Annotated in this window: 45 protein-coding genes and 2 pseudogenes (2 of these 47 cut by a window edge); 17 read left to right on the top strand and 30 right to left on the bottom strand. The window is 62.0% G+C overall.

Going from position 1 to position 57,671, the window contains the following annotated elements; all coding sequences use genetic code 11:
• The 9 genes from AAIS01_RS06475 to AAIS01_RS06435 form a co-directional block, all read right to left on the bottom strand.
• On the bottom strand, positions 1 to 2,722 hold the 5' portion of the coding sequence (locus tag AAIS01_RS06475) for an AAA family ATPase (protein ID WP_343468320.1). Its footprint begins 920 nt before the window's first position; 2,722 of the gene's 3,642 nt are visible here — the first part of the coding sequence; it begins with the start codon at positions 2,720 to 2,722; its stop codon lies beyond the left edge, outside the window.
• Entirely contained in the window at positions 2,719 to 3,963 is a 1,245-nt protein-coding gene (locus tag AAIS01_RS06470) for an exonuclease SbcCD subunit D C-terminal domain-containing protein (RefSeq protein WP_343468319.1), read from the bottom strand. The genes AAIS01_RS06475 and AAIS01_RS06470 overlap by 4 nt, the downstream gene beginning before the upstream one ends.
• Before the next feature lie 277 nt (positions 3,964 to 4,240).
• A complete protein-coding gene (locus AAIS01_RS06465; RefSeq protein WP_343468318.1) occupies positions 4,241 to 5,878 on the bottom strand; it encodes a BatD family protein in 1,638 nt (545 codons plus the stop codon).
• Complete coding sequence (locus AAIS01_RS06460) at positions 5,875 to 7,611, bottom strand: vWA domain-containing protein (protein ID WP_343468317.1); 1,737 nt, start codon at positions 7,609 to 7,611, stop codon at positions 5,875 to 5,877. Before AAIS01_RS06460 ends, AAIS01_RS06465 begins: the two co-directional genes overlap by 4 nt.
• On the bottom strand, positions 7,608 to 8,687 hold the full coding sequence (locus AAIS01_RS06455; RefSeq protein ID WP_343468316.1) for a vWA domain-containing protein: 1,080 nt from the start codon (positions 8,685 to 8,687) through the stop codon (positions 7,608 to 7,610). The genes AAIS01_RS06460 and AAIS01_RS06455 overlap by 4 nt, the downstream gene beginning before the upstream one ends.
• Positions 8,680 to 9,174 carry a DUF4381 domain-containing protein gene (locus AAIS01_RS06450; protein ID WP_343468315.1) on the bottom strand — a complete coding sequence of 165 codons (495 nt, stop codon included), beginning with the start codon at positions 9,172 to 9,174 and terminating at the stop codon, positions 8,680 to 8,682. The genes AAIS01_RS06455 and AAIS01_RS06450 overlap by 8 nt, the downstream gene beginning before the upstream one ends.
• Complete coding sequence (locus AAIS01_RS06445; RefSeq protein WP_343468314.1) at positions 9,171 to 10,115, bottom strand: DUF58 domain-containing protein; 945 nt, start codon at positions 10,113 to 10,115, stop codon at positions 9,171 to 9,173. The genes AAIS01_RS06450 and AAIS01_RS06445 overlap by 4 nt, the downstream gene beginning before the upstream one ends.
• Positions 10,116 to 10,125: 10 nt before the next feature.
• Entirely contained in the window at positions 10,126 to 11,085 is a 960-nt protein-coding gene (locus tag AAIS01_RS06440; protein WP_025213310.1) for an AAA family ATPase, read from the bottom strand.
• 446 nt (positions 11,086 to 11,531) lie between these two features.
• A complete protein-coding gene (locus AAIS01_RS06435; RefSeq protein ID WP_343468313.1) occupies positions 11,532 to 11,885 on the bottom strand; it encodes a hypothetical protein in 354 nt (117 codons plus the stop codon).
• A 467-nt stretch (positions 11,886 to 12,352) separates the two neighbouring features.
• Between AAIS01_RS06435 and AAIS01_RS06430 the strand changes: the two genes are divergently transcribed.
• Positions 12,353 to 17,221, top strand: a complete 4,869-nt coding sequence (locus AAIS01_RS06430; RefSeq protein WP_343468312.1) for an NAD-glutamate dehydrogenase — start codon at positions 12,353 to 12,355, stop codon at positions 17,219 to 17,221.
• Positions 17,222 to 17,403: 182 nt separating this feature from the next.
• Here the strand turns inward: AAIS01_RS06430 and AAIS01_RS06425 are convergent, their stop codons facing one another.
• The 3 genes from AAIS01_RS06425 to pdxR form a co-directional block, all read right to left on the bottom strand.
• Positions 17,404 to 17,808, bottom strand: coding sequence for a cupin domain-containing protein (locus AAIS01_RS06425; protein ID WP_343468311.1), 405 nt, complete (start codon positions 17,806 to 17,808; stop codon positions 17,404 to 17,406).
• Between the two features lie 245 nt (positions 17,809 to 18,053).
• Entirely contained in the window at positions 18,054 to 18,335 is a 282-nt protein-coding gene (locus AAIS01_RS06420) for an antibiotic biosynthesis monooxygenase family protein (protein ID WP_343468310.1), read from the bottom strand.
• A 123-nt stretch (positions 18,336 to 18,458) separates the two neighbouring features.
• Positions 18,459 to 19,892 (bottom strand): MocR-like pyridoxine biosynthesis transcription factor PdxR, encoded by a 1,434-nt coding sequence (pdxR, locus tag AAIS01_RS06415; protein WP_343468309.1) that lies wholly within the window; start codon positions 19,890 to 19,892, stop codon positions 18,459 to 18,461.
• A 205-nt stretch (positions 19,893 to 20,097) separates the two neighbouring features.
• Between pdxR and AAIS01_RS06410 the strand changes: the two genes are divergently transcribed.
• Entirely contained in the window at positions 20,098 to 20,538 is a 441-nt protein-coding gene (locus tag AAIS01_RS06410; protein ID WP_343468308.1) for a carboxymuconolactone decarboxylase family protein, read from the top strand.
• 27 nt (positions 20,539 to 20,565) lie between these two features.
• Here the strand turns inward: AAIS01_RS06410 and AAIS01_RS06405 are convergent, their stop codons facing one another.
• Positions 20,566 to 26,178: a putative Ig domain-containing protein gene (locus AAIS01_RS06405; RefSeq protein ID WP_343468307.1), complete on the bottom strand. Its 5,613-nt coding sequence runs from the start codon at positions 26,176 to 26,178 to the stop codon at positions 20,566 to 20,568.
• A 559-nt stretch (positions 26,179 to 26,737) separates the two neighbouring features.
• Here AAIS01_RS06405 and AAIS01_RS06400 point away from each other — a divergent pair.
• Entirely contained in the window at positions 26,738 to 28,117 is a 1,380-nt protein-coding gene (locus AAIS01_RS06400) for an oxygen-independent coproporphyrinogen III oxidase (protein WP_343468306.1), read from the top strand.
• Complete coding sequence (hemN, locus tag AAIS01_RS06395; RefSeq protein WP_343468305.1) at positions 28,114 to 29,502, top strand: oxygen-independent coproporphyrinogen III oxidase; 1,389 nt, start codon at positions 28,114 to 28,116, stop codon at positions 29,500 to 29,502. Before AAIS01_RS06400 ends, hemN begins: the two co-directional genes overlap by 4 nt.
• An 86-nt stretch (positions 29,503 to 29,588) precedes the next feature.
• Here hemN and AAIS01_RS06390 read toward each other — a convergent pair whose 3' ends face one another.
• Positions 29,589 to 32,231, bottom strand: coding sequence for an excinuclease ABC subunit UvrA (locus AAIS01_RS06390; RefSeq protein WP_343468304.1), 2,643 nt, complete (start codon positions 32,229 to 32,231; stop codon positions 29,589 to 29,591).
• A gap of 23 nt (positions 32,232 to 32,254) precedes the next feature.
• On the opposite strand from AAIS01_RS06390, the pseudogene AAIS01_RS06385 reads away from it, so the two are divergent.
• A pseudogene (locus AAIS01_RS06385) lies at positions 32,255 to 32,482 on the top strand (regulatory protein NosR); the annotation flags it as partial.
• A gap of 95 nt (positions 32,483 to 32,577) precedes the next feature.
• Here the strand turns inward: AAIS01_RS06385 and AAIS01_RS06380 are convergent.
• Positions 32,578 to 34,578, bottom strand: a complete 2,001-nt coding sequence (locus tag AAIS01_RS06380; RefSeq protein WP_343468303.1) for a peptidase U32 family protein — start codon at positions 34,576 to 34,578, stop codon at positions 32,578 to 32,580.
• A 116-nt stretch (positions 34,579 to 34,694) separates the two neighbouring features.
• Positions 34,695 to 36,263: a sensor domain-containing diguanylate cyclase gene (locus AAIS01_RS06375; protein WP_343468302.1), complete on the bottom strand. Its 1,569-nt coding sequence runs from the start codon at positions 36,261 to 36,263 to the stop codon at positions 34,695 to 34,697.
• Between the two features lie 193 nt (positions 36,264 to 36,456).
• Between AAIS01_RS06375 and AAIS01_RS06370 the strand changes: the two genes are divergently transcribed.
• Genes AAIS01_RS06370 through AAIS01_RS06360 form a run of 3 tightly spaced genes read left to right on the top strand, consistent with a single transcriptional unit; the run spans position 36,457 to position 37,861 of the window.
• Complete coding sequence (locus AAIS01_RS06370) at positions 36,457 to 37,023, top strand: chalcone isomerase family protein (RefSeq protein WP_343468301.1); 567 nt, start codon at positions 36,457 to 36,459, stop codon at positions 37,021 to 37,023.
• Complete coding sequence (locus AAIS01_RS06365; RefSeq protein WP_343468300.1) at positions 37,020 to 37,559, top strand: DUF3833 domain-containing protein; 540 nt, start codon at positions 37,020 to 37,022, stop codon at positions 37,557 to 37,559. Before AAIS01_RS06370 ends, AAIS01_RS06365 begins: the two co-directional genes overlap by 4 nt.
• A complete protein-coding gene (locus AAIS01_RS06360) occupies positions 37,556 to 37,861 on the top strand; it encodes a DUF6482 family protein (RefSeq protein WP_343468299.1) in 306 nt (101 codons plus the stop codon). Before AAIS01_RS06365 ends, AAIS01_RS06360 begins: the two co-directional genes overlap by 4 nt.
• A gap of 22 nt (positions 37,862 to 37,883) precedes the next feature.
• Here AAIS01_RS06360 and AAIS01_RS06355 read toward each other — a convergent pair whose 3' ends face one another.
• The 10 genes from AAIS01_RS06355 to AAIS01_RS06310 all read right to left on the bottom strand — a co-directional run bounded on the left by AAIS01_RS06355 (position 37,884) and on the right by AAIS01_RS06310 (position 46,201).
• A complete protein-coding gene (locus AAIS01_RS06355) occupies positions 37,884 to 38,372 on the bottom strand; it encodes a DUF2878 domain-containing protein (RefSeq protein ID WP_343468365.1) in 489 nt (162 codons plus the stop codon).
• A complete protein-coding gene (locus tag AAIS01_RS06350) occupies positions 38,372 to 39,640 on the bottom strand; it encodes a class I SAM-dependent methyltransferase (RefSeq protein ID WP_343468298.1) in 1,269 nt (422 codons plus the stop codon). Before AAIS01_RS06350 ends, AAIS01_RS06355 begins: the two co-directional genes overlap by 1 nt.
• A complete protein-coding gene (locus AAIS01_RS06345) occupies positions 39,612 to 40,427 on the bottom strand; it encodes a DUF1365 domain-containing protein (protein WP_343468297.1) in 816 nt (271 codons plus the stop codon). Before AAIS01_RS06345 ends, AAIS01_RS06350 begins: the two co-directional genes overlap by 29 nt.
• Entirely contained in the window at positions 40,424 to 41,671 is a 1,248-nt protein-coding gene (locus AAIS01_RS06340) for an NAD(P)/FAD-dependent oxidoreductase (RefSeq protein WP_343468296.1), read from the bottom strand. The genes AAIS01_RS06345 and AAIS01_RS06340 overlap by 4 nt, the downstream gene beginning before the upstream one ends.
• Before the next feature lie 3 nt (positions 41,672 to 41,674).
• Positions 41,675 to 42,430, bottom strand: a complete 756-nt coding sequence (locus AAIS01_RS06335; protein WP_343468295.1) for an SDR family NAD(P)-dependent oxidoreductase — start codon at positions 42,428 to 42,430, stop codon at positions 41,675 to 41,677.
• Entirely contained in the window at positions 42,427 to 42,849 is a 423-nt protein-coding gene (locus AAIS01_RS06330; protein ID WP_343468294.1) for a nuclear transport factor 2 family protein, read from the bottom strand. Before AAIS01_RS06330 ends, AAIS01_RS06335 begins: the two co-directional genes overlap by 4 nt.
• 175 nt (positions 42,850 to 43,024) lie before the next feature.
• Positions 43,025 to 44,239, bottom strand: coding sequence for a pyridoxal phosphate-dependent aminotransferase (locus AAIS01_RS06325; protein ID WP_343468293.1), 1,215 nt, complete (start codon positions 44,237 to 44,239; stop codon positions 43,025 to 43,027).
• A complete protein-coding gene (locus tag AAIS01_RS06320; protein ID WP_343468292.1) occupies positions 44,236 to 44,874 on the bottom strand; it encodes an RraA family protein in 639 nt (212 codons plus the stop codon). Before AAIS01_RS06320 ends, AAIS01_RS06325 begins: the two co-directional genes overlap by 4 nt.
• On the bottom strand, positions 44,874 to 45,536 hold the full coding sequence (locus AAIS01_RS06315; RefSeq protein WP_343468291.1) for an RraA family protein: 663 nt from the start codon (positions 45,534 to 45,536) through the stop codon (positions 44,874 to 44,876). Before AAIS01_RS06315 ends, AAIS01_RS06320 begins: the two co-directional genes overlap by 1 nt.
• Positions 45,536 to 46,201, bottom strand: coding sequence for an RraA family protein (locus AAIS01_RS06310; protein WP_343468290.1), 666 nt, complete (start codon positions 46,199 to 46,201; stop codon positions 45,536 to 45,538). Before AAIS01_RS06310 ends, AAIS01_RS06315 begins: the two co-directional genes overlap by 1 nt.
• 105 nt (positions 46,202 to 46,306) lie before the next feature.
• Between AAIS01_RS06310 and AAIS01_RS06305 the strand changes: the two genes are divergently transcribed.
• From AAIS01_RS06305 to AAIS01_RS06270, 8 genes and pseudogenes are all read left to right on the top strand, one after another.
• Entirely contained in the window at positions 46,307 to 47,221 is a 915-nt protein-coding gene (locus AAIS01_RS06305) for a LysR family transcriptional regulator (RefSeq protein ID WP_343468289.1), read from the top strand.
• A gap of 84 nt (positions 47,222 to 47,305) precedes the next feature.
• Positions 47,306 to 48,166: an alpha/beta fold hydrolase gene (locus AAIS01_RS06300; RefSeq protein ID WP_431191906.1), complete on the top strand. Its 861-nt coding sequence runs from the start codon at positions 47,306 to 47,308 to the stop codon at positions 48,164 to 48,166.
• 330 nt (positions 48,167 to 48,496) lie between these two features.
• Entirely contained in the window at positions 48,497 to 49,837 is a 1,341-nt protein-coding gene (locus tag AAIS01_RS06295; protein ID WP_343468287.1) for a flavin-containing monooxygenase, read from the top strand.
• A complete protein-coding gene (locus AAIS01_RS06290; protein WP_343468286.1) occupies positions 49,837 to 50,247 on the top strand; it encodes a RidA family protein in 411 nt (136 codons plus the stop codon). Before AAIS01_RS06295 ends, AAIS01_RS06290 begins: the two co-directional genes overlap by 1 nt.
• Positions 50,248 to 50,259: 12 nt before the next feature.
• Positions 50,260 to 50,934, top strand: coding sequence for a DUF1028 domain-containing protein (locus AAIS01_RS06285; protein WP_343468285.1), 675 nt, complete (start codon positions 50,260 to 50,262; stop codon positions 50,932 to 50,934).
• On the top strand, positions 50,927 to 52,129 hold the full coding sequence (gene argE, locus AAIS01_RS06280; protein WP_343468284.1) for an acetylornithine deacetylase: 1,203 nt from the start codon (positions 50,927 to 50,929) through the stop codon (positions 52,127 to 52,129). Before AAIS01_RS06285 ends, argE begins: the two co-directional genes overlap by 8 nt.
• 70 nt (positions 52,130 to 52,199) lie before the next feature.
• A pseudogene (locus AAIS01_RS06275) lies at positions 52,200 to 52,322 on the top strand (hypothetical protein); the annotation flags it as partial.
• A gap of 110 nt (positions 52,323 to 52,432) precedes the next feature.
• Positions 52,433 to 53,413 carry an ABC transporter substrate-binding protein gene (locus tag AAIS01_RS06270; protein WP_343468364.1) on the top strand — a complete coding sequence of 327 codons (981 nt, stop codon included), beginning with the start codon at positions 52,433 to 52,435 and terminating at the stop codon, positions 53,411 to 53,413.
• Positions 53,414 to 53,601: 188 nt separating this feature from the next.
• On the opposite strand, the gene AAIS01_RS06265 is transcribed toward AAIS01_RS06270, so the two are convergent.
• Positions 53,602 to 54,513 carry a LysR substrate-binding domain-containing protein gene (locus AAIS01_RS06265; RefSeq protein WP_343468283.1) on the bottom strand — a complete coding sequence of 304 codons (912 nt, stop codon included), beginning with the start codon at positions 54,511 to 54,513 and terminating at the stop codon, positions 53,602 to 53,604.
• A gap of 259 nt (positions 54,514 to 54,772) precedes the next feature.
• Here AAIS01_RS06265 and AAIS01_RS06260 point away from each other — a divergent pair, with 259 nt between their 5' ends.
• The gene (locus AAIS01_RS06260; protein WP_343468282.1) at positions 54,773 to 55,351 is read left to right on the top strand and encodes a hypothetical protein; all 579 of its coding nucleotides are present in this window, start codon (positions 54,773 to 54,775) and stop codon (positions 55,349 to 55,351) included.
• A gap of 85 nt (positions 55,352 to 55,436) precedes the next feature.
• Here the strand turns inward: AAIS01_RS06260 and AAIS01_RS06255 are convergent, their stop codons facing one another.
• The 3 genes from AAIS01_RS06255 to AAIS01_RS06245 form a co-directional block, all read right to left on the bottom strand.
• Positions 55,437 to 56,639: an NAD(P)/FAD-dependent oxidoreductase gene (locus tag AAIS01_RS06255; RefSeq protein ID WP_343468281.1), complete on the bottom strand. Its 1,203-nt coding sequence runs from the start codon at positions 56,637 to 56,639 to the stop codon at positions 55,437 to 55,439.
• Between the two features lie 237 nt (positions 56,640 to 56,876).
• Positions 56,877 to 57,251, bottom strand: a complete 375-nt coding sequence (locus tag AAIS01_RS06250; RefSeq protein ID WP_343468280.1) for a response regulator transcription factor — start codon at positions 57,249 to 57,251, stop codon at positions 56,877 to 56,879.
• 102 nt (positions 57,252 to 57,353) lie between these two features.
• Positions 57,354 to 57,671, bottom strand: partial view of a response regulator transcription factor gene (locus tag AAIS01_RS06245; protein WP_343468279.1) — the 3' end only. 333 nt of this gene lie beyond the right edge of the window; 318 of the gene's 651 nt are visible here — the last part of the coding sequence; its start codon lies off the right edge, out of view — the gene reads right to left on this strand; it ends in the stop codon at positions 57,354 to 57,356.

The following is a 57,671-nucleotide window of genomic DNA, read 5'->3' as shown; positions in this document are numbered from 1 at the left end:
GTTCGGCGGCCAGTTCCACCAGGTTGTGGCGTAGCGCTTGCAGTTGTTGATTGGCCGTTGTTTCGGCGCTGTGGGCCTGTTCCAGGGCCTGATCGAGTTGTTGCTGCCACTGTTCGGCGCTGGTGTGTTCGCCCAGCAATTGCATGAGCCGCTGCTGGCAGGCCTGCTGTTGTTCAGTCAGGGCGCTCAGTTGCCGTTGCGCCAGCTCCAACTGCTGGAGGCGGGTTTGCTGGCGATCCTGCTCTTTCTCCAGGGTTTGCTGACGCTGCAGTTGTTCGCTGAGTTCGTCGCGTTGCTGGTCCAGGTGCGCCAGGCGTTGAGCGATCCGTTGGTCAAGCTGCATGAAGGTCGCGGCGGGTTCGGTGCGCAGGGCCTGTAACGTGTCTGCCGGCAAGAACGCACTGAAGTGGCTCAGTTCCTCATCCAGGCGCTGGCGATCGCGTGCCAGTTCCTGCTGTTGGTTGTTCAGGTGCAGGGATGCCTGCTGGTGCGCGGTTTCAGCCTGGCGCAATTGCTGCGTCAGGCGCGCTGCGTCCTGTTGCAGGGTCAGCAGGGCAGCCTGGCGTTGTTCGTCCTGGCTGATACGCAGGTTGAGCTGACTGTTTTGCTGGTCCAGCCAGGTGTCGCGCTTGGCGGCATCCTGGGCCAGCAGTTGCGCCGAGAGCGGATGGCCTTCAAGACTGGGCGCCAGACTTTGATGCTGGCTGAAAAGTTGTTCCTGTTGTTGCTTGAGTTCTTTGAGTTGGGCGATGACGCCGCTGTATTGCGCGCGCAGGTCGATGACTTTTTCATGGAGGGCCTCGACGGCTTTGCGCGCATTGGCCTCTTCGCTTTCATCAAAACGCCCCAGGCTTTGCAGCAAGGCTTCGGGCTGATGGTAAGGATGCTCGACGCTGCCACACACCGGGCATGGCTGGTCGTCCTTGAGCTGTTCGCGCAGTTGTTCGACGCTTTCGCTGCGGGCCAGACGCTGGCGCTCCAGCAGTTGGCGGGTGACGCTCAGGGTCTGTTCGGCAATCGCCAGTTCGGCCTTGGCTTCGCTGCCTTCGCGCACCAGTCGGTCGCGTTCCTGCAACGCCTGTTGCTGGCGTTGTTCAAGCTCGGCACCACGTTTGTCCAGTTCTTGCTGGCTGGCCCAGAGCCGCGTCAGATCCTCGAATGCACGCAGTTGCTTGCGATTGTCTTGCAGCAGATTAGCGAGCAACTGGATCTGCTCGGCCACCGCTTGCGGTTCGGCGTCGGCCTCCTTGTAGAGCACTTCGAGGTTTTGCCGGTGGGTTGCCAGGTCCTCGGCGGCACGAGCGGCACTTTGCTCCAGGGTGGCGAGTTCGGCCTGCCCCTGGTTCAGGCGATTGCCGATCAGCATCAGCTGTTGGAGGCGATCACGATAGGCCTGCCAGGCGTCGCTGAGCGGCGCCAGGTGAGTGCTTTGTTCAAGCTCCCCGGCGATTCGCTGCAAGCGCGCGCCCACCTGCTTTTGCTGCTCGAGCAGATTGTCGAGGCTGCGCTGGCCTTCGCTACAGGCGTGTTGTGCCTGCTCCTGGCGTTCGGCGCTTTGGCGAGCCTCCCTGTCGAGGCGGGCGAGGGTGCCTTGTTCTTCAAAGGCCTGGCGCAGCAAGGGGGCGCTGTCGCTGCTTTGTTGTCGGGCGGCGGTCAACGCCAGTTGCGCAACGCCCAGGCCTTTCTCCAGTTCGGCCTGGCGTTCATGCAGGTCGATCTGTTGCTGGGTGAGCTGCTGAACCTGTACCGCCAGGGGTTCGAGCTGCCGGGCCAGCGCCGTCTGGCGGATGAACTGATGCCGTTGCGGCGCGAGTTGTTCCAGGCGGGTCAGCTTCAGGCGCTCGTCGGCCAGGGCGTTCCAGTCGGCCTGGGCTTGTTGCAGTTGCTCGGCGGCGCGGCCCTGGTGGTCTTGCAACTGCCGCAGTTCCTTGAGCCAACTGTGTTGCTGCTCCAGTTGCTTGAGTTGCGCCTGCTGGGTCTTGAGCTGCTGCTGGGCCTCGTTGAAGCGCTGGTCCAGTTCGGCCCGGGCCTCGGGGGGCAGCGGTGTGACGCCTGTGGCCTGGTCCTGTAATTGCTTGTGGGCTTCTTTGGCTTGCTTGGCCTTGTCGAAGGCTCGCCGGCCCAGCCGGGTGTACAGGGCTGTATCGGTGAGCTTTTCCAACAATTCGCTGCGGTCGTTGTCATCGGCCTTGAGGAAGGCGCTGAACTCGCTCTGGGCCAGCAACACGGCACGGGTGAACTGTTCAAAGTTCAGGCCCAGAGCCGCTTCGAGCTGGGTTTTGTATTCGCCTTTCTGGCTCGCCAGCAACTGGTCATTGTCCAGATCCCGCAGGCTCTGGCGACTGGCTTGCAGCTTGCCGCCGGCCTTTTCCCGGGCGCGATTGGCTTCCCAGCGCGCCCGATAGCGGCGCCCGTCGATACCACGAAAATCCACTTCGGCGTAACCATCGCCCGTACCACGGCGCAACAGCGTACGCGGATCGCCCGTGGCGATTTCACCGTCGGCGTCCGGCACCTTGGCGTCGCGCCCGGTGTTGTTGAGTCGTGGCACGGCGCCGAACAGCGCCAGGCACAAGGCATCGAGCAGCGTGCTTTTACCGGCGCCCGTGGGACCGGTAATGGCGAACAGGCCGGCACTGGCGAGCGGTTCGGCGGTGAAGTCTATTTCGAATGGCCCGGCCAGGGAGGCGAGGTTCTTGAGACGGATCGCGAGAATCTTCATGGTTGCTCGTCCTCCATCTGCACGTCTTGCAGCAGCACGGCAAAATCCTTGAGGGTCTGTTCGTCCACTTCGTTGCCGTAGCTGTCCTGCCAGGCGCGGCTGAACAGTTCCTGCGGGCTCAACTGATCCAGTTCGACCAGTGCGGCGCCATCATCGGCGTTTGCGCTACCGCCGTTGCCGGCGTATTCGGCGGCGATGCGCACCAAGCGCACGGCTTTGCCTTGCAGGGCGGTTTCCACTTGATGGCGCAGGTCCGGCTGTGGCTCATCGAGGCGCACCCGCACCTCCAGCCAGGGCTGACGCTGGACATCGGCCAACAGGTCGATGTCCGGCAGGTCCTTGAGTTGCACCAGAATATCGGCCAGGGGGGCCGGGCCCAGGCGCTGCAGATTGACGGCCCGGGGAATCAGCCGTGGCTCGACCTTGACCAGGGCTTCGCCGTCCAGGGTGATATCGAGAATCTGATGCTGATAACCGATCTCCGAAAACGACAGCGGAATCGGCGAGCCGCTGTAGCGGATGCGCTCTTCGCCGTTGACCTTCTGCGGCTTGTGCAGATGGCCGAGGGCGACGTAGCTGATGCTCGGGCCGAACAGGCTGGCGGGCAGGGCTTCGGCGTTGCCGATGATCAGGCTGCGCTCGGAGTCCTCGGACACCGAACCACCGGCCATGTGCGCATGGCTGATGGCGATCAGCGCCTGGCCCTTCTTGCGTTTGTCGTTGGCGGCGGCGATCAGCCATTCATGGACCTGGCCGATGCCGCGCAGGTAGTCATCACCCAACTGCGCGCCGGTGACTTCGGCAGGTCGCAGGAACGGCAGAGCCAGGCACCATGCTTTGACCTTGCCTTTGGCGTCGGGCAACGGCAGTAGCAGGCGCTCGACGTCCAGTTGCCCGTCGTCCAGCCACATCACCCGGCCCAGGGCATGTGTGCGCAAGCGTCGCATCAACGGGGCTGGCAGTTCGATGCGCGAGCCGGAGTCGTGGTTGCCGGCGATCATCACGATGGTCAGGTTGGCGTTTTGTTCATGGGCACTGACGATGAAATCGTACAGCCGCTCCTGGGCTTTGACCGGCGGGTTCACCGTGTCGAAGATATCGCCGGCGATCAGCAGTACGTCGGGTTTTTCGCTGGCGAGCTGTTGCAGCAGCCAATCAAGGAAACACGCGTGTTCGAAGTCGCGTTCCTGACCGTGCAGGTTTTGCCCAAGGTGCCAGTCGGAGGTGTGGAACAGACGCAAGGGGAACTCCAGAAAACAGAGGATGGCCGCGGAAAGATGGGCGGCTAAAAGAAGCAGAGTTTACTGGGAAACAGAGCGGAGAACCCGGACAACCTCTACAAATGAGTTGGCACCAATCCTGTGGCGAGGGGATTTATCCCCGCTGGGCTGCGTGAAGCAGCCCCATGAAGCGAACTCAATCAACCAGGCTGATCGAAATGTCGGGTTTCAGGGCTGCGTTGCAGCCCCACGGGGATAAATCCCCTCGCCACAGATGCTCTATGTCCCGCAAAGGGGGCTATTTGGGGTAGAGCGGCGGCAAGCCACTGTCGCTGGCCGGGTCCTGGAAGCCTTCCGCAGCGGGAATGGTGCGGATGGCTCTCCACAGGTCCTCACCCTGCCAATACTGACCCGTTTCGCTGTAGAGCGCGCCGTTGAGGCCGTCCAGGGCGTCGGACAGGGGCACGAAGCGCGCGGCCATGTCGGCCAGGGTTTCCGGTTGCTGGCGAGCCCAGGCGTCCAGCGCCTGGCGTGTAGCGTGGGAGTCGTTGGCCAGGCAGGCACGCTTGAGGTCGTCCAGCAGGGTCCGTGGGCTCGGCCCGGCCTGGATCGCGCGCAGGATGGCCGGCTGCGAACGGGCGCGCCACCACAGGCCCAGGCCCAGCAATGTCGTGCAGGCCAGGATCAACGTGCTCAGTTGCCAATACCACAAGGTGTCGCTGTCGACGATCGTCACAATCTGGGGCGCGCTCGTCGGCGTATCCACCATCAGGCTCGGATTGTTCGCCACTTGCAGGGTCCGCGCTGGAAGGCTGGTGCGGTCCAGGTGGTCTTCCAGGGTGTTCCACCAAACCACTTCCACCGGCGGCAGTTCAATGGTGCCACTGCGGTTGGGCACCAGGGCTTCGCGGTCTTCACGGCTGCCGACCAAACCACGTTCACTGCTGCGACTGCTGAGTACCGGTTGGTCGGGGTAGCGCCGCAGGCCATTGATTTCAGTGGCCGGCAGGGGCGGTATCTGGGCGCTGGCCAGGCCCTCGGCTTCCAGGGTCAGGCTGCGGGTCAGGGAGTCACCCACCTGGCTGTGGGTCGGTTCCGGGCTCCAACTCTCGCTCAAGGAAAGGCTGCGTGCCGGCAGCCAGGGTACATCAGCCGGGTAACTGACGGGCTTGGGGTTGACGGTCAGGCGCAGTGGCTCGGAACTGACACGTATCAACTGGCCGGGTTTGGGGCCCGACGGCGCAGCTCCCTGGGCCACCGGCTCGACCAGGGTGGCGCTGAAAGTCTGGGCCGGGATCGTCAGTTCGCCGCTGCGCTGGGGGTAGATGCCGTAGCGCAGTTCGATCACACCGTGGCGTACGTTGTTGATGACCTTTTCGTAGGTGCGCGATTCGCCCAGTTGTTCGGTACGGGCGTCGGGAATGTGCAGCGGCGTCAGGCTGCTGTCGTCGTACAGCGACACCGAATGGTAGATGCGCAAGGTCAGGATCGCCTGTGCCTGCACATAGACCTGGGTCTGGTCGAGGCTGGCCTCGACGAAGACCGGGGCCAGTTTGCCAGGCTCATTGCGCGTTTCGCTTTCGATCACTTGCAGGCTGATCGGCTGGCTCGTCACTTCGCCCAACTGCAGGGGCGGAATGACCACGGTGCCACTCTGGCGCGGCAGCAGGGTGACGATCCAGCGGGTGGTGGCGCGATTCTCGCCGTCAAGCGTCGTCAGTTGGTTGACCTGGCGGGTGCCGCGCACTTCGAACAGCGCCTGGAGCGGACTCAGGTCGGGTTTGCCAAACTGTGTGGCGTCATTGGATTCCAGGGTCAGTTCCACCGTTTCCCCGGAGTTCAGGCGGCTGCGGTCCACACTGGCAGTCAGCTGTGCAGCCTGGGTTCCAGAGGCCCAGAGCAGCAAGACGAGGAGGTAGGCAGTGAAGCGGGTCATGGGGTTTTTCCCTGGGCCTGATGGCTTTGCTGTTCATACCAGAATTTACGTCTGAGCAGTTCGCCCGGATTATCCGGGATCTGACGCAGCCATTGCTCCAGTGCCTGGCGCTGTTCTTCGTCATTGCGCTGGCCGGCCGCGGGACGCAGCGGTGGGGTCGTGGTCCGCTCATCGGGCAGCTCACTGCCCGGCACATCCTGGGCGCCGGGCGGTGGCGTTGTCTGGGGGGGCTGGGCTTGTTCCGGTGTCGCGGTCGCTTCGGGGGAGGGCTGTCCCGGCGCAGAACTTTGTGCCTGGGCATTGGTGTTTGGTGATTGCTCGGCGGGCCCTGGCTGCTCACTTTCACTGGGCTCAGGTTCGGCAGGTTTTGCCGCCTGCTCTTTGAGCAGGCTCTGCACCAGCGCTTTGTTGGTTTGGGCGGGGCGCAGGTCCGGTTGCAATTCCAGGGCTTGCTCGTACGCATCCAGCGCGGCGTCCAGTTCGCCGCTTTTGGCCAAGGCGTTGCCGCGATTGTAGTGGGCGCGGGCGTCGTTGCCCTCGGCAAAGCGGCGGGCGGCTTCGCTGTAGTCACCGGCTTCATACAGGGCCACACCTTGCCATTGGTGGTCCTCGAAGTGGGCGGCGGCCTCGGCCGGACGCTTCTGCTTGAGCAGGTGCTGGCCCTGTTGATCGGGGCGCAGCCACAGGTCCTGGAGTTCGAAGGCATGACCGGTCTGCGGCAACATGAACACCCACGGCAGGCAGAACAGCCAGCCACGACGGCCAGCGCAGGCGGCCAGCAGCAACAGCGGCAGAAGCAGCCAGTAGCCATGGTCTGCCCAGGTATCCAGGCGCAACGTCTGACCGTCGCTGCGCAAATGGCGAGGGCCGTCCAGCAGCCCCAGGCCGCGCAGGTCGCTATCGTCCAGGCGCGCCGGGCGATAGCGGCCGTCCAGCTCATTGAGGAAGGACTTGAGGCTCGGGCTGTCCAGGCGCGGCACCAGAATCGCGCCCTGGGCATCCTTGAGGTAACTGCCATCTTCCTGGGTTACCGGAGCGCCTTCGCGTGTCCCTATGCCCAGCATCAGCAATTGCGTGGCAGATCCATCGAGGATCTGGCGGATATGCTCGCGTTCCTGGTCGTTCAACGACGAGCCAATCAAGAGGATCCGGCCGTGGCCGAGCCCGCTCTGATTTAACAGGGCCTTGGCCTTGTTGACCGCCAGGTCGGCGCGATGGCCGTTTTGGGGCATGATCGAGGGGGTGAGTGCCTCCAAGAGGTTGGCGCTGGTGGACAGGTCGTCGGACAGCGGCACCAGCGTATGGGCACTGGCGGAATAGACAATGATTGCAGTCTGGGCGTCGCTGCGGCTATGCAGCAAGTCCAGCACCTTGCGTCGGGCCTGCTCCAGACGCGTGGGCGGGACGTCGGCGGCGAGCATTTGCGGTGTCAGTTCCAGCACCACCACCAGCGGATCGGCAGGTTTTTGGCTGGTCTGTTCGACCCGTGCCCAACTGGGGCCCAGTAGCGCGAGCACCACCAATAACCAGCCCAGGCCGAGGGCAATCCACGGGAGCTTGCTTTCGCGGCCGCTGCCGCCACTGAGCAGCACGGCATGAAACGCCGGCGGCAGAATCATTTGCCAGCGGCCCACGCGTTTCTGCCGGTGCCACAGCTGCCACAGCAGCCAGCCCAACACAGGCAGCAGCAACAGAAACCAGGGACGCAGCCAGTGTGGCCAGAGAGCGATCATCGGCGTTTCCCCAGGCGCATGCGCTTGAGCCGCCGGCGCCACTCGGAGTGTTCTGCCGGTTGGAACAATGGCTGGGTAAAGAGGCGCTGCAAAGGGTTGTCCGGCCAGCGTTCCCGGGCTACCAGCAAAACGCTCAGCAGCAGCGCAGCGGCCAAGGGCCATTGGTAAAGCGCCTGGGCAGGGCGCGCCTGGGTCGGTTGCTGGGTCACCGGTTCGAGCTGATCGAGGGTGGTCTTGATCGCCAGCAACTGTTGACCGTCCTGGGCGCGGAAATACTGGCCGCCCGTGGCTTGGGCAATTTCCCTGAGTGTCGCTTCGTCCAGGTCCAGGCTCGGGTTGACCCCGACAAACCCTGCCGTGCCACTTTCCTCCGGGTCGGCACCAATGCCGATCGGGTAGATTTTCACGCCTTCTTCAGCGGCCAGTCGGGCGGCGGTCAGCGGGTCGATTTCCCCGCCGTTGTTGGCCCCGTCGGTGACCAGAATCAGCACGCGGCTGTTTGCCGGACGTTGACGCAGACGCTTGAGCGCCAGACCGATGGCGTCGCCGATGGCGGTGTTCTTGCCGGCGATGCCGATGCGCGCTTCATCCAGCCAGAGCCGCACGGTGCGACGATCGAAGGTCAGCGGTGCCTGCAGGTAGGCCTGGCTGCCGAACAGGATCAGGCCGACCCGATCACCTTCGCGGCTCTCGAGAAAATCTCCCAGCAGATGCTGGACCAGCGCGAGGCGACTGATGTCCTCGTCTTGCCAGCGCATATCGGGAAAGTCCATGGACCCCGAGACATCCACCGCCACCAACAGGTCTCGGCCGCTGGCAGCAATCGGCAACGGCTCGCCCAACCATTGCGGGCGGGCAGTGGCAATCAGCAGCAACAGCCAGAGCAGGATGAAGGGCGCCTGCTGACGCCAGGTCGGCAGATTGCTGCGGGCCCGGCGCCCCACGAGACCTTCGAGGTCGCCCAGGAAACTGACCCGCAGGGCCGGCTCGCCACTGTCGGCCGCCGGCAGCACCAAACGCATCAGCCAGGGCAGCGGCAACAGCGCGAAAATCCACGGCCAGGCGAACTCAAACATGTTTGCGAATCCAGATTTCGACGGCTTGGGTCAGGCCGGCAATGGCTTTGTCATCGAGTTTGCATTCGGGTTTGTAGGCGCCTTCCACCAGCACCATCCAGCGGGTCAGGCCTGCCGCCGGGCAGCGGTTATCCAGGAAAGCCAGCCATTTTCGACCATTGAGAGTGTGGCTTTGGCTGTACGGGTAGTGGTTGCGGCACAGGCGCTTGAGCAAACCGTTGAGCTGTTGCAGCCAGGCGCCGGCGGGTGCGCCATCGTAGGGTTTGGGCAGCAGGGCGAGTTCCGCCAGAGCGGCCAGGCGCGCCGGGTCCAGAGGCTGCTCGGCGCGGACGCTGGAGCGCTTGGGGGGGAGAAACCGGCGTAAATGCCACAGGCCAAGACCCAGCAGCGGCAACACGATCAGCAACAGCCACCAGCCCGGCGCAGGGGGCCAGAAACCGATGGGTGGCGGTGTGATCAGCGGCTGCAGTTGATCGAGGCTGCTCATCGGTTTTTCCCCGACCGCTTGGGGTTCAGGTATTCGCGTAGCTGTTCGACCATGTCGCCCTGGGTGCTCAGGGGCATCAGCAGAATTCGCAGCTTCTGCGCCAGCCGTTCCCAGCGTTCCTGGCGGGCCTCGGCTTGGGCGCGATAGGTCTGGCGCAGTTCGACATTCAGCGTGTCGAGCTCCAGCTGCGCGCCGCGCTGGGCGAAACGCAGCAATCCGGCAGCAGGCAGGGCGTGATCCAATGGGTCCGAGAGCGGTAACAGCAACAGGTCGCAATGACGTGACAGCAGACTCAACTGTTGCTCGGCGCTGTCGGACAGGGCGCGCTCATCGCAGATCACGATCACCAGGCTGCCAGGACGCAACACTTCCCGGGCCCGGCGCAGGGCGTTGCCGAAGGAATCGCGGTCCGGTTCGCCCTCGGTATGCAACGACTGGTTAACGCGCACCAGGCGGTTAAGCAGTTGCAGGAGGCTCTGTTTGCTGCGCCGGGGCTTGACCTCGTAATGGGTGTTATCTCCGAACACCAGCCCGCCGACCCGGTCGTTGTGCCCCAGGGCGGCCCAGCCGATCAGGCTGGCGGCCTGGGCCGCGAGCACCGACTTGAACATCAACCCTGAGCCGAAGAACAATCGATGGCTTTGCTCGATCATGATGAAGATCGGCCGCTCCCGCTCCTCATGGAACAGCTTGGTGTGGGGCTCCTGGGTTCGGGCGGTGACGCGCCAGTCGATGGTGCGCACATCGTCGCCGGCCTGATAGACCCGCACCTGATCGAAATCCACGCCGCGCCCGCGCAACTTGGAATGATGCAGACCGATCAGCGGGCTGCGCTGGCCTGGCGTCGAGAACAACTGCACTTCACGCACGCGATGGCGCATCTCGATCAGCTCCGAAAGGCTGACGCGGATGCCCGGGACGGGCGCCAGTGGGTTGTTCATGGCTGGCTACTCAAGCGACGGCGACGACGTCGAGAATCCGCTGCACGACGCGGTCTTGGTCAATGCCGGCCGCTTCGGCTTCGAACGACAGGATGATGCGATGGCGCAGTACGTCGAACAGCACGGCCTGGATGTCTTCGGGGCTGACGAAGTCGCGGCCGGCGAGCCAGGCGTGGGCACGGGCACACCGGTCCAGGGCAATGGAACCTCGCGGACTGGCGCCGTAGGCGATCCATTCGGCCATTTCCGGGTCGAATTTGGCCGGGGTACGGGTGGCCATGACCAGTTGCACCAGGTATTCCTCCACGGCGTCGGCCATGTACAACCCGAGAATCTCCTTGCGTGCGGAGAAAATGGCCTGCTGGCTCACGCGGCGCTCGGGCTTGGTTTCGCCATTCAGCGCCTCACCCCGGGCCTGCTGCAGAATGCGCCGTTCCACCGCCGCATCGGGAAAACCGATCTTGACGTGCATCAGAAAGCGGTCGAGCTGGGCTTCAGGCAGCGGGTAGGTGCCTTCCTGCTCGATCGGGTTTTGCGTGGCCATCACCAAAAACAGCGGCGACAGCTCATAGGTGCTGCGCCCGACGCTGACCTGGCGCTCGGCCATTGCTTCGAGCAAGGCCGACTGGACCTTGGCCGGGGCACGGTTGATTTCGTCCGCCAGCACCAGGTTGTGGAATATCGGCCCCTGCTGGAACACGAAACTGCCGGTTTCCGGGCGGTAGATTTCCGTACCGGTAATGTCGGCGGGCAGCAGGTCGGGGGTGAACTGAATGCGATGGAACTGCGCTTCAATGCCCTCGGCCAGTTCTTTGATGGCCTTGGTCTTGGCCAGCCCCGGCGCGCCTTCCACCAGCATGTGGCCGTCAGCGAGCAGGGCGATGAGCAAACGCTCGATGAGTTTTTCCTGGCCGAGAATCTGCGTTGAAAGAAAGGTTCGCAGCGCCAGCAGCGCTTCACGATGTTCCATCGGTGACTGTTCCTGGAAAGGGTGGCCCAGGCGTTCGGTTAACGTCGGGGCTGGGGGCGTTACTTTAATGCATGGCGGGGGGTGGCGACTAACGGGATTTTGATTGGCCGTGTGAATTGTGATCGGCTTGGAAAGATTGTGGGGGTGGGTTTGCTTGCCATGAATCCCGCCCGGACAGGCGCGCTTACCCCGTGGCGAGGGAGCTTGCTCCCGCTGGGCTGCGCTGTAGGAGCTGTCGAGTGCAACGAGGCTGCGATCTTGTTCCAGACAATTGAGTCCTGAGCGAAAGATCAAAAGATCGCAGCCTTCGGCAGCTCCTACGCGCAGCCGAACGGGAGCAAGCTCCCTCGCCACAAGAGACTTGTGTCATTCCTTAAGTCCTGGGCAAGCCGCAAAACCTGTGGGAGCCGAGCTTGCTCGCGATGGCGTCCATGAAAACGCTGGAATCAGCCCTGTCTTACATAAGTCCCCGTTCCTCTGAGGATGTTCTGCAACGTCAATTCCACTTCCGCCAGATCCGCCCCATCGGTGCTGTGGCTGATCTCCAGCACGTCATCCCCGTTCAACACATCGGCATCCGCCGCAGCAATTTCGATTTTCAGCAGGGTCGGGCTGAGGGTGACCTTGACGCCCTCGAGTGTCGAAGGCTCCCCATCCAGGGCGATTTCCAGTTCGTCTTCGTCGGGGTAGCGGGTCATCAGGAACATTTCGCCCTGGGCGCTGTGGCAGCACAACATGGCCATGTTGTCTTCTTCGTCGTCGCACGGGTTGGCGATCAGAAGGGCGGTGGTCATTTGCATGGTGATGGCTCCTGGCTCGATGAGCCTTGCTGGGCGCAAATAAAGTGGATTTTGCCAGCCCGTACAACTTTCTGCTGGATTACTGCAGCCCCACGCGCAATCTGTGTGCAATTTCACACCGCAAGGTGCCGTTTTGCTCGCCAGGCTGCTACGGTTGTTCGATGCAAACCGGCTGTTTAGCTAGCCGTTGACCGAATATGTCGCAGCGCTGCAAGCAGGCACATTGTCGCACTCGTTAAGCTGCACGGCGGATGTACACCTGCAAAGGGCACCCTGAGTGCTTTTTGCAGGTGTCCATTACATGGAAATTACATGGAAAAGGATGTGACCTGCCGGTCTTGTCCAGCTTCACCCACCTGTCGTCCTGTTTCCTCTGCCCGAGAATCAGGAGCAGGATGGCCGACAGCCCTGAAAAGGGGTTGCACGCGACGCTTCCATCAATAACAAGCCCAAGCGGAGTACCACAGATGGCGTTCTTCACCGCAGCCAGCAAAGCCGACTTCCAGCACCAACTGCAAGCGGCACTGGCGCAGCACATCAGTGAACAGGCACTGCCACAAGTGGCGCTGTTCGCTGAACAATTCTTCGGCATCATTTCCCTCGATGAACTTACCCAGCGCCGGTTGTCCGACCTCGCCGGCTGCACGCTGTCTGCCTGGCGCCTGCTTGAGCGCTTCGATCACGCGCAGCCGCAGGTCCGCGTCTACAACCCGGATTACGAACGCCACGGCTGGCAGTCGACCCATACCGCAGTGGAAGTGCTGCACCACGACCTGCCATTTCTGGTGGACTCGGTCCGTACCGAACTGAACCGCCGCGGTTACAGCATCCATACCCTGCAAACCACCGTGTTGAGCGTGCGTCGCGGCAACAAGGGCGAGTTGCTGGAAATCCTGCCGAAGGGCACCCAGGGCGACGGCATCCTGCAAGAGTCGTTGATGTACCTGGAAATCGACCGCTGCGCCAACGCCACCGAACTCAACGTCCTGAGCAAGGAACTTGAGCAAGTGCTGGGCGAGGTGCGCGTGGCGGTGGCTGATTTCGAGCCGATGAAAGCCAAGGTCCAGGACATCCTGGCCAGCCTGGACAGCAGCGCCTACGCCATCGATGCCGACGAAAAAGGTGAAATCAAAAGTTTCCTGGAATGGCTGGTGGGCAACCACTTCACCTTCCTGGGCTATGAAGAATTCGTGGTCCGTGATGACGCCGACGGCGGCCATATCGAATACGATCCCGATTCGTTCCTCGGCCTGACCAAACTGTTGCGTGCCGGCCTCACGGTCGATGACCTGCGCATTGAAGACTACGCCGTCAACTACCTGCGCGAACCGACTCCGCTGTCGTTCGCCAAAGCCGCACACCCAAGCCGCGTACACCGTCCTGCTTACCCGGACTACGTGTCGATCCGTGAGATCGATGCCGATGGCAAGGTCATCAAGGAATGCCGTTTCATGGGCCTGTACACCTCGTCGGTGTATGGCGAGAGCGTGCGCGTGATCCCGTACATCCGCCGCAAGGTCGAGGAAATCGAACGCCGCTCGGGCTTCCAGGCCAAGGCGCACCTGGGCAAAGAGTTGGCCCAGGTGGTCGAAGTGCTGCCCCGTGACGACCTGTTCCAGACTCCGGTGGACGAGCTGTTCAGCACCGTGATGTCCATCGTGCAGATCCAGGAACGCAACAAGATCCGCGTATTCCTGCGCAAAGACCCGTACGGCCGTTTCTGCTACTGCCTGGCCTATGTGCCGCGCGACATCTATTCCACCGAAGTGCGCCAGAAGATCCAGCAAGTGCTGATGGAGCGTCTGAAAGCCTCGGACTGCGAATTCTGGACCTTCTTCTCCGAATCCGTCCTGGCCCGTGTACAGCTGATCCTGCGGGTGGATCCGAAGAACCGTCTCGACATCGACCCGGTCTTGCTGGAAAAAGAAGTGGTGCAGGCCTGCCGCAGCTGGAAGGACGACTACGCCAGCCTGGTGATCGAAAGCTTCGGCGAAGCCCAGGGTACCAACGTACTGGCCGATTTCCCGAAAGGCTTTCCAGCCGGCTACCGTGAGCGTTTTGCCGCGCACTCGGCCGTGGTCGACATGCAGCACCTGTTGAGCCTGAATGAAAAAAATCCGCTGGTCATGAGCTTCTACCAGCCGTTGGGCCAGGTCTCCGGTCAGCGCGAGCTGCACTGCAAGCTGTATCACGCCGATACGCCGCTGGCATTGTCCGACGTGCTGCCTATCCTGGAGAACCTCGGACTGCGCGTGTTGGGCGAGTTCCCGTATCGCCTGCGCCACACCAATGGCCGCGAGTTCTGGATTCATGACTTCGCGTTCACCGCTGCCGAAGGCCTGGACCTGGACATCCAGCAGCTCAACGACACCTTGCAGGACGCCTTCGTCCACATCGTGCGCGGTGATGCCGAGAACGACGCGTTCAACCGTCTGGTGCTGACCGCCGGCCTGCCATGGCGCGACGTGGCGCTGCTGCGTGCCTACGCCCGTTACCTGAAGCAGATCCGCCTGGGCTTCGACCTGGGTTACATCGCCAGCACCCTGAACAACCACACCGACATCGCTCGTGAACTGACCCGGTTGTTCAAGACCCGCTTCTACCTGGCGCGCAAACTCAGCGGCGACGACCTGGAAGACAAGCAGTTGCGCTTGGAACAGGCGATTCTCACGGCCTTGGACGATGTCCAGGTGCTCAACGAAGACCGCATCCTGCGTCGCTACCTGGACCTGATCAAGGCCACGTTGCGGACCAACTTCTACCAGACCGACGCCAACGGCCAGAACAAGGCCTACTTCAGCTTCAAGTTCAACCCGCACCTGATCCCGGAACTGCCGAAACCGGTGCCCAAGTTCGAGATCTTCGTGTATTCGCCGCGGGTCGAGGGCGTGCACCTGCGCTTCGGTAACGTTGCTCGCGGTGGCCTGCGCTGGTCCGACCGTGAAGAAGACTACCGCACCGAAGTGCTGGGGCTGGTCAAGGCCCAGCAAGTGAAGAACTCGGTGATCGTGCCGGTGGGCGCCAAAGGCGGTTTCCTGCCGCGACGCCTGCCGTTGGGCGGTGGACGGGACGAGATCGCCGCCGAAGGCGTGGCGTGCTATCGCATCTTCATCTCCGGCCTGCTGGACATCACCGACAACCTCAAGGAAGGCGTACTGGTTCCGCCGACCAATGTCGTGCGTCATGACGACGATGACCCCTACCTGGTAGTGGCCGCGGACAAGGGCACTGCAACCTTCTCCGACATCGCCAACGGCATTGCCATCGATTACGGCTTCTGGCTCGGCGATGCGTTCGCCTCCGGCGGTTCGGCTGGCTACGACCACAAGAAAATGGGCATCACCGCCAAGGGCGCGTGGGTCGGCGTACAGCGCCACTTCCGCGAACGCGGTATCAATGTTCAGGAAGACAGCATCACCGTGGTGGGCGTTGGCGACATGGCCGGCGACGTGTTCGGTAACGGCCTGTTGATGTCTGACAAGCTGCAACTGGTCGCCGCGTTCAACCACCTGCACATCTTCATCGACCCGAACCCGGAGCCTGCCAGCAGCTTCGCCGAGCGCAAGCGTCTGTTCGACTTGCCGCGTTCGGCCTGGACCGACTACGACACCAGCATCATGTCCGAAGGCGGCGGGATCTTCTCGCGCAGCGCCAAGAGCATCGCCATCTCGCCACAGATGAAAGAACGCTTCGACATCAAGGCCGATAAGCTGACCCCGACCGAGCTGCTCAACGCCTTGCTCAAGGCGCCGGTGGATCTGTTGTGGAACGGCGGCATCGGCACCTACGTCAAGGCCAGTAGCGAAAGCCACGCCGACGTGGGCGACAAGGCCAACGATGCGCTGCGCGTGAACGGCAACGAACTGCGCTGCAAGGTGGTGGGCGAGGGTGGCAACCTGGGCATGACTCAACTGGGTCGTGTCGAGTTCGGCCTGCATGGCGGCGCCACCAACACCGACTTTATCGACAACGCCGGTGGTGTGGACTGCTCCGACCACGAAGTGAACATCAAGATCCTGCTCAACGAAGTGGTGCAGGCCGGTGACATGACCGAGAAGCAACGTAACTTGTTGCTCGGCAGCATGACCGACGAAGTCGGTGGCCTGGTGTTGGGCAACAACTACAAGCAGACCCAGGCCCTGTCCCTGGCGGCACGCCGTGCATTCGTGCGCATTGCCGAATACAAGCGCCTGATGAACGATCTGGAGGCACGAGGCAAGCTGGATCGCGCCATCGAGTTCCTGCCGGCCGAAGAACAACTGGCCGAACGCGTCGCGGCGGGCCAAGGCCTGACCCGTGCCGAACTGTCGGTGCTGATCTCCTACAGCAAGATCGACCTCAAGGAAGCGCTGCTCAACTCCCAGGTGCCGGATGACGATTACCTGACCCGTGACATGGAGACCGCGTTCCCGCCGACTCTGGTGAGCAAGTTCTCCGAAGCCATGCGTCGCCATCGCCTCAAGCGTGAGATCGTCAGCACCCAGATCGCCAACGACCTGGTCAACCACATGGGCATCACCTTCGTTCAACGGCTCAAAGAGTCCACCGGCATGAGCCCGGCGAACGTGGCTGGCGCTTACGTGATCGTGCGGGACATCTTCCATCTCCCGCACTGGTTCCGTCAGATTGAAGCCCTGGATCACCAGGTGTCGGCTGACGTGCAACTGGAACTGATGGACGAGTTGATGCGCCTGGGTCGTCGTGCGACGCGCTGGTTCCTGCGCAGCCGCCGTAACGAGCAGAACGCTGCCCGTGACGTGGCTCACTTCGGTCCGCACCTGGCGGCGTTGGGCCTCAAGCTCGACGAACTGCTGGAAGGCCCGACCCGTGAAGGCTGGCAGACCCGCTACCAGGCCTACGTGGCGGCCGGCGTGCCGGAGCTGCTGGCGCGCATGGTTGCAGGCACCACGCACCTGTACACCTTGCTGCCGATCATCGAAGCGTCCGATGTCACCGGCCAGAACGCCGCCGATGTGGCCAAGGCCTACTTCGCCGTGGGCAGTGCCCTGGACATCACCTGGTACTTGCAGCAGATCAGCGCGCTGCCGGTGGAAAACAACTGGCAGGCCCTGGCCCGTGAAGCGTTCCGTGATGACGTCGACTGGCAGCAGCGGGCGATCACCATTTCGGTCCTGCAGCAGGGCGACGGCACCCAGGAGGTGGAAACACGTCTGGCGCTGTGGCTGGAGCAGCATCACGATATGGTCGAGCGCTGGCGCGCCATGCTGGTGGACATCCGTGCCGCCAGTGGCACGGACTACGCCATGTACGCGGTCGCCAACCGCGAACTGCTGGACTTGGCGTTGAGTGGTCAGGCGGTCGTAACGGCCAACTGATCCGGCGTTGAATGAAAAAGCCCCGCATTGAGAGATGCGGGGCTTTTTTGCCTTCAAGATTCACTGTGGACCCCTGTGGGAGCGAGCTTGCTCGCGATGGCGTTGAATCAGCCACATTGATATTGGCTGACACACTGCTATCGCGAGCAAGCTCGCTCCCACAGGTACACTATTGCCAGTGCTCAGTTCTTCAGCGGTCTCAGTACCGCTTCATCCTCCCCCATCACCATGAACACCAGCAATTTCGCCGGTTCGGTCGAGCTGGCGTTTTTCGAAACCAGATGCTCGGAACCCGCTGCTTCGTACCAGAACTCCCCGGCCTTGTAGGTCATCGCCGGCTCGCCTTTGACCTGGGAGGTGATGGCACCTTCCAGCACATAGGCCATGGCTGTTCCCTCATGTTTGTGGGCAACGGAGGACTGGCCGGGGGCGTAGTCGACGGTCAGCATCATGGCTTTCTTACCCGGCAGGTTCTTCAGCATCTTCTCCTGCAGCACGTTGACCTTTTCCGCAGGCGCGGTTTCGTGGGCATAGACCGGGGCTAGAGGCAGCAGGCTGAGGGTGGCGATCAGGCAGAGGATTTTCATGGGAATGACCTTCGTGAGTTTGAGTGATTTCGCGCTGTCGCGGCGATGGATTCACCCTAAGCTCCACGGTGGTGCAAACAAACGTCCAATCTTTCGGAAGGTGGGTAGACCAATGCTGAAGGGCCCCCTTGTAGGAGCTGCCGAGTGCAACGAGGCTGCGATCTTTTCCCAGACACTTGAGTCTCAAGCGAAAGATCAAAAGATCGCAGCCTCGTTGCACTCGGCAGCTCCTACGGGCGTGGGTGTCAGCGGTTGAAGTCCACGCTTCGGGCCAGGCGGTTGTCGATCAGGCCGATAAAACCTTGCACTTCAGGGCAGTTGAAATGGGCCTGCATCGCCGCTTCCGATTGCCAGCGGGCGCTGACGTTCCAGCGGTCGCCGTTCTCCGGGCAACGGTCAACCATGTAGGCCTCACAGCCAGGCTGCGCGCGCAGGGTTTCGACGATTTTCTGCAACTGGCGGCCCAGTTCTTCCGAGCGACCAGCGGCGGCTTGGACCTGTACGGTATTGATCACCTGGCGAGTCATGGTTCTGGCTCCTGAATCAAGTCGGACGGGATTGGCTCGACAATCAACGAGACCCCTGCAGGATAGGCCTGTAATGGCGAGGCTAAAACAGCCAATGGGCGGATAAATCCCCAGTCCAATGGCTCAGCTGAGCTGCTGCAAAATGTCCCTCACGCGGTCCAGGGCGATGTCGATGTCCAGGGTGTCAATGGCGCCGAAACCGAGGAACAGGCCGGGACGCACCGCCGCCTCATTGAAAAAGCCGTGGAGGCTGTACAGCCCGACTTCGGCTTTTTTCGCCAGTTCGATCACCAGCGCCAGGTCGATGGGCACCTTGCACAACACAGCCAGGTGGAAGCCTGCGGTGGTGGGAACCGCCTCGAACCAGGGCGACAGGTCCCCGGCCATGCGTGCCAGGATTCGCTCGCGGCGCCCGGCGTACAGCGTGTGGCAGCGGCGGATGTGCTTGAGCAGGCAGCCCTCGGCAATGAACTTGGCCAGTGCCCACTGGGGCAGGGTGGAGGTGTGTTGGTCGGTGAGGCGCTTGGCCAGGATCACCGCTTCGAGAATCGCTGGCGGCAGGATTGCGTAACCGAGGCGCAGCTCCGGCAGCAATGTTTTGGAGAAGGTGCCGACGTAGGCCACGATGCCGCGTTCGTCCAGGCTTTGGAGTGAGTCGGCAGGCCGGCCTTCGTAACGGAATTCGCTGTCGTAATCATCCTCGATGATGATTGCCCCCAACGCGTAGGCCCGCGCCAGCAAGGCCTCGCGGCGAGCCTGGCTCATGGGCATGCCCAAGGGAAACTGGTGCGACGGCGTCACATAAATCAGGCTCGTGCCGTCGGGTATGAGGTCCACCCGCATGCCCTGGTCATCCACCGGTATCCCGGCCACCGTGGCGCCGTGGGAGCCAAACAGCAGGCGTGCCGGCGGATAACCCGGGTCCTCCATCGCCACCAGGCTGCCCGATCGGGTCAAGACCCGCGAGATCAGGTCCAGGGCCTGTTGCGCGCCATTGCACACCACCACGTCATCGTCCTGACAATTGACCCCGCGGGAAAATGCAATGTGCCGGGCGATGGCATTACGCAGCGCCGGCAAGCCCTCGGGCTGGCTGTAAAAACCCTTGGCGCTGGCGATCTGGCGCAAGGCGTGAGCGGTGCAACGCCGCCAGTCGTCCAGGGGAAACTGACCCTTGCCGGTGGCGCCGCCGATGAAGTCGTAACGCAGCGCACCTTCAAGAGTGGGATGGCGCATCAGGTCCGGCATGTTGCGCCAGGTCTCGACGACATCGGCTCCGGCCAGCTCGCGGTGGCTTTGTTTACGCACGATTGGGGCCGGGCGAGCATTGACGTAGGTGCCTTTGCCAATGATACCGGTGAGAAAGTTTTCGTAGGTCAGTTGGGCGTAAGTGTCGGACACGGTCTTGCGCGAGACGCCCAGTTGTTCGGCGAGCAAGCGGCTGGGCGGCAGTTGCGTGCCGGCGGCCAGGCGACCACTTTCGATGGCGCTGCGCAGTTGTTGATACAACTGGCCCGCCAGGTCTTTGCGGCCGTTGATGACAACATGAAGTTCCATACCCGCGCGCTCCTGAGCGATTGTTTGGCGCCAGCCGTCAAAGGCGCAAGATTAACCGCATTGTGCGAATGCAAAGAAGTTGCGTGAAGAAAATCGCGCCAATTGGCCTGGCCGGGAAATGGTCCGGTGTTTTTCGACAGATTGGATCTGTCGCGCAACCTGCTCACGTCCTACCGTGCGGGTACAGATCATCACGGAGTTCGCCATGAGCCAGCGTCTGGATTACTACAGTGCGTCCCCAAGGGCGATGAAAGCCATGATTGGCCTTGAGGCGCTAAGCAGTCGCTTGAGTATAGAACCGGGACTTGTGCATCTGATCAAGATCCGTGCCTCGCAGTTGAACGGCTGTGCGTTCTGCACCGACATGCACTCGGTGGATGCGCGCCGCCTGGGCGAGAGCGAGCGGCGCCTGTTCGCCGTGGCGGTGTGGCGCGACAGTGGTTTTTTCAGCCTCCGCGAATGCGCCGCCCTGGCTTGGACCGAAGCGGTGACGCTGTTGGCCGAAAGCCAAGTGCCGGATCAGGTTTTTGCCCAGGCCCGCGCCGTGTTCAGCGAGGAGGAGCTGGTCGACCTCACGCTGGCAATCAGCACCATCAACAGCTGGAACCGGCTGGCGGTGAGTTTCCGCCAGAGTCCCGGTCCCTGAGTGTTGATGGATCCGCGGCCCCGCCGGTCAGGCTGTGAAGTCGCTGGCATGCAGCTCCTTGACCCCCACCAGTTCGAATTCGAACTCGGCACTGGCGTCGGCATTGACACTGCCATAGAGGATGCCATCGGCAAACCGCAGCTGCCCGGTGGCATCGGCGCCGAAGGCATTGCTGCCAATGAAGGTGAAGGCGTCGATGTCGGCGGTCAGCGGATTGGCGTCCAACCCGGTGAAGTCCAGTTGGTCGAACTCCGTGCTCTTGAAACCGCTGATGACATCGCGTAACGCCCCGACGCCCATGTCCGTCAGCGCCTCGAAGACGTAAGTGTCTGCGCCCGTGCCGCCGCTCAGGCTGTCGGTGCCCGCGCCGCCGATCAACCGGTCATCGCCCGAGCCACCTACCAGCGTGTCGTTGCCCGCTCCACCGTTGAGCACGTTGGCGCCGCTGTTACCCGTCAGGTTGTCGGCGTAGGCACTGCCGGTCAGGTTCTCGACAGACTTGAGGGTGTCGAGGCCCGAACCCACGGTGTTCTGTTGCGCGGACGTGGACAGGGTGGCCGTGACACCGGCCATGGCCCGTTCGAACGACACCGTGTCATTGCCATCGCGGCCGTCCAGTACGTTATTGCCGGCTCCGGCAAACAGCGTGTTGTCCAGCGCATTACCGGTGCCGTTGGCGGCGTCGGGGGTATCGATGTACAGGTTCTCGACGTTGTTGCTGAGGGTATAGGCCGTCAGGCTGCTGTGCACGCTGTCGATCCCGCCAGACACCGGGTCGCTGTTGGTTTCGATAACGGCGTCGTCGGTGTTGTCGACATAATAGGTGTCGTTGCCATCGCCCCCGCTCATGCTGTCGGCGCCGGCGGCGCCATCGAGTACGTTGTTGGCGGCATTGCCGGTGATGAAGTTGCGCCGCTCATTGCCGGTGCCGTCGATGTCCGATACACCCGTGAGCACCAGATTTTCCAGGTTATCGCCCAAAGTCCAACTGACCGAGGCCTGCACTGTGTCGATCTGTGCGGTCGAGGTGTTGCTTTCCACCACGGTATCGAAGGCGTTGTCGACCACATAAATGTCGTTGCCATCGCCACCGGTGAGGGTGTCGGCGCCCAGGTCGCCATCCAGCGTGTCATTGCCCGAGCTGCCCACCAGGGTATCGTCCTGGTCGGTGCCGGAAATCATCCCGCCTTCGTTCTGAGCGTCGTCGAAGATGTCCTGAACGCTGTTGTTGTCATCAGGATTGCCCTGGAAACCCAAGTCGTCGGCGATGTAATCGGCCAGGCGCTGGCCGACGATTTCCGCCGATTCCTCGTGCAAGTGCCAGACGTCGTCGGGATACACCAGCGGATCGACTTCGTAGCGCAGGGGCAGATCGGTGTAGTCCACGGCCAGCTTCACGTCCGCGCGCTCGGCGGCGATGGCCTCCTGGGTGGCGCGGACATAACCGACACCTTCGACAATGTCAGCGATCTTTTCTTCCGAATACCCACGGGCACGCGCCGCGTCCTGTTGGTAGTGCCCGGTCTCCATCAAGTACACGTTGAAACTGCCGAACTGGGCGTGCAGGTAATCAAACACGGCCAGGGTTGCGGTCTTGTAGGCGGCCGCCGCCGCTTCCTTGTCGGAGGCACGGGCGATTTCCTGGGCTGCTTCCTCGCCTTGGCCCCAAACGATGCCCAGGGTGACGTTGTCGATGGCCCTGAGCTCGGCGAGCTGATCCTGCAGCAACGCCACGGCGCGCAACAGCGCAGGCCCCGGTTGGTTGGTGTCGGTCAGCCACCAGCACAACTTGAGCTCCTCGGCGCCCAGGGTCGACAGGCCATTGACCGTACTGCCACCCACCGCGATGTCGATGCCATTGCCGTCGGCATCCTCGAACTGACTGCGAACGTCATAAGTGGTGTACCTGCTCAGGTCATTGACCAGCATCGACGTACCGGACTGATCATCGTCCTCGGTCATGCGCAGCAGGCGCGCATTGGACTGGCCGAGGGTTGGCAGGTAGAGGATGTCCTGCTGGGCGCGTTCGCCGAACACGAAGTCATCAGCGGTCAGGGTGTCGAGGTAGTTACCGCTCAGGGCGATTTCGAAGCGATTGCCGTCGGCGTCCGCTTCGCTGGATTTGACATAGGTCTTGTCGCCGGCCGAGTTCAGGGTCATGTACAGCGTGCCGTTGCTGCCATTGCCGAGGCCAAGATAGCCCAGGCCGGAAACATCGATCTTGTCGACGCCCACGGTGAAGTCGTAGATCGTGTCCGTGGCCGTGACGCCGCCGGTGTCGTAGTCGCGGTAGCTGTCGAGCACGTCGGTGTAGCGGAAGGTGTCGGCACCGTCGCCGCCGTACAACGAGTCGCGTCCGACACCACCGTCGACAATGTCCGCGCCGGCGCCGGCCCTGATGGTGTCGTTGCCACCCAGGCCGAGGATCAGGTCCGCATCCGCGGTGCCGTTGAGGGTTTCGGCGTTGTGGGTTCCGGTGAGGGTGTTGGCCGGTGCATCGGCCACCGCCAGGGCGAAGCTGTCGCTCACCGAGGCACCTGACGGATCGGTGGCCTTGACCAGTATGTTGTAGTTGCCTGCCGCAGTGCTGGTTGGCGTGCCGGTGAAGGTCAGGTTGGCGGCATTGAAAGTCAGCCAGGCGGGCAGGGCACTGCCGTCGGCCAGGGTGGCGGTGTAGGTCAGCACATCTTGGTTGGCGTCGCTGAAGCTGTCGGAGGTCACGGTGTAGGTGAACGGCGTACTTTCGGTGGCGTTCTGGTCGAGCAGGGGGATAACCACCACGGGCGCCACATTGCTGGGGGTGTTCTGGTCGGCGAAGACAAAGTGACTGGCGGTCAGGCTGCTGACCAGGTTACCCGCCAGCGACACCTCGAAGCGGTTGCCGTTGGCATCGACCGTGAGGTCCTTGAGGTAGGTGCGGTTGGTCGAACTGCTGTAGGTCACCAGCAGCGTGCCCGCCTGACCGTTACCAAGGCCGGTGTAGCCCAGGGCCGATACATCGATCTTGTCGGCGGCCACGTCGAAATCGAGGATCTGGTCACTGGCACTGGTGGAACTGGTGCGGTAGCTGTCGAGCTTGGAGGCGTAGCGAAAGACGTCGGCACCCGCGCCGCCGGTGAGCTTGTCGACGCCGGTGCCGCCCACCAGAATGTCGTTGCCGGCCCCGCCATTGAGGGTGTCGTTACCGGCGCCACCGAACAGTTGTTCGTTGGCGGCGGTGCCGGTCAGTGTGTCGTTGTTCGGTGTGCCATTGATGATAATCGGCGCGGCGGGGACGTCCTGCACCGCCAGGGTAAAGCTGTCGCTGACGGTGGCATTGCTGCCGTCGGTCGCCGTGACCTGAATGGCGTAAGTGCCCGATGCCGTATCGCTTGGCGTGCCGCTGAAGGTGCGGCTGGCAGCATCGAAGACCAGCCAGTCGGGCAGGGCGCTGCCATCCGCCAGTCTGGCGGTGTAGCTGAGGCTGTCGTTGTCCGGGTCGGTAAAACTGGTGGCCGGCACCACATAGCTGAACGGGGTGTTTTCGGTCGCGTTTTGATCCAGCAGCGGTGTAGCCAGCACCGGCGCCTGGTTGGTTGGCGACGCCGTGGCAAAGACAAAGTTGGCGCTGGTCAATGTGTCGAGGTAGTTGCCATCCAGTGCCACTTCGAAGCGGTTGCCATTGGCGTCGGCGGTCAGCGACTTGATGTAGGTCTTGGTCCCGGCGCTGTTGAGCACCACGTACACGGTGTCGTTCTTGCCGTCGCCAAGGCCGGTGAAACCCATGGCCGACAGGTCGATCTTGTCGGCGCTGACATCGAAGTCGGTGATCACATCGCCCAGGTTGACGCCGCCGGTGTTGTAATTGCGATAGCTGTCCAGGCGGTTGGAAAACACAAAGGTATCGGCCCCAGTGCCCCCGGTGAGGGTGTCTTTGCCGACGCCGCCGTCGAGCTTGTCGTCGCCCGCGCCACCACTGAGGCTGTCGTTGCCCGCCAGGCCCAGCAGGGTGTCGGCCGACTCGCTGCCGATCAGCGAGTCACTGCCACTGGTGCCGGTGACCACTCGGTTGAAGATGAAGTTGCTGGCTGTCAGGGTGCTGGTCAGGTTGCCCGACAGAATCAGCTCGAAACGGTTGCCGCTGGCGTCGGCATCGTAATCCTTGATGTAGGTGCGGTTGCTGCTGGCGTTGTAGCTGATCTGCAACGTGCCACCACGGCCGTTGCCCAGGCCGGTGAAGCCCAGGTCGGCGAGGTCGATCTTGTCCTGGGTGACGTCGAAGTCGGTGATGGTGTCATCGAAGCTGGTGGTGGCGTTGCGGTAACTGTCGGATTGGCTGGCGAAGCGGAACGTGTCGGCGCCGGTGCCACCGGTCAGTCTGTCGATGCCCGCGCCACCTACCAGGATGTCGTCACCCGCGTCACCGTTGATGGTGTCGTTGCCGGCCCCACCATAGAAAATCTCATTGGCGCTGCTGCCCACCAGGGTGTCGTTGCCGGGCGTGCCTTGTACGGTGGTCACCGGTACCGTGGCGCTGACATAGCTGCCGTCGCCGTAGACCAGCGTGGCGCCCTTGCTGGTGTGACTGATGGTGTTGGCGATGATCGCATTGCGGTCGGTGCCGTCTTCATTGCGCTCAGCAACACCGTAGGTCGACAGGTCGCTGCCGCTGATGATGTTGCCCTGGATAAGGTTATCGCTGCCGTTGAAGTACCGGCCGGACACGCCCAGGGTGTCGTCGTAGGACTGGATGATGATTTCCGGTACCGGATTACCCAGTGAGTTGTTGTTGAGGGTGTTGTCGATGACTTCCACGTGGTTGCTGCCGTAGATGCGAATCCCGGCGCTGGCGTTGTCGTGGATATCGACGCCGCTGACGGTGACGTCGCTGGACAGCTTGATCAGCACGCCTTCGCCGCCGTTGCCATACACTTCGCCGCCGGTGATGGTGATGTTGCTGGGGGAGGGGATGTCCTCGCTGCCGCGCTGCACCACGATGCCGTTGCCGCCGTTGTTGTAGGCAACGTTATTGGTGAGGGTGAAGTCGTGGGTGCTGGTGACGACGTTGAAACCGTGGCGGTCGTTGTCGTAGGCGACGTTGTTTTCAAAGGTGCTGTCGCTGAGGAAGTCAGCCACGAAACCGTCCAGGCCGTTGCCGTGGGACACGCTGTTCTTGATGACCATGTTGACGGTCTGCTCGTGGGGGTCGAAACCGTACCCGGAGCAATCCTTGATCTCGACGCTGTCGAGGGTGACGTTGGAGTCGTAGCCTTCTTCGCCGGGAATGTAGCCGTTGAACCAGCCGTCGATCTTGCCTGTGGTGTTGTCGCGGTTGCCGTCGATGGTGAGGTGGCTGACGCCGAAATCGTGGGTTTCTTCACCGTAGGCCGAGCGGATGATGCCGGTGATTTTGGTGTCGGAGCCGTCGGCCACCTTGACGGTGGTTTCGCCCATGCCGTCGCCGTACAAATAGACGTTGCTCTTGAGCATCAGGCAGCCGTCGGAGGGTTCCTCGCCGGCTGAAACGATGTAAGTCCCGGTCGGCATGTACACCTGCCCGCCGCCTGCGGCAGCCGCCGCATCAATGGCACTTTGTATCGCCGCCGTGTCGTCGGTGATGCCATCTCCTTTGGCGCCAAAATTTTGTACGTTGAAAATCATGAGCTTATCTCCGTATCGGGCTGGAACCACGGTAGAAGCCAATATTCCATCGGCGGCCACCGTGTTATGACCCGCAGGAGCGCAAAAGTTGTGACCGCATATCGGGCAAGTGTCAAAAAAACAGACTTACTGATCAGCGGTCGGAACGAGTTGAGGAGGCGGTAACGTTATCTTGACGCCCTTGCGGAATCGAAACGACGAACGCCTGTGGGAGCGGGCTTGCTCGCGAAGACGGTGCGTCAGCCGGTATTGATGTGACTGGCACACCGCCTTCGCGAGCAGGCTCGCTCCCACAGGTGGGGTATCGGGTTTCTGGTTTCCTTGATTGGCATCAACCCCCAATCCGACGCCGCGGGATAACCTCGAATAAACCATCGCCCGATAATCAAGGGCGACCAGTGTGTTTATCCATCTGGTGGCGATCGTGCTGTTGGCCAAGGGTATGTTTTACCTGACCTGGTGAGCCGTTGCGGCCGGTATCCAAGGCGCTTGATACAGGTCAAGGCGCCCCCCCAGGTTAAGTCCGACACTGTGCCTGCGCAGCCACTCGGAGATTGTCATGCTCGACCTGTTCCACACCCTCGGCGATAGCCCCCCGCAGCGTATCCCGGCGGTGGCGGATGTCGATTGCCCGGTCGGTACGCGCAAATTCCATACGGGCATTGGCTCGCTGGATCTGCTCCGGGAGTTGCGCGACAGTCGCCATAAACGGCGGCCGTTGTCTCTGGCGGTGCATCTGCCGTCGCGTTTGCGTTTGTCATCGTGTTCGCCCCTGGCGAGCGTGTGTCGGTGTGGCGAGATCGAGGGCTACCTGCAACACCTGACCTATGAAATCGGCCTGGTTGGTTGTCACTTGGGCACAGGACGTCGGGTCGAGGCGTTTTGCCTGACGGGCGGCACGCCGGTGATCGCCCATTTGCAGCGGCTGATGGATGACCTGCGCAAGCGTTTCGAGTTCGGTGAATACGACAGCGCCGAACACAGCATTGAGGTCGACCTGCATCACACCGACTGGTCCACCATGGGGCTGATTCGCGACCAGGGGTTTACCCACGTCAGCATCGGTGTGCCGGACATTGGTCTGGACAGCGATTTGTCCGTGGATTGCTATCAGAACCCGGCACCCATTCATTCGCTGATCGATGCCGCGCGAACCTTTGGCTTCCGCTCCATCAACATCGACCTCGGTTATGGTCATGCCTGGCAAACGCCCCATAGCTTCGCGCGCAAACTGGTCACGCTGATCGAGCTGGAGCCAGACCGGCTGCACGTCTTCGACTACGCCCATGCGCCGTATCGCTATCGTTCGAAAAAACACCAGCAGGCGGGAGCCTTCAGCAGCCAGGCCGATACAGACAGCATGCGCCGGATCTGCTGCGAGCAACTGACCGGGGCGGGGTATCACTACATTGGGCTGGGGCAGTTCGTCAGGGCCGATGATGATCTGGCCGTGGCCCAGGAGCACGGGCGCCTGCATCGCAATTGCCAGGGCTTCACCCGACGCGGTTGCTGTGACCATTTGGGCTTCGGCCTGGCGGCCATCACCCAGATTGAACACTTGTACGTGCAGAACACCGATGACCTGCTTGAGTACTGCCAGCAACTGGACGCCGGGCAGTTGCCGGTGTCTCGCGGCTGGCGCTGTGAAGCGCAGGGCCTGCTCAGGGCCGCAGTGACCGAGCAACTTGCCTGCGACCTGGAACTGGATATTTCGGCCATGGAAGCGCGTTTCGGGCTGGTGTTGCGCGACTACTTCGCGTCCATCTGGCCGCAGCTGGAGGCGTTGCGCAGCCAGGGTTTGATCGAATTGACCAGCCGTTTTATCGGCATTTTGCCCGCCGGGCGCCTGAGTGTGGATGCGATCTGCAATCTGTTTGATCCAGCTCCCGACGACGCAGGCATTTTGACCGGCCCCTTTGACAGGTTGACCCCATCATGAATGCTGTATCCGCTTTCAATCGCGCCCTGGTCGAGAAGTACGACCGTCCGGGACCGCGCTACACCTCCTATCCGACCGCCCCGCAGTTCCATCAGGCGTTTGCCATGGATGAGTACCGCCAGGCCGCCGAGCTGAGCAACCAGGCCTCGGTGCCCAAGCCCTTGTCGGTCTACATTCATATTCCGTTCTGCCAGAGCCTTTGTTACTACTGCGCGTGCAACAAGATCATTACCCGCAAGACCCACCGCGCCGCTGAATACCTGACTTACCTCAAGCGCGAAATCGGCCTGCAGGCGGCGCTGTTTGATCGCTCGCGCAAACTGACGCAACTGCACCTGGGCGGCGGCACACCGACCTATCTGACCCATGAGCAATTGGCCGAGCTGATGGACTGTCTGCATCAGTCGTTCGACATGGATGACAGTGACGCCCATGAGTTTTCCATCGAAGTCGATCCCCGGACCATCGATGCGCAACAGATCCAGGGGCTGCGCCAACTGGGGTTCAATCGCCTGAGCTTCGGCGTTCAGGATTTTGATGCCCAGGTGCAGATCGCGGTCAATCGGGTGCAGAGCGAGGCACAAGTGGTCGAGTTGGTGGAGGCCGCCCGCCTGGCGCGTTTCAAGTCGGTCAGCGTCGATTTGATTTACGGTCTGCCGCTGCAAACCATCGCCCGTTTCGATGTGACCCTGAGCAAGATCATCGCCCTGCGTCCCGACCGGATCGCTGCCTACAGCTATGCGCATCTGCCGCAACGGGTGCGGGCGCAACGGATGATCCGACCCGAAGACATGCCGCCGCCGGAGCGCAAGCTGGAGTTGCTGGAACTGACGATCAATCGTCTGACCGAAGCCGGTTATGTCTACATCGGCATGGACCATTTCGCCTTGCCGGACGACGAGCTGGTGCGGGCCCGGGTCCAGGGCTCGCTGCAGCGCAATTTCCAGGGGTATTCCACCCATGCCGATTGCGACTTGATCGGCCTGGGTGTGTCTTCGATCGGTAAGGTCGGTGACAGCTATGGTCAGAACGTCAAGGAGCTTTCCCAGTACTACGCTCGCCTGGATCAAGGCCTGCTGCCAGTGCAGCGCGGCTATCGCCTGAGCGACGATGACCGGTTACGCCGCGAGGTCATCAGCGAGTTGATGTGCCATGGGCGGATCGATTTCACCCGGATTCAGATCAGTCACGGGGTGGGTTTCAACGAGTACTTTGCCGATGCCCTGGTCCGGCTTGAGGAACTGGTACGCGACGGCCTGCTGGAGATCCACCCCGACTCGCTGGTGCTGCTGCCCCAGGGCCAATTGATGATGCGCAACGTGGCCATGGCGTTCGATGCGTATCTGGAGACAGGTCAGACGGTCCAGTATTCGCGCACGGTTTGACGATATGACGAGCGCTGGCCGTTCCCGCCGGGCTGCGCGGCTGCGCAGCCAGCGGGGATAAATCCCCTCGCCACAGTGATTGCACGTCAACCGTCGGGCTGCAGCACCCTGCGCAGAAACACCGCCGTTCGGCTCTCTCGACACTCGGCCACCTGCGCCGGAGGCCCGCATACCACGACTTTTCCGCCCTGGTTTCCAGCGCCCGGGCCGATGTCGATGACCCAATCACTCTGCGCCACCACGCGCATGTCATGCTCCACCACCACCACGCTGTGGCCTTCATCCACCAGGCGATTCAATTGCACCAGCAAGCGATCCACGTCCTGGGGATGCAAGCCGTTGGTTGGCTCATCCAGCACGTACAAAGTGGCGCCCCGGGCTTTGCGCTGCAGCTCGGTCGCCAGTTTGATGCGCTGGGCCTCGCCGCCGGACAGCTCCGTGGCCGGTTGGCCCAGGCGCAGATAACCCAGCCCGATGTCCTGCAGCACTTGCAGTGAGCGCTTCGCCGACGCCTGTTCGGCAAACACCTCAAGTGCCTGGTTCACGGTCAGTTGCAACACCTGAGCGATGTTCAGCCCCTGCCAGTTCACTTCAAGGGTCTGGGGGTTGTAGCGATCCCCGTGGCAGGTGGGGCAGGGTGCATACACGCTGGGCATGAACAACAACTCGACGCTGACGAAACCCTCGCCCTCGCAGGTTTCGCAACGGCCTTTGGCGACGTTGAAGGAGAACTGTCCGGCATCGAAGCCCCGTTCTCGGGCCTGCTCTGTGGCGGCGAACAATTTACGTACGTGATCGAACAGCCCGGTGTAAGTGGCGAGGTTGGAGCGCGGGGTGCGGCCGATGGGTTTCTGGTCCACCTGGACCAGCCGCTTGACCGCCTCGAGCCCGGCGGTGACGTGGCCACCGCTGGTTTGCAGCGGTTCATCTTCCAGGCTGTGTTCGTCGGCTTCAGCGTTGTGGCTGGCCTGCCCCAGATGGCTGCCCACCAGGTCCAGCAGCGCCTGGCTGACGAGACTGGATTTCCCCGAACCGGAAATGCCGGTCACGGCGCTGAAGCAACCCAGGGGAAAGGCGGCGCTGAGGTTGTCGAGATTGTTGCGGGTGATGCCTTCCAGGCGCAACCAGTGCTTGGGTGTGCGAGGCATACGCCCAGCAGCGGTGTCTTGGGCAAACAGGTAGGCGCGGGTGCGTGACTCACGCACCTGACTGAGCCCCGCCGGCGGGCCGCTGTAGAGGATCTTTCCGCCTTGTTCGCCCGCATCGGGACCCACGTCAATAAGCCAATCGGCGCGGCGCATGGTGTCCAGGTCGTGTTCGACCACAAATACGGAGTTACCCGAAGCCTTGAGGCGTTGCAGGGCCTGGAACAGCGCTTCGCTGTCGGCCGGATGCAGGCCGGCGGAGGGTTCGTCCAGCACATAGATCACCCCGAACAACTGGGAGTTGAGCTGGGTTGCCAGGCGCAGGCGTTGCAGCTCGCCGGACGACAGCGTCGGTGTGCTGCGCTCCAGGGCCAGGTAGCCAAGGCCCAGGTCGATCAGGGTGACGATGCGCTCCAGCAATTCAGTGGCGATGCGTTGCGCGGCCAGGCGTTTTTCCAGGGAAAGATTGTGGGTGTGGCGTGCATCAGGCCCGCCGGCGTGGGGATTTTCGCCCCGTGCCGCGCGTTGCTCGCGGGCCTCTCGGGTTTGCTGGTGGGTCAGGGTTGCTCCCGGTTCCTCGGCTTGCGCCAGATAATCGGGGGCGGCAACGCCCTTGAGCACCTCGGCCAGTTCCAGCAACGGCAGGTGGGACAGTTCGGCGATGTCCAGGCCGGCAAAAGTCACCGTCAGTGCCTGGCGCTTGAGGCGTTTACCCTCGCACACCGGGCAAGGGCTGGCGCGCATGTAGTGCGCCACGCGTTTGCGCATCTGAGCGCTTTGGGAGTGCATGAACGTGTGCAACAGGTAGCGTCGGGCACCGCTGAACGTGCCCTGATAGCTGGGCTCGAGTTTGCGCTTGAGGGCGGCGCGGGTCTGGGCCGGGGTGAGCCCGGCGTACACCGGGACGGTGGGGGTTTCTTCGGTGAAGAGAATCCAGTCACGCTGCTTTTTCGGCAGGTCGCGCCAAGGAACGTCGACGTCATAACCCAGGGTTACCAGAATGTCCCGCAGGTTCTGGCCTTGCCAGGCCATGGGCCAGGCCGCCACGGCGCGCTCGCGGATGGTCAGCGAAGGGTCCGGCACCATGGACGCTTCGGTCACTTCATAGACCCGACCCAGGCCATGGCATTGCTGGCAGGCGCCCTGTGGGGTGTTGGGCGAGAAATCCTCAGCGTAGAGCATGGGTTGGTCGGCCGGGTAGCTACCGGCCCGGGAGTAGAGCATGCGGATCAGGCTCGACAACGTGGTGACGCTGCCCACCGAGGATCGTGCGCTGGGCGTGCCGCGTTGTTGCTGCAAGGCCACCGCCGGCGGCAGGCCTTCGATGCTGTCCACGTCCGGCACGCCCACCTGGTCGATCAGGCGCCGGGCATACGGCGCGACTGATTCGAAGTACCGGCGCTGGGCTTCGGCATACAGCGTGGAAAAGGCCAGCGACGACTTGCCCGACCCCGACACGCCGGTGAATACCACCAGGGCATCGCGGGGGATGTCGACGTCAACACTCTTGAGGTTGTGTTCCCGGGCACCCCGAACCCGGACGAAGCCGGAGTGTTCAGACGAGGAGGTGAAGCGTTGGGGCATGGAGTGTTCCTTCTTTTTCAACGTTGCACCCATCCCGATTGCGGCTTTATGGCCTGTCCGTCCTGCTACTTTTGCTCGCGGTCCTTGCCCAGGCCAAGGACTACGGTGATATCCAGCAACAGCGCAGCCAACATGTCCTGAGCCAGACCGACTCAATCTCCGAGTCCGAAGGTCCTTACAAAGTTCGCACGCTGTCCGCCGCCGGCAAGCTCCTGGGTTGCGTATTTCAAAGCCTGGACGTCGTAGACATGGGTGTCACGGGCTTGCTCGCAAAAGCGAAGGCACAGGGGCATTCAACATCAATGCACACTGACCCGTCGCCATTGCGGGCAGGCTCCCGGTTTGTTCAGTGAGGCGCGCGAGGGATCGTCTTGAGCAGGTCTTCCGGGCTGATGTGCCCGACGACCGGCTGCGCCGTGCTGCCTGGCAGCGGCAGGTCGAGGATGTGCCCCTTGATCTTGCCGACGACATGCATTTCGCAGGGTTTGCAGTCGAACTTCAGCGTCAGTACCTCGTCACCATGGATCAACTGCATCGGCGCAACCTTGGTGCGCACGCCGGTGACGCCCTTGGCCTGCTTGGGACAGAGGTTGAACGAGAAACGCAGACAGTGCTTGGTGATCATCACCGGTACTTCACCGGTTTCTTCGTGGGCCTCGAACGCCGCGTCGATCAGTTTCACCCCGTGGCGATGATAAAAATCCCGGGCCTTCTGGTTGTAGACGTTGGCCAGGAACGACAGGTGCGACTCCGGGTACACCGGCGGCGGAGTGGTCTCGGCCTTGCGCCCCCCGCGGGGATGGGCCTGGACGCGAGCAGCAGTCAGGGTTTCGATGACTTCGCGGCGCACTGCCTTGAGCTGCGAGTTGGGAATGAAATACGCCTGGGGCGCATCCAGCTCGATGGCGGTGGCGTGGTACTCGGTGGTGCCCAGTTGGCCGAGCAGGTCGTGCAGTTGCTCCAGCGCCTGTTCCGGCTTGTTCGCCAGGCCGAATGGTCCGTCCAGGGTAATACTGGCGCTGACGCCTTCCTCGCTGGTGGCGGTCAGGTCCAGGCGTTCTTCGCGCAGGCGTGCATTCCAGGCCAGGCCCACGCGACGCTCTGAGGAGGTCTTGAGCAGGGCTTGCTGCCAGTTGTGGTCCAGGTTGCGGCTCAGCGGGTGGTTGGGGCGCAACTGATGCAGGCCGCCGGGCATCTCGTTGGGCTCGACGCGGTAGCGGTAACGCTTCTGGCCGTCTTCCTCGAATTCGCCCTTGGGCTCGGCGATGTTGGCGCGAAAACCCACCACTTCACGCTTGACCAGCACGTTGAGGCCATCGCCGTTGGACAGCGGATCCGATGTCACCACTTGCAGGTCGCGCTTGCCGACTTTCTCCACCACGCCCACCGGCACGCCGGTAAAAGTCGGGGAGTCGAAGGCGCCAATGTCGATCTTGCGCTCGCTGACGAAGTAGTCGGTGCTGCCGCGGTGGAAGGTCTTGTCCGGGTCGGGCACGAAGAAATGCGCGGTGCGGCCGCTGGAGGCGCGGGCCAGGTCCGGACGGTCTTCGAGGACATCGTCCAGGCGCTGGCGGTAGTAGGCGGTGATGTTCTTCACATAGCCCATGTCCTTGTAGCGTCCTTCGATCTTGAACGAACGCACGCCGGCTTCCACCAGGGCGCGGATGTTGGCGCTCTGGTTGTTGTCCTTCATCGACAGCAGGTGTTTCTCGTAGGCAACCACCCGACCCTGGTCGTCCTTGAGGGTGTAGGGCAGGCGACAGGCCTGGGAGCAATCGCCACGGTTGGCGCTACGGCCGTTCTGGGCGTGGGAGATGTTGCACTGGCCGGAAAACGCCACGCACAGCGCGCCGTGGATAAAGAATTCGATGGCCGCGTCGGTCTCGTCGGCGATAGCGCGGATTTCCTGCAGGTTCAATTCCCGCGCCAGGACCAATTGGGAGAAACCGGCCTGATCAAGGAACTTTGCCCGTGCCAGGGTGCGGATGTCGGTCTGGGTGCTGGCGTGCAGCTCGATCGGCGGGATGTCCAGCTCCATCACCCCTAGATCCTGGACGATCAATGCATCGACACCCGCATCGTACAACTGGTGGATCAACTGGCGGGCCGGCTCCAGTTCGTTGTCATGCAGGATGGTGTTGATCGTGGTGAATACCCGGGCATGGTAGCGATGGGCAAACTCCACCAGCCGGGCGATATCACTCACCTCGTTACAGGCGTTGTGACGCGCGCCGAAACTCGGGCCGCCGATGTACACGGCGTCAGCGCCATGCAGGATGGCCTCGCGGGCGATGGTCACGTCGCGGGCAGGGCTGAGCAATTCCAGATGATGTTTGGGCAAGGACATGTTTTTTTATCAGGCTGGTCACGGTCGAAGCGCGCATTGTAGCTGCCAGGCGTCCGGCAGGCACCTGTGGACTTGGATTTGCGCGATATGCCCGATACGCGGCTTTGCCGCAGCGATCAGCCGGCCGAAGCATCAGCGCTGCACCAGCGGTTTCTCCCGGTATTTTTTGCCAGATACAAGAAGGCATCAGCGGCCTTGATCAGCATGGCCGGGGAAACGTCCTCGCTGCTCGGCCGGCAGGTGGTGATGCCCGCACTGGCCGTGACCAGGCCCAATGGGTGGTCGCCGTGTTCGATGTTCAGCGCCCTGATGGACTCCAGGATCTCTTGTGCGATCTTGGCGGCTCCCGCGCTGTGGGTGTCGGGCAGCAAAATGGTGAATTCTTCACCCCCGTAGCGCACGGCCAGGTCACCGGGCCGTTTGATCGTTTGCTGGATTGCCCCGGCGATTGCACGCAGGCAGTCGTCCCCGGCGGCATGCCCGTATTTGTCGTTGAAACGCTTGAAGTAATCGACATCGAGCATGATCAAGGCCAAAAACGTGTCCTGGCGCCAGGCCCGACGAATCTCATCGGCCAATGCACTGTCCAGTCGCCTGCGGTTACCCAACCCGGTGAGGCTGTCGGTCAGCGCCATATCGCGCATGGTTTGGTGGGCGCTCCGAATCCGGTTCTCCATGGTCATTCTGTAGCGAAGATGACTCAGTACGATCAGGCCGAAGCCCATCAGTATCACGATCAGGAAGACCAGGACGAACCCGGTCTTGAGCAAATCACGCCGCCAGGGGGCAATAATGGATTCGCGGGACAACCCGGCCTCCACCACCAGTGGATAGGTAGTCAAGGCCCGGTAGCCATACAGGCGCTCAGTGTCGTCGACGACGGCCCGGGCCTCGGCGACGCCCTGATTCGAGTTCGGCAGGTGGTTTCGGAAGATCACGCTGTTGACCAGGCTCTTGCCGACCACCGAGGCGAGGAAAGGCCGCCGGACCAGGATGGTGCCATTTCGCATGGCCAGGACCAGAGCACCCTTGTCGTCGATTTTGAAATCACCGTAGTAGTCCACGAAATAGCTGACCTTGACCGTTCCCAGCAGCACACCGGCAAACGAGCCGTCCGGATTGTTCAAACGGCGGGAGATGGGGATGATCAGGTCGTGGGTGGATCGGCTCCTGATCACTTCGCCGATCCGGACGTTTCGATCCTCGTGGGTACGGTGATACTGGAAGTAGTCGCGGTCGGCATTGTTCGCCGATTCCGGCGTCGCCTGTTTATCTGTCACGATCCACTCCCCGTTGGGGCCATAGATAAACAGCCCGTGCAGTTGCGGCATGATGGCGGCCTGCTGCACCAGCAGTTTATGGATGCGCGGGATGTCGATGTTCTGCAAACCGTCGCCTTCCACGCGCTCGCTGAGGACAGCGGTCAGCACATCCACTTGCCGAATGGTGTCTTCGGCATGCTGGGCAGTCGCCCGCGCCAGGTTCGTCACCGAATCGCGGGCGGAGGCAAAGGCAGAGCGATAGTCCCGCCATGTGCGCCAACCCTCAACAGACAGAAACGCAATCACCACTACGAGCATGAAGCTGATGGTCAGTCGCAACGCGGCTCCGGCCCGGACTAACGGAGGGGGAAAGGACTCGTCAGGGCGTTCGAGCTTTAGCTGCGGCCGTTTGCGTCCGAGCATCGACATCTCCTTCTGCATGGGACTGTTTCACTGCTGGTACGCAGCCTACCTTATCGGATTTGCGTCCCTTAGCACTGAGAGTGCCTGATTTTAATGCGGGTTCACGCCTTGCGAACTTGCTTAAAAAAGCTGTACAAAATAAGAACTCTGTACAATTATTGGACAACCTTCGGCAACTCCAGTGTCGTCTTCCATGATCAGGTCGATCGCATTCAAAAAAAGCCTTGGCCGGTTCATGGCCGGCGTTTTGCTGCTCTACGCCAGCCAGGCTGTCTGCGACTGGCGCACGGTGCTGCCTGATACACGCCTGGTGGGGCAAGCGGATTTTGCTTGGTACGGGTTCGATCTCTACCAGGCCAAGTTATGGAGTGCGGCTTCGCAGCCCAGTCTGGAAACCCCGCTGGCACTTGAGCTGAATTACCGGCGCAACATCGGCAAGGACGCACTGGTGCAAGCGAGCATCAAGGAAATACGCCGTATCGCCGGTAAATCCCTGGCCCCAGGACAGCTCGACAGTTGGGCCGATGACATGCGGCGGGCGTTCGTCGACGTCGGACCAGGCAGTCAAATCACCGGGCTTTACCTGCCCGGCAAGGGGTGCCGCTTTTATGTCGACGGGCGCTTGACCCATGAAGTCGCCGACCCAGTGTTCGCTCGGAACTTCTTCGCTATCTGGCTCGATCCCCGCACCCGGCATCCGGAGTTGCGGCAACAACTGCTGGGGCTCAACAACACACGCGCGGGAGGAACAACACCATGACTCGTTTGATGGTCGTGTGGCTTTTAATGATGAGTCTGACCAGCTGCGGCAACGTTAATGTCGATCGTTATGCCGACCAGCAACCGCAGCTGGATCTGGTGCGCTTCTTCAGTCAGCCCGTCAAAGCCTGGGGCATCTATCAAAAACGTTCTGGCGAAGTCATCAAGCGCTTCGAGGTCGAGATACTCAGTCGCCGCGAAGGTGAACGGCTGATACTCGATGAGCGCTTTCTTTACAGTGATGGCAGCCGACAACGACGGATATGGACGCTGACCCCCGAGGGTCCGGGGCTCTGGCGCGGTCGTGCCGACGATGTGATCGGCGAAGCGCGGGGGGAGGTGGCCGGCAATGCGCTGCGCTGGCGCTATCGATTGAACCTGCCGGTGGACGGTTCGATTTACGAAGTGACCTTTGACGACTGGATGTACCTGATGGACGAAGACACGCTGATCAACCGCTCGAGCATGAGCAAGTTCGGCGTCGAGTTGGGCCAGGTGACGCTGTTTTTCCGTCGTCAGGGCGCGGGTGCGCCATGAACCTGCAAAATCTGATCGAGCTGGCCATCGAAGGCCGGGTACACGAGCTGGAGTTGTGGTCGTTGGAGGGCGGTATTTACGTGCTGCGTGCGCGACTGGATCGCGGGTTTCGAACGTTGTTGGATGACTCGGGACGCACGTTGCACTTGCGATCCACCACCCATTTGCGTGAGCTGCTGCGTGACGCGCCGCGCTTACCCTGCATGTTGGTACAGCGGGTGGTTCACGACGAAATGTGTGGCCAGCGTGAAGGGCCCATAGAGCCTTTACGCGTGCCGCTTTTTCTGGATGAGCCCTGGTAATGAGATTGGCTGTGTTCAGGCCTCAGTGCGAATCTGCCAGGCGCAACGCCAGCGGCAGCCAGAGTGCCCACAAGGGCGCCAGCACCAGAGCGGTTCCCACGATGCCAAGCGGCAGCGCAACGCCGGCCAAGGGGGCTCCTGCGCAATAGGCCAATGGACCGCCGATCATGCCCAATAACGCACCGCGCCATACCGGCCGCGCGGCCCAGGCCAGGCTGTGCCGCAAGCTGGTGGCAAATACCAGCCAGAGCAGCGCCAGCCAGAGAGGCAGGGCGCTCTGGCCGAATCCGAACAGACCCAGCACACCGAGGCTCCAGTCCAGCAACATGCCGCACAGCCCCACGCGCATCACCGCCCGCAGCTCGGCCCAGGGCTGTGGGCAGAAGCTCAGGTGAGCCAGCAACCCCGCTGCTACAGCCAGGAGCCACCAGGCATTCTGCGCACCCAGCACACATCCCCACCAGCCCAATTGGACCCAGAGTGCGTTGACGATCAGGCCTGTGCGACTCATCACGCCTGCCGCCGCTCCAGCAAGGAGGCCTGGCGCGCCCCGGGAGCGGCAAAGAGCAGTTGCGCGACACCGATGGCACGCTCCTGGAATCCACCTTCGCAGTAACACAGGTAGAACTCCCACAGGCGCTGGAAGGTTTCGTCGTAACCCAGTTCCAGCAGCGCTTGGCGTGATTGGCGCAAGTTCTCGTGCCAGTGCTTCAGCGTGCGGGCGTAGTGTGCACCGAAGTCTTCCAGATGCAGCAGGTTGAGCGGTGTTTGACGGCTGGCGGTGTTGAGCAGGACGGACAACGATGGCAACGCGCCGCCGGGAAAGATATGCCGCTGGATAAAGTCCACCGAGCGTCGTGCCTGCTCGTAACGCTGGTCGCGGATGGTGATGGCTTGCAGCAACATCAGGCCGTCATCCTTGAGCAGCGCGGCGCAGCGCCGGAAGTACTCGGGCAAATAGCGATGACCGACCGCTTCGATCATTTCGATCGAGACCAACTTGTCGTAGCGCCCCTCCAGGTCGCGATAGTCCTTGCACAGCACTTCAATGCGCTGCTGCAGTCCCAGCGCCTCGACGCGCCGGCAGGTGTGGGCGTACTGCTCGCGTGACAACGTTGTAGTGGTCACCTTGCAGCCATATTGGCTGGCCGCGTAAATCGCCAGGCTACCCCAGCCGGTGCCGATCTCCAGCAGGTGGTCGCCGGGCCGCAGGTCGAGCTTGCGACAGATCCGTTCGAGCTTGTTGAGCTGGGCGTCTTCCAGGCTTTGTTCAGGGCTTTCGAACAGGGCGGCCGAGTACATCATGGTGGGGTCGAGCAAGCGCTCGAACAAGTCATTGCCCAAGTCGTAATGGGCAATGATGTTGCGCCGTGAGCCGCGCCGGCTGTTACGGTTGAGCCAGTGCAGCCAACGCAGCACCGGGCGGCCGAGGCGAGCCAGGCCGCTGTCCATTGCATCGAGCACGTCCAGGTTGGCGACGAACACGCGGGTCACCGCCGTCAGGTCGCTGCTGCGCCAGTGCCCCTGGATATAGGCCTCACCGGCGCCGATTGAACCGTGACTGGCGAGCATGCCCCAGACGGCGTCGTCGAGGATTTCCACTTCGGCCTGCAGAGCACTGGCCGGATCGCCGAAGCTTAACGATTCCCCCTCAAGCAGCAGGCGCAAGTGGCCCTGACGCAGGTGTCGTAATTGGCCGAGGACGACTTGCTTGAAGACGCCGTCGTTGAACAGGCGAAAGCTGCCGGCCTTAGTAACGCTCAGTGTGGGTTCGGGCATGGTCGGGGTCCTTGTGGGCGGTTTCGCCGACGCTCAGGTCGCTTGGGCAGGCCTGATGGTCGTGCAGGGGCGTGCGTTTGAAGAGCAGGCGCAGGGCCTGCCAGTAAATGGCGCTCAAGGTGCACAGGCTCATCCATGGGAAGGCCAGAAAGTGACGACGCACGGCCGCGGCATCGAGAGGCTGGCGCTTGAGCGCAAGGTCGGCCTCGAACACCTTGCTGCCATCGCGCCAGTTCTCCATGTGCACGCGGATATGTGAATCAGCCACCAGGAAACGCATGCGGTAGTCCATGTCCCGGGGCAGGAACGGCGACACATGGAACGCCTTGGCCACCCGGAACGCATGAGGCTCACCGGGGCTGACCGGCAACACATAGTGATAGCGTTCGCGCCATGGGGTATTGCGCACTTCACAGAGAATGGCCGCCAGTTGCCCATCGGTTTCGTGGCAGAAATAGAAACTCACCGGATTGAAGGACAGGCCCCAACTGCGTGGTTGGGTCAACAGCTGGATGGCGCCCTGGGGCGCGGTGCCCAGGGCTTGGGCCAGTAGTTCGCGCACCGCGTCGACCAAGGGCACGCCCAGACGGGTGCGAGCGGGCAGGTAATCGCGCTCGCGCCAGCACAGCGGTGCCAAGGGCCAGCCCCGCAGCAAGCGGGACAGGCCCAGGACCTGGCTTTGTTCGGCGAGGTCCAGATAAAGCATGCCGATGGGGTATCGAAACCCATGGGGGCGGGGTGAGTAGCGGCGATGGTCGATCCAGCCGCGGCACAGGCTGCTGTTCAAAGGTATTCTCCAAAATGCCCGGCCACATCCAGCGCACTGACCACACCGTCTTCGTGGAAACCATTGGCCCAATAGGCGCCGCAGAAATAACTGTGCTGACGCCCTTGCAGATCACCCTGGCGAGCCTGGGCGGCGACGCCGGCGAGGCTGTATTGCGGGTGCGCATAATCGAAGCGGGCAAGCACCTTGGCCGGATCCACCACGTCACTCTGATTGAGGCTCACGCAGAAGGTCACTGGGGCGTCCAGGCCCTGGAGGATGTTCATGTTGTAGGTCAGTGCGGCAGGCGCTCGCATTGAACCGCCCAGTCGGTAGTTCCAACTCGCCCAGGCCTGGCGTCGCTGTGGCAAGAGACGGGTATCGGTATGGAGCAGCACTTCATTGCTGGCGTAGGCCAGAGCACCGAGCACCTCACGTTCCGCTTTGCTTGGCGTGTCAAGCAGTGCCAGGGCCTGGTCGCTGTGGCAGGCAAACACCACTTTGTCGAAACGCTCAAGGCCCGCAGTGCTGAAGATGTCCACCCCTGTAGCGTCGCGGCTCACCCGCTGCACGGGGCAGTTGAGCCGGATGTGCTGGCGAAAGTGAGCGCACAATGGGTCGATGTAACCCCGTGAGCCGCCTTCGATCACTCGCCATTGTGGCCGTCGGTTGACCGATAGCAGGCCGTGGTTATGGCAGAAGCGAACGAAGAACTGCAGCGGAAACTCCAGCATCCGGGCAGGCGACATCGACCAGATCGCCGCCCCCATGGGCACGATGTAATGGTCGATGAAACGTTGGCCATAATTGTGCACATGCAGGTAGTCGCCGAGGCGGGTGGTGCTGTCGATGCGTTGCGCCTTCAAGTCGGCCGTGGCCTGTCGGTTGAACCTGAGGATGTCCTGCAGCATGCCCCAGAAGCTCGGTGACAGCAGGTTGCGCCGTCGGGCGAAAAGACTGCGCAGGGTATGCCCCTTGTACTCTTGGCCCGTGGCTGGATCATGCACCGAAAAGCTCATTTCAGTGGGGCGGGAAGTCACGCCCAACTGGTCGAGCAAGCGGATGAAGTTCGGGTAGGTCCAGTCGTTGTAGACGATGAAACCGGTGTCCACCCCATAACGCTGGCCTTGCCATTGCACGTCCACGGTGTGGGTGTGGCCGCCGATCCGGTCGTCGGCTTCGAACAGGGTGATCTGGTGCTGGCGAGCCAACAGGTACGCGCATGTCAGCCCCGATATGCCGCTGCCGATGATTGCGATGCGCATGTTTCAAGACTCCTGGGAAGAACGTGCCAGGCGCCGGCCAAGGGCCAGGCGCCAACGGGCGGGCAAGCGTCCGAGCAGGCGCAGGACGAAGGTGAAGAACCAGGGGAACGCGATGTCCAACGGTCGCGCGGGCAGGCGCTGGGCGATATGCCGCGCCGCGCGCTCGGCCGACCAGCGCATGGGCATCGGGAAGTCGTTGCGGCGGGTCAGCGGTGTATCGACAAAACCGGGGCTTATCAAGGTGACATCGATACCCTCGGCCGCCAGGTCGATGCGCAGCGATTCGAACAGATAGCGCAGCGCCGCCTTCGACGCGCCATAAGCGCCGGCACGCGGCAAGGCCAGCCAGGTCACCGCGCTGCACACCCCCACCAGATGTGGGCGTTGGCCCCGGCGCAGCAAGGGCAGGGCCGCTTCCAGGCAGTGGCTGGTGCCCAGCAGGTTGGTGGTCAATACCCGTTCGACCAACTGCGTGTCGAAGTGCCCAGGCTCCAGGTACTCGCAGGTTCCGGCATTGAGAATCACCAGATCCAGCGCTCCCCATTGAGCGTCGATGGCCTGGCAGATATCGGCCACTTGCGCCGGATCGGTCAGGTCACCCGGCAGTACCAGGACCTGATCTCGATAGCGAGTCGCTAACGCCTCAAGGGGCGCCACCTGGCGCGCACTCAGCGCCAGACGGTGGCCTTGCTCGAGAAGCTCTGAGGCCAATGCCGCACCGATACCGCTGCTGGCGCCGGTCAGCCAGATGCGACTCATGCCAGCCTCCGCTTGAGCCAGCCGATTACAGATCCGAACAGGGGCAGGTGCTCGTAGAGCAGGGCGCCAGCGTCGAAGAAATCCTGGTGCAGGTAGACCCGTTCGTTCCAGCGTAAATAGCTGCAGCCTTGCAGGGAGATGAGCGCACCGCCGGCCAGACGTGGGTGGCTGTAATGCAGCGTCCAGCGTAGATAGCCCGCGCCGGGGCCGACCTCATCAAAGCCATGAAAGTCGTAGCGCACCTGATCGACGTTGACATACATCTGCGCGAAGTAGTCACGCAGGGCAGGCAGTCCTTCGATCCGGTGCAACGGGTCCTGGAACTGTATGTCGGCGCTGTAGAGCGCATCGAGCTCGTCCAGGTGACTGGCGTCCAACTCGGCGAAGGCGCGGGCGAAACGCTGGAGGTAGGCAGACATGTCAGGCTCCGAATTGTTGTACAGGTAGTTATTCCTGTACAAGTTTTCGAAGCCTACTGCACGACCTGTACGTTTAAAAGTGTTTTGTATAAGTATTTGTAAGTTTGTATAGCTTTGCCGCTGAAGAGCGCCCGGTCATGACCGGGCTCAGTGGTTTCCGTGAAACGACTGAATGTCAGCCCAGTGCGTTGCAGAAATCACGAATCGCCTCGCAGGCCTGGCGCAAAGAAGCATCGTCCAGGGCGTAGGCGATGCGGATGTAGGGGGCCAGACCGAACGCGCTGCCGTGTACGACGGCGACGTTTGCTTCATCCAGCAGCGCATGGGCGACATCTTCATCGGTGTGAAGCACCCGTCCGCCGGGGGACGTGCGACCGATCAGGCCCGCACAGGAAGCGAACACATAGAACGCTCCGCCCGGAGTTAAGCACTCAAGGCCCGGCGTGTTATTCAGAAGCTTGACCATCAAGTCCCGACGTTTCTGGAATACGGCACGACTCTGGCGGATGAAGTCCTTGGGGCCATCCAGCGCTGCCAGCGCCGCTTGCTGAGAGATCGAGCAGGCGCCGGAGGTTTGCTGCCCTTGCAGTTTTTCCATGGCCTCCAGCAACCAGCGTGGGCCAGTGGTAAAGCCGATGCGCCAACCAGTCATGGCATAGGCCTTGGAAACGCCGTTCATGGTCAGGGTACGTGGAGCCAAGCGAGGTTCGACCTGGGCCAGGGTTTGGAACACCTGATCGTCGAAGATCAGGTGCTCGTAGATGTCATCTGCCAGAATCAGTACGTGAGGGTGGGCTAGCAGCACCTCGGCCAGGGCGTGCAGTTCTTCGCGGTGGTAAACCGCACCGGTCGGGTTGGAGGGTGAATTGAGGATCAGCCAGCGGGTCTGCGCTGTAATCGCTGCCTCCAGCGCTGCGGGTGTCAGCTTGAACCCGCTGTCGGCGTCGCAGGTCACGATCCGGGGTTGGCCGCCACAGAGCTGAACCATTTCGGGGTAACTGACCCAATAGGGCGCTGGCACGATGACCTGATCTCCCTCGTCCAGGGTCGCGGCCAGGGCGTTATAAATAACTTGCTTGCCGCCACTGCAGATCAGGGTGTCTTGCCAGCTGACATCCAGGCCGTTTTCCCGACGGAACTTGGCCGCCACCGCTTCACGCAGAGCACGTACGCCGGCGACTTGGGTGTAGCGGGTATGGCCGTGCTCGATGGCGTCAATCGCTGCCTTGCGGATGTGCCCGGGCGTATCGAAATCGGGCTCGCCAGCACACAGGGAAATGATCTTCGCACCTTGCGCACGATGCTCAGCCACCCGATCCATGATCCGATAGGTGGCCGAGGGTTGCGCGCTCGCCAGACGTCGGTTCAGCCGCTGGATATCGGCGCTCATACGCGGGCTCTCCACTCGGTGAGGTTCATCAGTTCCAGGGTCGAGCGGCCTTCGGTCAATGCCTGCATCATCTGCGCTTCCTTGTCCGCGCGGGCCTGGCCTTCGGCAAGGGTACGCGCCGCATCCGCCTTGGGAATGATGATCACACCGTCTTCGTCAGCCACCACCAGGTCGCCCTGTGCTACGTCGGCCCCGTTGAAGTTGAACGGTTGCCCTACCGAGGGGGCGCTGGACTTGACCGTGCCTCTGACCGAAACACCCCGGGCAAATACCGGAAACCGGCGCTTCTTCAACGCAGCGATATCTCGTACGCCGCCGTCGATGACCAGCCCCACCACGCCCGCCGCTTCAGCCGCCACGGTGAGTACTTCGCCCCAATACCCGGCGATAAAACCGCCGGTGCCCACCACCAGCACGCTGCCACGGGGGACACGTTCCATGGCCAGGTGAAGGGCCAGATTATCGCCCGGCGAGCATTCCAGTGGGTAGGCGGGTGCGGCGATGAAGGCTCCTTCCCAGACCGGACGGATTGCGCTGTCAACTGCGCAGGGCAGGTGCGAGGCTTCATACAATGTCGAGCTGCCCAATAGGTTGGCCTGGGCATGGAAATCTGGAGGGAAAGGCAGCGTAGTCATCAGATTTTCCTCTGCAAACTGTGGTAACCCAGTACGGCGCGGGCTTCTTTAAGAGTATTGCCTTGAGCGATCAGGGCGCGGATGTCGGCTTCGACGGATTCGATCTGACGGGCACACGCTGCCACTTCAGCCGCCCGGGCGCGTGGAACGATCACCACGCCGTTGGCGTCGGCGACCACAATGTCCCGGGAACATACCCGGACGGTGCCGATGGACACCGGCTGGTTGACCGACTGCACCTGCACGCGGTCTTTGCCGGTGCGCATGAAGCGGCCCTTGCTGAAGATCGGATAGCCGTCGCCCAAGGCCTTGTTCACGTCACGGCAGACACCGTCGATGACCGTTGCGCCGATCTGCCGCGAACCGGCGTACTGGGTCATGATGTCGCCCCAGACGGTGCAGTCGGTGCGACCGCCGTTGTCGATGACCACCACGTCGCCAGGTGCCACGTCTTCGATAAAGTCACCCACGGTGCCCGGTGGAACGCTGGCAGCAACGTATTGCACGGTAAACGCCGGCCCGACGATGACCTTGCTGTAGTTGTCCAGTGGCGCGACACCCAGGCATTGGCCCGGCAGGCCGAGTTTGTCCAGCGCATCGGAAATGCCTGGGGTGTCCAGGCCTTCGAACAAGGCGACCAGGTCTTTATCTTCTTGATTCATCAGGGCTGCTCCACGTGGATGGCTTCGAACTGGGTGTCGTGCATGACGTCGGCGACCGAGCGACCGCTGCGTACGGCCTCGACCATGCCGTCCTGGCGGCGGGCGATGCGTTCGCCAAGGTCGAGCACTTGGGTGATGTGCGCCTGAGGGACGAATACCGTCCCGCAATTGTCGGCAATGACAAAGTCGTCCTCGCTGACCTCGACACCGGCGACCTTGATAGTCACAGCCGAGTCGATCTGGATGACGCGGTTGCGCGCGCTGATCATCGTCACGCCACGGCCATACACCGGGTAGCCAATCGATTCGCTGCCGTCGATGTCGCGGCTCAAGCCATCGATCACTGTGCCGCGTACCTGTTTGCTGACTGCCGCGTTGGCGAGGATGTCGCCCCAGCAGGAAATACCTACGAGACCACCGGCGATCACCAGCACGCGATCGGCTCGGTCGATCCGTTCAATCACCGGGGTAATCAGGTGCACCCCGGGTGCGTCGTCGGCTTTGGCTGCCAGCAGCACGGTACTGGCGCGGCCGACGATCTTCGGGCAGAGCCACAACGGGCGCAAGCCGACGGTGGCACCCGGCAGGCCGAGGAAATCGAGCGCATCGGACACCGTATTGGTATCCAGCGCCGCCAGGCGATCCAGCAAACTCAAAGCAGTCATGGGCAAGCCCCTAAGGTGACGGAGGCGCTCAGTGTCGACGCGGGGCTTTGATAGGTATATTACTAATCACGTAACCCACAGATACGCTGAAGCTATGGAACACCCATGATCAATTTTCGCTTGATTCGTCATCTCTGGCTGTTCCTGGCGGTTGCCGAGGAACAGAATTTCGGTCGCGCGGCCAAGCGCCTGGGCATGTCCCAGCCGCCCTTGAGCGAGCAGATCCAGGTACTGGAGCAGGCCCTCAAGGTCAAACTGTTCGACCGCTCCCGGCGCGGGGCGCAACTGACGCCTGTTGGTGCGGCAATTCTGCCGGCAGTGCGCAAGTTCGCTGACCAGTTGGAGCGCCTTGAACTGGCGGTGGAAGAAGCGGTGGCGGGGCAGTCGGGGATGCTCACCCTCGGCGCGATTTCAACCGCCATGTTCGATGTGCTGCCGGAACTGATCGAGCAATTGAAGATCAATCACCCGCACCTCACCGTGTCTGTGCGCGAGATCGACAGCGTAGAAGCCGTGCCGGCACTGGAGGCCGGTGACATCGATCTGGCCTTTGCCCGCCTGGACGGCGACCTGGGGGATGCGATTCAGTCGTTACCGTTGATGGAGGATCGCCTGGTGGTGGCGTTACCCAGTGATCATCCTTTGGCGTCGCGTACGCGCATCAGTTTGTCCAGCCTGTCCACCGAACCGCTGGTGATGTTTTCCCGCAAGGTCAGCCCGGTGTACTTCGACAACCTCATCGCGACTTGTCGGGCCAGTGGCTTTTCCCCCCGCGTGCTGCACGAAGTGCGCTCCGTCGCCTCGCAAATCGCCTTCGTCAGCTATGGCCAGGGCATCGCACTGGTGCCGGCGTCCTTAAAAAAAATGGCGCCGCAGAACGTAGTATTCCGGCCGCTGACCCAGAGGCTCAACGTAGTAACCACGGCCATGGCATGGAATGCGGACCGACCGAACTCGCTGGTAGACGAAGTGGTGGAGCATTTTCAGACGCGAGGTAAACGAAGAACCAGCAGCGGTTGATAGGTTTGGCGTATGAAAACTTTCCAGGAATAGGAATTTACAGAACCCTCGAATCCCTTGAGATTACCTGTCTGGTTGCCGGTTATGGTGCCCCGGCGCAATCTTTTCGCTCAAGGAGTCCTACACGTGTCCCCAGCCAAAACGTTCAATCACCTGAAACTCCCTTTACGGGTGGAGAATGTGGCGCTGAACGTTGCTACCCTCCAGCGAGACGGCGATCTTGCCCCGATTCTGTTCCTGCACGGGTTTGGTTCCACCAAGGAAGACTATGCCGACATCGTGCTGCACCCGGCATTCGACGGCCATCCGTTTGTCGCTTATGACGCACCAGGCTGCGGTGAAAGCCAATGTGGTGACCTTTCCCGGATCAGCATTCCCTTCCTGATGAAGACCGCGTTGCAGGTCTTGGCGTATTTCAACATCGAACGTTTCCACCTGGTGGGCCATTCCATGGGCGGTCTTACGGCATTGATGCTGGCCCATCACTTTCCCGAACGGGTGCTCAGTTTCGTCGATATCGAGGGCAACATCGCCCCGGAGGACTGCTTCCTCAGCCGACAGATCGTTGATTATCCCAGCGACGACCCCGAGGTCTTTTTCGCCGCCTTCGTCGAACGAGCGCGCCACGTGCCTGCCTATGCCAGTGCCCTGTATTCGGCGAGCCTCAGGCATAAGGTCCGCGCCGCTGCAGTGCGAGGGATTTTCCAGTCGATGGTCGACCTGTCCGACAACGCCGGCTTGATGGACAAGTTCCTCGGTTTGAAATGCCCACGAATGTTCATGTACGGCGAACAGAACACCTCGTTGTCCTATCTTCCGCACATCCAGGCTGAAGGTGTGCGGCTGGCACCAATCGCCAATTGCGGGCATTTTCCGATGTATTCCAACCCAGTGGCGATGTGGCAACAGATCGCTGATTTCCAGGCGGGCGTCGTCGAAGAGTAAATCCTGTGGCGGGGGGTGAACCCTCTCGCCACACATTGACCATCAGGCCCGGGCCGCATCCAGGCTCGAATACCTGCTCCGCTCCGTGCGTGTTTTGTCCTCCTTTCCAAGTTCTGCATCGGCCAGAAAACACCTGTCCCCATCTCAGCCGCGCAGGCAGTTTTTTCCTTTCCAGCAACGATAAAAACCCTCGTTTCGCAAATCCCCGCCTGCCAACACAATCGCTTCGACACCTTCTGTCGATCGTCGCAAACGCAGAACAAGAAAAAATCCAGACCCGAGGCGGCGCCATGCCGGCCTGAACCATCCCACTGCCGGAAGTGCACAGACATGCCCGTTGAGACAATACACATAGACACGCTTGTTATAGGCGCCGGCCAGGCCGGCGTGGCCATGAGTGAACATTTGAGCCGCCAAGGGGTGCCTCATCTTGTGGTGGAGCGCAACCGCATTGCCGAGGCCTGGCGCACCGCGCGGTGGGATTCGCTGGTTGCCAACGGCCCGGCCTGGCATGACCGCTTTCCCGGGCTGCAATTCCAGGGCCTGGACCCCGATGCCTTCGCCACCAAGGATCAAGTGGCCGACTATTTCGAAGCCTATGCCAAAAAATTCGACGCGCCGATCCGTACCGGTGTGGAGGTCAGGAAGGTCCAGCGTAATGTCGGCCGACCAGGCTTCAGCATTGAAACCAGCGCGGGTCTGATCGAGGCCATCCATGTGGTGGTCGCCACCGGGCCCTTCCAACGGCCGGTGATTCCGCCCATCGCTGCTGATTTGGCGCAGGTCACCCAAATGCACTCCGCCCAATACCGCAACCCCCGGCAGCTCGCTGAGGGCGCGGTGTTGGTGGTGGGGGCGGGTTCGTCCGGGGTGCAGATTGCCGATGAACTGCAGCGCGCCGGCAAGCAAGTCTATCTCTCGGTGGGCGCCCATGATCGCCCGCCACGGGCCTATCGCAACCGGGATTTCTGCTGGTGGCTGGGAGTGCTCGGCGAGTGGGATGCGGAGGCCGTCCAGCCGGGCAGGGAGCATGTGACCATCGCCGTGAGCGGTGCCCGTGGTGGGCATACGGTGGACTTTCGCAGGCTGGCCCACGAGGGCATCACCCTGGTGGGCCTGACGAAGTCGTTCAGCGGTAGCGTCGTGACGTTTGAGCCCAACCTTGCCGAAAACATTGCCCGTGGCGATGACAACTACCTGGCGCTGCTGGATGCCGCCGATGCCTACATTGCCCGTAACGGCCTGGACCTGCCGCCGGAGCCTGAAGCCCGCCATCTGTTGCCTGACCCGCACTGCCTGACCCATCCGATCCTGGAACTGGATCTGCTGGAGGCTGGGGTGACCACCGTGATCTGGGCCACCGGCTACTCGGTGGATTACAGCTGGCTGAAAGTCGATGCGCTCAATGCCAATGGCAAACCTCGGCACCAGCGGGGTGTTTCCAGCGAACCGGGTGTGTATTTCGTGGGCCTGCCATGGCTGTCGCGGCGCGGTTCGGCGTTCATCTGGGGCGTGTGGCACGACGCCCGGCATATCGCTGACCACATCGTGAAACAGCATACCTATCTCAACTATCGAGACGCTTCGCAGCGCCAGCACGCCGACGCTCAGGACCCCGCACTCGTGAGCAATTCGAACCGTTCGAAAACCAGCCTCCTGGGAGCCCGTTGATGCCCACCCACACTCGCATTCGCATGTTCAACACCAAAGACACCTACCCCAACCAGACGCTGGACAACGACTTGTGCCAGGCCGTGCGGGCCGGCAACACCGTCTACGTGCGCGGTCAGGTCGGCACTGATTTCGACGGCCAGTTGATAGGCCTGGGCGATCCGCGCGCCCAGGCTGAACAGGCCATGCGCAACGTCAAGCAATTGCTGGAAGAGGCCGGCAGCGACCTGAGCCATATCGTCAAGACCACCACTTACCTGACCGACCCGCGCTATCGCGAGCCGGTGTACCAGGAGGTGGGCAAATGGCTCAAAGGGGTGTTCCCGATTTCCACCGGCCTGGTGGTCAGCGCCCTCGGCCAACCGCAATGGCTGATGGAAATCGACGTGATCGCGGTGATCCCCGAATAAGGAGAGTGGAGCATGACTTTTTCCATTGTCGGGCGCTGCGCCGAGACGGGCCAGTTGGGCATCGCCATCAGTTCCTCGAGCATTGCCGTCGGCGCCCGCTGCCCCTGGTTACGGGCCGGTGTCGGTGCGGTGTCGAGCCAGAACATCACGCTGCCGGCCCTTGGTCCGCAGATCCTCGACGAACTGGCCGGCGGCCTGGCCGCCCAAGAGGCTGTCGACCGCGCCCTGGCGCGTAATGGCTACAGCCAGTACCGCCAGGTGGCGGTGGTGGATGCCCACGGAGGCACGGCGATTTTCAGCGGCAGCCACGCCTTGGGCAGCCATCACGCGCTGGCCGGTGAGCAATGCGTGGCGGCCGGCAATCTGTTGGCCAGTGTGGGCGTGATCGACGCCATGGTTGCAGCATTTGAACACAGCGGAGGTTGTCTTGCCGCGCGCCTGATGAGTGCGTTGCAGGCCGGGCAGAGCGCCGGTGGTGAAGCCGGAGCGGTGCACTCTGCGGCGATGTCGGTGGTGGATGAACTCACCTGGCCGATCGTCGATTTGCGTGTCGACTGGGCCCAGGAAGATCCCATTGCTGAGCTGGAAAAACTGTGGCTGGCCTATCAGCCGCAACTGCAGGACTACCTGACCCGCGCCCTCGATCCGACCCTGGCCCCCAGCTACGGAGTGCCGGGTGATGAGTGAGCTGCGCAGCCGTGCACTGCTCGCCAGCCTGGTGGGCTTCGCCACGGTCAGTCGCGAGTCGAACCTGGCGCTGATCGATTTCGCGCGTGGCTACCTCCACGATCTGGGCGTGAGTTGCGAACTGATCTACAACGCCGAGCGGACCAAGGCCAACCTGTTGGCCAGCATCGGCCCAGCGGTGCCCGGTGGGGTCGTATTGTCCGGTCATACCGATGTAGTGCCGGTGGACGGACAGCACTGGACGGTCGATCCGTTTTGCCTGAGCGAGGTCGGCGGCAAGTTGTACGGCCGGGGCACCGCCGACATGAAAGGCTATTTGGCTTCAGTGCTGGCGGCGGTGCCGATGTTCCTTGCCAACCCGCTTCGCCGGCCCGTGCATCTGGCGTTCTCCTATGACGAAGAGGTCGGTTGCCTGGGTGTGCGCAGCCTGCTGCAGGTGTTGCCGCAACGTATTCCCTCGCCTGCGTTGTGCCTGATTGGCGAGCCCACCCAACTCCAACCGGTGTTGGGCCACAAGGGCAAGTTGGCGATGCGTTGCCATGTCAAAGGGGCGGCCTGTCATTCGGCCTATGCGCCCTACGGGGTGAACGCCATCGAACAGGCGGCGCGCCTGATCGGCAAATTGGGCGAGATCGGCGCGAACCTGGCCGAACCGGCTCTACACGATGCGCGCTTCGATCCGGCGTACTCAACGGTGCAGGTGGGCGTGATCCAGGGCGGCACCGCGTTGAACATCGTCCCGGGCGATTGCCGATTCGATTTCGAGGTGCGCGCCTTGCCGGATTTCGCCCCACAGGTCGTCGTCGAGCAATTGCGCGATTACGCCGAGCAGGCGCTGCTGCCAGCGATGCGGGCCGTGCAAGGCGACACCGCGATCCGGTTTGAACCCCTGTCCGCCTACCCGGGCCTGGCAACCTCGCCGGACAGCGCCGCCGCGCGTCTGGTTGCCGAGTTGTGCGGCAGTGATGCCTTCAGCACCGTGGCATTCGGCACCGAAGGCGGCCTGTTTGATCAGGCTGGAATCCCGACCGTGGTCTGCGGCCCCGGCAGCATGGATCAGGGGCACAAAGCCGATGAATACGTGAGCGTTGAACAGATGGTGGCTTGCGACCAATTGATGGATCGCCTGGCGAGCCATCTCAGCGAACCCATCGACTTCTTGAGACAAGGAGTTTGCGGTGAACGATTTCAATGATTGGAAAACCCGGGCCGCGCAACTGCGCCTGAAGGATAACGCCCTGATTGACGGCCTGCCTCATGAGGCCGGCACCCTGGGCAGGATGATCATGGCCCCGGCGCTGGTAGCCAGCCATGCCGACATCAACGAACTGGTCGATAAGACCCGTATTGCTGTAGATCGCACCGCCCGCGCTTACGGTCGCCTCTGAGTCCCGTCGCCGGCTCGTGCGGGCGAGCCGGCTTTTCGAGGAACCGCTTCATGTCCAGATCCTTGCGTTGCAATATTGCGTGTGCCCTGGTGCTGTTGAGTGGCAGTGTCATGGCCGCGCCACAGAGCCTCACCGTGATCTCTTTTGGTGGCGCCACCAAGCAGGCCCAGGACAAGGCCTACTTCCAACCCTTCAACGCCAGCGGTGCAGGAAGCATCGTCGCTGGCGAATACAACGGTGAGTTATCGAAGATCAAGGCCATGGTCGCGGCCGGCCACACCAGTTGGGACGTGGTCGAAGTCGAAAGCCCCGAGTTGTTGCGCGGTTGTGAGGAGGGCCTGTTCGAAAGGCTCGATCTGAGCGCCTTGGGTGATCCGGCGAACTTTGTGCCGGGAACACTCACCGAATGTGGTGTGGCCACTTATGTCTGGTCGATGGTTCTGGCCTATGACCAGAGCAAGTTGGCCAAGGCACCCAAGTCCTGGGCGGATTTCTGGAACGTCACCGAATACCCGGGCAAGCGCGGGTTGCGCAAGGGGGCCAAGTACACCCTGGAAATTGCCTTGCTGGCCGACGGGGTCCAGGCGCAGGAGATGTACAAGGTGCTCAACACCCCCGAAGGCGTGTCGCGGGCGTTCGCCAAGCTGGACCAGATCAAATCGAACATCCAGTGGTGGGAGGCAGGTGCGCAACCGGCGCAGTGGTTAGTGGCGGGGGACGTGGCGATGAGCGCTGCCTACAACGGTCGCATCGCTTCCGCGCAGAAGGAGGGCATGAAGCTGAGTATCGTCTGGCCGCAAAGCCTGTATGACCCAGAGTACTGGGCGGTGGTCAAGGGATCGCCGAACAAGGTCTTGGCCGAGCAATTCATTGCCTTTGCCAGCCAGCCGCAGGCGCAGAAGGTGTTCTCGGAAAACATTCCTTATGGACCGGTGCATCGCCAAGCGCTGGCGTTGCTGCCTGGAACAGTCCAGGAGCAGTTGCCTACCGCCGAAGCCAATCTGGCCGAAGCCCGGGCCGTGGATGCCGAGTTCTGGGTTGACCATGGCGAAGAACTGGAGCAGCGCTTCAACGCCTGGGCAGCTCGCTAGCCATCGAACCATTCTTGCGGCGAACAGAGCCTTTTGTGGCGAGGGAGCTTGCTCCCGCTGGGCTGCGCAGCAGCCCCAACACTGGTTCTCGCGGTGTGCCAGGTTGATCCAGTCGGTTGGGGTTGGGGGCGCTTCGCCCCCAGCGGGAGCAAGCTCCCTCGCCACAGGGTTCGGTGTTTGACTGGGCATCAGGCCAGCCATTGTTTGAACTGCTCTTTGCAGTAATCCACGAATAACTGCGCAGGTTTGGTCAGGTGCGCGCGCCTGAGCCATCCCGCCACCAGTGCCGACCCGGTCACGTCCTCGGCGATGTTGACGCACACCACTTGCTGCCCATCGTAGGTGCAGGTGGAGTGTGGCCGGGTTACCAGCAGCGCAAAGCCGAACGATTGCCCGACCATGCCACGCACCATTTCGATCGAGGGTGAGCTGAAAACGATGTTCGGTGTCAGGCCCAACTCCTCGAAAATGCTCACGAAATAGGTCCGGCTGGGTTGCACGTCCAACAGAATCATCGGCTCCAGTGCCAAGTCGCGCAGGGACACCTGAGCCTGGCTGGCAAAGCGGTGCCCCGCCGGCAGCAGCGCGTAGGGTTGTTGCGGCGCCATCAGCGCCTCGGTCTCGATGGTGCCGTCCAGGTCGTGCTCATAGAAAATCGCCAGGTCGAAACGCCCCCCCGTCAAACCTTGCACCAGCTCCTGTTGCTCACCGTCCTGAAGACGGATCTCCACGCCTGGGTAACGCTGGCGGAAACCGGCGATCAATCGGGGCAAATACAGGGGGGCGACAGTCTCGAAGCAGCCGATGTCGATCTGACCGCTGACCACGTCGTTATCGGCCAGCGCGTTCTGCTCGAACTCTCGCGCCATGCGCAGCAGTTCCTGGGCCTTGCGATAGAAGCGCGCACCGCTGGGGGTTAGTGACACACCCTGGGCGTGGTGACGGATGAGCAACTGCACGCCGAAACTGTCTTCCAGCCCTTTGACGGCGGTCGCAATCGAGGGCTGGGCGATGTACAGCTTGCGGGAGGCTTCAGCGACGCTGCCACACTCGACAGTGGTGACGAAGTATTTCAGCTGACGCAGGGAATAGGAGGCCACGGTACACCTCGATCGGGATGATTTTTGTCTACCTTACCTTGTGCCGCTTGTGCGAAGGGCGGGCATTGCAACGCATTTTGCTGGGCAATGGCGATATTTGAACTGGGTGACCTTCAGTCCGGGCACCTCTTGTGTCGAGGGGCCCGGGCAGCAAGACCGATCGCTGTCTATAGTGCTTTGAGCCTGTGAGACTGAAATAAAGAAACGCACCGTCGTTTGTGTGCGTTTCTTGGATTCTTTTTTGGAAAAGGAGGTTCGTATGGGGCGCGCAACGTACGAGGGGCGGCACACGCTCCATTTATTCCCGGAGCAGCACACCATGCAGGCTGTCGTGGTGGTGAAGCTGGCGACTGGCGTTATCGATTTTCAAGGTATTGCGAATTTCTCATTCGCCGGTGGGAATATTCACGTCGAACAACATTTGATGCAGATGCTGAGCGAGAAATATGGCGCCATCCACAGCATACCGGCGCATTCCACGGTCATTTTTGTCGGCAAATGGAGCCCCTGCCAGGAGTGCACAAACTACTTGATACCTGGATTTCTCCGGCATGCCGATGTGGTAGCGCGCAATATCAGAGTTAAGTTCAGGTTCGAACAATACTATGTGACGGGCGTTTACCCGAACGCGGCAGCCGATGCCAATCTATGGCCCAATCAGGGGCGTGCGCAGGCTGCCTACACCCAGATATCCCATGCTTACCCAACCACTCATCGACAGAATTACTCCTACAACCCTGATACAAGGCAAGTCACGGATAAACTCAAGCGCCAGGTGGTGTTTGCCCCTACCCACGTCGACAGGACCCATGAGTTCGAAACGTGGCACCTGGACTGAAAAAACACCTGCCCAAAAAGCAACGGCAGGTGTTCGGGAAAACCGGCACAGAAAGGAGGGGACTGGCCGGGCTATGGCGGGTGAGTCAAGCCACCGGAATCAACGGATCAGCCGCAGCCAGGGCTGTGGCACGGTCGGCGGCCGGAGGGTAGATCCACACCGTGTTGATCTGGGTTTTGAGTTCCTTGGCTTCCTGCCCGACCAGTTTGAGCTGGCGGTCCCAACCTTCGGTGAATACCGCGCCCCAGGCACCCAGGTCCAGGCAAGTCACGTACTTGGGCTGGCTGTAGGTCATCGGAGCGACACCCAGCAGGTCCGCCGCGACGTTGTGGCCGGCATAACGCCCCAGGGCGATGGCGTGCTGGCAGGACATCGCCGCGTAGTTGCCAAGCGTGTCGGTGGCGGCATAGGCCACGTCACCGCTGGCGAATATGTCGTTCTGTCCCACTACCTTCAGATGTCCATCGACGTGCAGGCGACCTTGAGGGTCTCGGGTGCCCGGCACTTGTTGGGTTAAAGGGCTGGCACGGAAGCCCACGGTCCAGATCACAGTCCTGGACTCGATACGCTGGCCATCGGAAAGGGTGACGCCGTCAGCATCCACCGAGTCGACCGACACATTGACCCGCCACTCGATGCCCAGGTGGTCGGAAGCTTCGATGATGGACGGGCGAATACCGTCGCCCATCGACGCGCCGATTTGCGGCCCGCGCTCCACCACGATGACGCGGATGTTGGCGTCCTCGCCCAGGATGGCGCGTAAACGCGCAGGCATCTCAGTCGCGGTTTCGATGCCGGTGAAACCACCACCGGCCACCACTACGGTGTTACGGCCAGGGCTGTCCGGCAGATGCTTGAGGGACTTGATGTGGGCTTCCAGGCGTGTTGCCTGTTCGATCTCATCGACGTCGAACGCATGTTCCATCATGCCCTTGAGGTCGGGACGGATCAGTTTGCTGCCCGCCGCCAGCACCAAGCGGTCGTAGCCCAACGTGCCCTGTGTCCCGAAGACGTCCACGTAGCCAACCCGTTTGCTATCGACGTCGATAGTACTCGCCGAGCCCTGCACGAATGTTATCCCCACCGCATCGAACAGCCCGCCCAGCGGAGCCATCATGGTGTGGACATTCGGCTCATAGAACCGGGGCCGGATTCGTAACTCCGCTTGTGGCGCCAGGACGGTAATCTGTACGTCATTGCGATCATGCTGGTCCAGCAGGCGGGCCGCACCAAGGGCGCTCCATACCCCGCCGAAACCTGCGCCAATCACCAGAATATGCTGTTTCATGAGTTGCTCCCGAAGACAAAATCGATACGTTGAAAGGGTGGGTTTCCCCCGCGTGCCAGTGCTGCGAAATACCCAAAATTGCGTGGCTTGGATGCTTGAACATCCAGCGCATCCAGCTTCGGCTCGCTGCAGCAAATGGTATTCGCCGCGGTCACATCCAACACTTCTACATAGGGTCATCGGGCCTATGCGTGGGTAGGGGGTGAGTTATACGAAGGTATGGATGGTGCGCTGAAGTCAAAAAGGACGTTCAAGTACCGACTCGATGCAAGCGATCAGCGCAGCGCAGTCGAACGGCTTTGGGAAAAATGCCCGCGGCGTGGGAGCCGCCGCGCTGAGACGGGGTGGAGCACCGGGGTGGCCGGTAATGAAGATGACCGGGATACGAATGCCCAGGGAAGACAGCTGTTCATACATCTGAATGCCCGTCATGCCAGGCATCTGTATATCCGATATCAGGCAGGCGGTTTTGCCAGGTTCACTGGAAGACAGAAATTGCAGGGCGTTGGCGAATGTGTTGACCCGATAGCCGTGGGAGCGTAACAAGCCATCCAGTGCAATTCGGACCGATTCGTCATCATCAACGACTGAAATAATTGCACTGTTGGACATGTTGATACCTGGCAGTGATATCAGGTTGCCATAGAGGCACCCGCGATCATTGCAAGATACGCGGTTCAGGCGTCCCGCCAAGTATACGTGGGTATGAAAGCGTTACTGGTCGCTGGCAAGTTCCAAGGCCTGGGCCATGCGTACCAGGTCGGCAAAGGAGCGCGCGGACATTTTGCGCATGGCCTGGCCACGGTGAATCTTGACCGTGATTTCGCTCAAGCCTATCTCGGCGGCAATCTGCTTGTTCATCAGTCCCGACGCCGCCAGCGCCATGACTTGCTGCTCCCTCGGCGTCAGGGTGAGGTAGCGCTCAAGCAGGTGTTGGTGGTTGCGCTCGGCTTCGCGACGCAGCCGATCCTGTTGATGGGCGGCGGCCACAGCATCAATCAGGTCTTGCTCGCGAAACGGCTTGGCGAGGAA

Source organism: Pseudomonas halotolerans (assembly GCF_039581215.1).
Lineage (GTDB): Bacteria > Pseudomonadota > Gammaproteobacteria > Pseudomonadales > Pseudomonadaceae > Aquipseudomonas > Aquipseudomonas tehranensis.
This window is presented reverse-complemented; position numbering and strand designations above follow the sequence as displayed.

Excerpts from the sequence above, each read along its gene's own strand:
- AAIS01_RS06465 (WP_343468318.1), bottom strand. The coding sequence starts at position 5,878 with ATGACCCGCTTCACTGCCTACCTCCTCGTCTTGCTGCTCTGGGCCTCT.
- AAIS01_RS06460 (WP_343468317.1), bottom strand. The coding sequence starts at position 7,611 with ATGATCGCTCTCTGGCCACACTGGCTGCGTCCCTGGTTTCTGTTGCTG.
- AAIS01_RS06455 (WP_343468316.1), bottom strand. The coding sequence starts at position 8,687 with ATGTTTGAGTTCGCCTGGCCGTGGATTTTCGCGCTGTTGCCGCTGCCC.
- AAIS01_RS06450 (WP_343468315.1), bottom strand. The coding sequence starts at position 9,174 with ATGAGCAGCCTCGATCAACTGCAGCCGCTGATCACACCGCCACCCATC.
- AAIS01_RS06445 (WP_343468314.1), bottom strand. The coding sequence starts at position 10,115 with ATGAACAACCCACTGGCGCCCGTCCCGGGCATCCGCGTCAGCCTTTCG.
- AAIS01_RS06440 (WP_025213310.1), bottom strand. The coding sequence starts at position 11,085 with ATGGAACATCGTGAAGCGCTGCTGGCGCTGCGAACCTTTCTTTCAACG.
- AAIS01_RS06435 (WP_343468313.1), bottom strand. The coding sequence starts at position 11,885 with ATGCAAATGACCACCGCCCTTCTGATCGCCAACCCGTGCGACGACGAA.
- AAIS01_RS06430 (WP_343468312.1), top strand. The coding sequence starts at position 12,353 with ATGGCGTTCTTCACCGCAGCCAGCAAAGCCGACTTCCAGCACCAACTG.
- AAIS01_RS06425 (WP_343468311.1), bottom strand. The coding sequence starts at position 17,808 with ATGAAAATCCTCTGCCTGATCGCCACCCTCAGCCTGCTGCCTCTAGCC.
- AAIS01_RS06420 (WP_343468310.1), bottom strand. The coding sequence starts at position 18,335 with ATGACTCGCCAGGTGATCAATACCGTACAGGTCCAAGCCGCCGCTGGT.
- pdxR (WP_343468309.1), bottom strand. The coding sequence starts at position 19,892 with ATGGAACTTCATGTTGTCATCAACGGCCGCAAAGACCTGGCGGGCCAG.
- AAIS01_RS06410 (WP_343468308.1), top strand. The coding sequence starts at position 20,098 with ATGAGCCAGCGTCTGGATTACTACAGTGCGTCCCCAAGGGCGATGAAA.
- AAIS01_RS06405 (WP_343468307.1), bottom strand. The coding sequence starts at position 26,178 with ATGATTTTCAACGTACAAAATTTTGGCGCCAAAGGAGATGGCATCACC.
- AAIS01_RS06400 (WP_343468306.1), top strand. The coding sequence starts at position 26,738 with ATGCTCGACCTGTTCCACACCCTCGGCGATAGCCCCCCGCAGCGTATC.
- hemN (WP_343468305.1), top strand. The coding sequence starts at position 28,114 with ATGAATGCTGTATCCGCTTTCAATCGCGCCCTGGTCGAGAAGTACGAC.
- AAIS01_RS06390 (WP_343468304.1), bottom strand. The coding sequence starts at position 32,231 with ATGCCCCAACGCTTCACCTCCTCGTCTGAACACTCCGGCTTCGTCCGG.
- AAIS01_RS06380 (WP_343468303.1), bottom strand. The coding sequence starts at position 34,578 with ATGTCCTTGCCCAAACATCATCTGGAATTGCTCAGCCCTGCCCGCGAC.
- AAIS01_RS06375 (WP_343468302.1), bottom strand. The coding sequence starts at position 36,263 with ATGCTCGGACGCAAACGGCCGCAGCTAAAGCTCGAACGCCCTGACGAG.
- AAIS01_RS06370 (WP_343468301.1), top strand. The coding sequence starts at position 36,457 with ATGATCAGGTCGATCGCATTCAAAAAAAGCCTTGGCCGGTTCATGGCC.
- AAIS01_RS06365 (WP_343468300.1), top strand. The coding sequence starts at position 37,020 with ATGACTCGTTTGATGGTCGTGTGGCTTTTAATGATGAGTCTGACCAGC.
- AAIS01_RS06360 (WP_343468299.1), top strand. The coding sequence starts at position 37,556 with ATGAACCTGCAAAATCTGATCGAGCTGGCCATCGAAGGCCGGGTACAC.
- AAIS01_RS06355 (WP_343468365.1), bottom strand. The coding sequence starts at position 38,372 with ATGAGTCGCACAGGCCTGATCGTCAACGCACTCTGGGTCCAATTGGGC.
- AAIS01_RS06350 (WP_343468298.1), bottom strand. The coding sequence starts at position 39,640 with ATGCCCGAACCCACACTGAGCGTTACTAAGGCCGGCAGCTTTCGCCTG.
- AAIS01_RS06340 (WP_343468296.1), bottom strand. The coding sequence starts at position 41,671 with ATGCGCATCGCAATCATCGGCAGCGGCATATCGGGGCTGACATGCGCG.
- AAIS01_RS06335 (WP_343468295.1), bottom strand. The coding sequence starts at position 42,430 with ATGAGTCGCATCTGGCTGACCGGCGCCAGCAGCGGTATCGGTGCGGCA.
- AAIS01_RS06330 (WP_343468294.1), bottom strand. The coding sequence starts at position 42,849 with ATGTCTGCCTACCTCCAGCGTTTCGCCCGCGCCTTCGCCGAGTTGGAC.
- AAIS01_RS06325 (WP_343468293.1), bottom strand. The coding sequence starts at position 44,239 with ATGAGCGCCGATATCCAGCGGCTGAACCGACGTCTGGCGAGCGCGCAA.
- AAIS01_RS06320 (WP_343468292.1), bottom strand. The coding sequence starts at position 44,874 with ATGACTACGCTGCCTTTCCCTCCAGATTTCCATGCCCAGGCCAACCTA.
- AAIS01_RS06315 (WP_343468291.1), bottom strand. The coding sequence starts at position 45,536 with ATGAATCAAGAAGATAAAGACCTGGTCGCCTTGTTCGAAGGCCTGGAC.
- AAIS01_RS06310 (WP_343468290.1), bottom strand. The coding sequence starts at position 46,201 with ATGACTGCTTTGAGTTTGCTGGATCGCCTGGCGGCGCTGGATACCAAT.
- AAIS01_RS06305 (WP_343468289.1), top strand. The coding sequence starts at position 46,307 with ATGATCAATTTTCGCTTGATTCGTCATCTCTGGCTGTTCCTGGCGGTT.
- AAIS01_RS06300 (WP_431191906.1), top strand. The coding sequence starts at position 47,306 with ATGGTGCCCCGGCGCAATCTTTTCGCTCAAGGAGTCCTACACGTGTCC.
- AAIS01_RS06295 (WP_343468287.1), top strand. The coding sequence starts at position 48,497 with ATGCCCGTTGAGACAATACACATAGACACGCTTGTTATAGGCGCCGGC.
- AAIS01_RS06290 (WP_343468286.1), top strand. The coding sequence starts at position 49,837 with ATGCCCACCCACACTCGCATTCGCATGTTCAACACCAAAGACACCTAC.
- AAIS01_RS06285 (WP_343468285.1), top strand. The coding sequence starts at position 50,260 with ATGACTTTTTCCATTGTCGGGCGCTGCGCCGAGACGGGCCAGTTGGGC.
- argE (WP_343468284.1), top strand. The coding sequence starts at position 50,927 with ATGAGTGAGCTGCGCAGCCGTGCACTGCTCGCCAGCCTGGTGGGCTTC.
- AAIS01_RS06270 (WP_343468364.1), top strand. The coding sequence starts at position 52,433 with ATGGCCGCGCCACAGAGCCTCACCGTGATCTCTTTTGGTGGCGCCACC.
- AAIS01_RS06260 (WP_343468282.1), top strand. The coding sequence starts at position 54,773 with ATGGGGCGCGCAACGTACGAGGGGCGGCACACGCTCCATTTATTCCCG.
- AAIS01_RS06255 (WP_343468281.1), bottom strand. The coding sequence starts at position 56,639 with ATGAAACAGCATATTCTGGTGATTGGCGCAGGTTTCGGCGGGGTATGG.
- AAIS01_RS06250 (WP_343468280.1), bottom strand. The coding sequence starts at position 57,251 with ATGTCCAACAGTGCAATTATTTCAGTCGTTGATGATGACGAATCGGTC.